We start from the raw sequence: 55,551 nt of genomic DNA, 5'->3' as shown, positions 1-55,551 counted from the left end.
CCCGGATCAGGACGCGTCGACCCGCGAGCGCCTGACGGCAGGTTATCGGGCCGCCTTTCGCGATTACGCGACGGCGGACCTGCAACGCAAGAGCCCATTGTTTCCGGGTGCAAGGGAAGCGGTCCTTCGTCTGCACGCGCAGGACCATACGGTTCTGGCTGTGGCAACGGGCAAATCGAAGCGCGGGCTTGACCGGCTGATAGACCAACACGCGTTGCAGGAGCTATTCGTCAGCCGGCAGACATCCGACCTCCACCCTTCCAAACCGCATCCGGCGATGATTCACGCAGCATTGGCAGAGGCAGGCGTTCCTGCATCCCGTGCGGTCATGGTCGGCGACACGACCTATGACATGGACATGGCGCGTGCGGCCGGGGTGGCGACGATCGGTGTCGGCTGGGGCTATCATCCGGCCGACAGCCTGCGCGCCGACCGGATGATCCCCACCTTCGCGGCACTGGACGCCGCCATCGACGACCTGATCGGAGAACCCGCATGAACGACTGGGCCCCGAAGCGTTTCTGGACCGAGGCCAACGTAGTTGAACGGGGCGGCGGCTTTTCCGTCGATCTTGACGGGCGCGCGGTCAAGACGCCCTACAAGCAGCCGCTGCTTTTGCCGACCCGTGCCATGGCGCAGGCGGTCGCGGCAGAGTGGCAGGCACAAACCGACAAGATCGACCCGACGACCATGCCTGCGACCCGCGCGGCCAATTCCGCTATCGACAAGGTTGCGCCGCAGCACGCAGACGTCGTGGCCCTGCTCGCGGCCTATGGCGAAAACGACCTGCTGTGCTATCGCGCGGCTGCGCCGGATAGCCTCGTCGCCCTGCAGAAGGACGCTTGGGATCCTTGGTTGGCGTGGTCGGCGCAAGCGCTCGATGCACCGCTTCACGTGACGACCGGGATCATGCCGATCACCCAGCCACCCGAATCCATCGCAAGGCTGCACGCTCGTGTGGCGCAGTTCGACAATTTCGCGCTGACTGGTTTTCACGATCTGGTTCAATTGTCGGGCTCACTCGTGCTCGCCTTTGCGGTTTCTATGGGCAAGCTGACCCCACAGGAGGCTTGGCCCCTTAGCCGGATCGACGAGGATTTCCAGATCAGTCAGTGGGGCGACGACGAAGAAGCCGCCGAGGTCGCAGCCATCAAGCGGCAGGCATTCATCGACGGCGCCACCTTCATCGAGATGAGCCGCTTGGCCTGAGTCGATCACAAATCAGGCGTCACCGGTCGAACTGCCGTTCAGACAGGCAGATACAGGCGTTTGACCCGGCGGCGGGCCTTGACCTCTGGGCAATAATTCGCCCACTCTACTGTCATTGGGGGGGAGACCCGTCAAAACTCAACCGTCCCATGCCGGGCGGAAAAAATTGGCTGCCCGAGATGGGCGGATACTCAGGAAGAGGTAAACATGAAGAAGACCGTACTATTTGGAACGCTGACCATCGCCGGTTTGACGGCGGCTGCGGCGTCCGCGGCGACGCTGGACGACGTAAAGGCGCGTGGCCATCTGAACTGCGGCGTCACCACCGGTCTGACCGGCTTTGCGGCACCCGACGCGAACGGCGTCTGGGAAGGCTTCGACGTCGACGTCTGCCGTGCGGTTGCTGCCGCCATCTTCGGTGACAAGAATGCCGTCGAATTCGTCCCCACCACGGGCGAGACGCGCTTTACTGCGCTGTCCTCCGGGGAAATCGACCTGTTGGCCCGGAACACGACCTGGACTTTCTCGCGCGATACCGAACTGAAGTTCGACTTCGTTGGCGTGAATTACTACGACGGTCAGGGCTTCATCGTGCCCAAGGCTCTCGGCGTGACCTCTGCCAAGGATCTGGACGGCGCGACCGTCTGCATTCAGACCGGCACGACGACCGAACTGAACCTGGCCGATTATTTCCGCGCCAACAACATCACCTACCAACCGGTGCCGATCCAGACCAACGCCGAAGGCCAGCAGCAGTATCTGGCTGGCGCCTGCGACACCTACACCACGGACGCTTCGGGCCTCGCCGCGACGCGCGCGACCTTCGAAAACCCCGAAGATCACGTGCTTCTGCCCGAGATCATTTCCAAAGAGCCGCTGGGCCCGCTGGTCCGTCACGGTGACAACGAGTGGGGCGACATCGCCATGTGGACGCTGAACGCGTTGATCGCGGCAGAAGAGCTCGGCATCACCTCTGCCAACATTGGCGAAATGTCCGCTGCGCCGACCAACAACCCGGAAGTGAACCGCCTGCTGGGCACCGAAGGCGAGCTGGGTGCGATGATTGGCCTGTCGAACGACTGGGCCAAGAACGCGATCATGGCTGGCGGCAACTACGGCGAGATCTTCGAGCGTAACATCGGTGAAAACACCCCGATCGGTCTGGCGCGTGGCCTGAACGCTCAGTGGACCGACGGCGGCCTGCTGTATTCACCGCCCTTCCGCTAAAATTCTAGGCGAAAGGCCCGGTATATGCCGGGCCTTTCGTCATTTGCTATCGTTCACGACCAAGACGCCTGCCAGCGCGTGGTGCATCCGGGCCAACCGGAGCAACCTGAAGAAAGTCTGGTGAAGCCCGGGGAGATTTTTTGATGTCATCGATGACGGATAGTCCGCCACGCGAAAGCTTTCGGCTGAGCCAGCTGATCTACGACACCCGCTACCGATCCTTGACCATCCAGGTGGTCACGTTGCTGCTGGTCTGTGCCGGCGTGTATTGGCTGATCAACAATCTTCTGGTCAACCTGACCGCCAAGGATCTGGAGCCGAGCTTCAGCTTCCTGCAAAGCCGGGCCGGATACGACATCGGCACTACGCTTATTCCCTACACCAATGCCGATACCCATCTGCGTGCCGCCTATGTCGGCATTCTGAATACGCTGCTGGTCGCAGCGCTCGGCATCGTTCTGGCGACCATCATCGGTGTGTTGGCTGGCGTCGCCCGCCTGTCGAAGAACTGGATCGTCAGTCGATTGATGGCTGTCTACGTCGAAGGCTTCCGCAACGTGCCGTTGTTGCTGTGGATCCTTCTGATCTATGCGGTCTTCAGCGAATCGACCCCGCAGCCCCGCGATTTCCGGCCCGGCCCCGATGGAACCGCGGCCTCCTCTATGATCTGGGACTCCTTCGCCGTGACGAACCGCGGCTTCTACATGCCCGCACCGGTCTGGGGGCCGTCTTCAGAGATCCTGGGCATCGTGTTTCTCGCCTCGATCCTCGCAGCCTTCCTCTACCGGCGTTACGCCAAGAAACTGCTTTACGACACCGGTCGCCTGCTGCCGATGGTTTGGCCTATCTTCGCGATACTGATCGTTCCGGTCGTGCTGGCCTTCTTCGTCATGGGCCGTCCTGTGACGCTCGACTACCCCGTTCTGAAGGGCTTTAACTTCGGCGGCGGCATCCAGATCAGCAACCCGCTGATGGCCCTGTGGCTGGCGCTGTCCCTTTATACCGGTGCCTTCATAACGGAAATCGTCCGTGCCGGGATCCTGTCCGTGTCCAAGGGGCAGTCAGAAGCCGCCGCGGCCCTCGGTGTCCGTCCGAATCGCGCGATGAGCCTCGTCATCTTGCCGCAGGCGATGCGGGTCATCATCCCGCCGCTGACCTCACAGTATCTCAACCTGACCAAGAACTCCTCCCTCGCGATCGCCGTCGGCTATCCCGACGTCAAGGCGACCCTCGGTGGAATTACCCTGAACCAGACCGGCCGCGCGCTGGAGTGCATGTTGCTGATGGGGTTGTTTTATCTGGCGCTGTCGCTGGTCATTTCTTTCGTGATGAACATCATCAACAATTCCATGAAATTGCAGGAGCGGTGAGATGAGCGATACACACGCACAAACCGTCGCTTTCGTCCGCGAGGGCATGCTGGACCAGCAACCGCCGCCGACCCGCGAAGCGGGTACCGTCAAGTGGGTTCGCGAAAACCTGTTTCCGACATGGCTGAACGCTATCCTGACGATCGTATCGCTTTATGTCATCTGGGTCGTCGTCAGCACCTTCGTGATGTGGGCGTTCAGCCCGACTTGGAATGCTACGTCGTTAAGCGAATGCCGCCAGATGCTGGAGGAATTGGGCCGATCGACGGAAACCGCGTGCTGGGGCGTCATCCGCGACCGTTGGGAACAGCTGCTGTTCGGCTTCTATCCTTCGGACCTTTACTGGCGACCGACCGTGGCATTGATTGTGCTGCTTGCCGGTCTGGGGCCTGTCCTGTTCGGAACATTCCCGCGCTGGTTCATGGGCTTCTCGCTCGCCTCGCCATTCCTGATCTTTCTTCTGCTCTGGGGCGGGCCGATCTGGCTGCCGCTGACTGTCGCTCTGGGCTTCGGATTAGGCGTCGTGGCGTTTCGGGTCTTCTCTCGGGTCAACCAGATCGTTGCCGTTCTGGTGGCCATCGTGATCCCGCTGCTCTACTGGTTGCTGCTGGCCTGGCCGCTGGCCAGCGAGCTTGCTCGCGTCATGCCCATCGGACTGGAACCGGTGCAGTCCAAGCAGTTCGGCGGCTTCATGCTGTCGATCGTCATCGGCGTCACCGCGATCGTGCTGTCGCTGCCCCTTGGCATCCTGTTGGCCCTTGGCCGCGCATCGAACCTGTTCATCGTCACAAAGCTCAGCGTCGTGTTCATCGAGATTATTCGCGGCGTACCGCTGATCGTCTGGCTGTTCACAGCGTCTTTGTTGCTGAACTACTTCCTGCCGCCGGGGACAAATTTCGATCTGACACTGCGGGTCATCATCATGGTCACCCTGTTCTCTGCAGCCTATATCGCAGAGGTCGTTCGTGGCGGTCTCTCTGCTGTGCCGAAAGGCCAGTACGAGGGTGCCAATTCGCTGGGCCTGTCCTACTGGCAGTCGATGCAGCTGATCGTACTGCCGCAGGCCCTCAAGATCTCGATCCCCGGCATCGTGAACACCTTCATCGGTCTGTTCAAAGACACGACCCTCGTGCTGTTCATCGGCCTTCTTGATCCGCTGGGACTGATCAACTCGATCCGGGCCAGCACCGACTGGAACGGCATCTACTGGGAGCTCTACGTCTTCGTCGCGCTTCTGTTCTTCGTCGCCTGCTTCAGCATGGGCCGCTATTCACTGCATCTGGAGAAGAAGCTCCAGCGCGAACACCGTTAAGGGAGGCATGACAATGTCAGAGGCCGCACAGGACCGCACCGTCAATCGCAGCGCCATGCAGGTGAGCGACGAGGTGGCGATCGAAATCAACAACATGAACAAGTGGTACGGCACGTTCCACGTGCTGCGCGACATTAACCTGACCGTGAACCGGGGTGAACGCATCGTCATCTGCGGGCCGTCCGGGTCGGGCAAGTCGACGCTGATCCGCTGCATCAACAGACTGGAAGAGCACCAGTCCGGTCAGATCATCGTGGACGGGACAGAGCTGTCATCGGACCTCAAGAACATCGACAAGATCAGGTCCGAGGTCGGGATGTGCTTTCAGCACTTTAACCTGTTCCCGCATCTGACGATCCTCGAAAACTGTACGCTGGCGCCGATCTGGGTTCGCAAGACACCCAAGAAGGAAGCCGAAGCGACGGCGATGCATTTTCTTGAGAAGGTCAAGATCCCGGAGCAGGCCAATAAGTATCCGGGCCAGCTGTCCGGTGGTCAGCAGCAGCGCGTCGCCATCGCGCGCAGCCTCTGCATGAAGCCGCGCATCATGCTGTTCGACGAACCGACATCGGCGCTCGACCCGGAGATGATCAAGGAAGTCCTCGACACCATGATCGAACTCGCCGAAGAAGGCATGACCATGATTTGCGTCACGCACGAGATGGGCTTTGCGCAGGCCGTGGCAAACCGCGTGATCTTCATGGACCAAGGCCAGATCGTCGAGCAGAACGAGCCGAAGGAGTTCTTCAACAACCCCCGGTCAGAGCGTACCAAGCTTTTCCTGAGCCAGATCCTCGGTCACTAGCGGAATTCCGATTTTTCTCGAAAAATCGGAATGCAGCAGCCCGCGGCGATCCATCCGCACCCGCGTCATGGCCGCCGCGCACCTTCAAGTGCGCGGTGTTCATGTCTTGAGGTCGGCGGGAATCAAGAATGACAGACAGGCGCCCGTCTTGATGTCCGACCAATTGTCGACGTCGAACGACAGGACAGTCGTCGCGGCCGTGGGATAGTCATCGAACCGGGGATGCTCCGGCGGTTCGGTTGCAAGCGCTGCGGCCACATTGCCGATCCCGGGGTTATGTGCGCACAGCAGCAAGAGCTTGACCGACTGCTTGCGGATGGTCCGCTCGATGGTGTCGGATGAGGCATTGTAGAGCGACGGCAGAAACTCGGTCGGAACGTCCCGCCCCAGCCCGCCCGACAGGTCGGCGACGGTTTGACGCGTGCGCGTCGCATCGGAGCTGAGGATCAGGTCGGGAACCAGATTCCGCGCGCCGAGCCAGACACCGACGGCCCGTGCGTCGCGGCGGCCCCGGTCTGTCAAGGTGCGCGCGTGATCGGGCAGGGACGGATTGCCCCAGCCGGACTTGGCATGCCGCAGGACAATGAGTATCAGGGCCATCGGCTAGTCCTGACGCGACTTGACCCGCGATTCCGTGGACCGGATGATCGACCCCGCGCCGTGCTCCGTGAAGAGCTCCAAGAGGGATGCGTTCGGCAGCCTGCCATCAAGGATCACGACGGCGCGCACGCCGTCCTCGATGGCCTTCAACGCTGTCTCGACCTTGGGAATCATGCCGCCCGCGATGGTGCCGTCCTCAATCATGGCGCGCACCTGATCGGGGTTCAATTGGGTCACGACTTCTCCGCTGGCGTCCTTGACCCCCGCGACGTCGGTCAGCAACAGCAGGCGGTCGGCCTTGAGCGCGCCGGCGATGGCGCCGGCGGCGGTGTCGCCATTCACATTGAAGGTTTCCAGCATGTCCATGCCGGTTGCCACCGGTGCCACGACCGGGATGATGCCCGCGCCGTAAAGGTCGCGCAGCACCTGCACATTCATTTCCACCGGGCGACCGACGAAACCGAGCTCCGGATCGTCCGCCTCGGCCACCATCAGATCGTCATCCTTGCCGGACAGGCCGACCGCACGGCCGCCTTCGTCCATGATCGCCTGCACGATCCGCTTGTTCACGAGGCCGGTCAGCACCATCTCGACCACCTCGACCGTGGCTTGATCGGTAACGCGCTTGCCGCGGATGAATTCGGACTTGATGCCCAGCTTCGTCAGCATCTCGTTGATCATCGGACCGCCGCCGTGCACCACGACGGGGTTCATGCCGACCTGTTTCATCAAGACGATGTCGCGGGCGAATTCTGCCATCGCGTCGGCGTCACCCATGGCGTTGCCGCCGAACTTCACCACGACGACCGCGCCGGAGTAGCGTTGCAAGTAGGGCAGGGCCTCTGACAGCGTGCGCGCCGTGGCGATCCAGTCTCGGTTCATGTTCTGCGTCCTCATGGCTATCCCCCGGGGCCTTGTCGCCCCAAGGGATAGCGGAGGGAGGTCACCCCCTCAAGCGGCGATCACTTTGGCAGCGGCGCCTGCGCGGCGAACCACGCTGCCACGTCGTGACGTTCGTCCACGGTCATGTCGCGCGCAATGGCGTGCATCGGGCTGATCGTGTCCAGATCGGCGCTCTTCTCGCTTCCAAGGGCCTGCAAACGGTCCTGAATGTAGCGTGGCGCCTGACCTTGAAGCCGGGCGATGATCGGAAGGGCAGATGTCGGTTCCGGTCCATGACAGGACAGGCAGGCCGGGATATTCTTGTCCGGAATGCCGTTGGATGCGATCTCTCCCCCGACCGCAATCTCTTCTGCCGTCGCGAACACGTCCTGCGGCGTAGGCGAAGGCAAAGCTGCCGGCGTGCCGAAGTATTGGGCAAGATCCGACATGTCCTTGTCCGACAGCTTCTCCGCCACCTGACGCATCCGCTCCGCCTCGCGGTTGCCGCTGCGGAATGCGTGGAGTTGCAGATCGAGGTAGGTCGCCGTCTGTACCGTCAGGTTGGGATATTCGCCGGACGGGCCGCCCACACCCTCGACAGTATGACATTCCTTGCACACGCCTTCGACCAGTTGCCGAGCGTTGGCTGCATCCATCGGCTGCAGGGTCGCGACCGGGGCGCGGCCGCCGGGAGCCTGCTGTGCGAAATAAGCGGCGAGGTCGGCTCGCTGCTGCGGATTCAGTGATTTCGCGATCCAGTGCATCGGCTGCCATGCGCTGGTACCCGCCCCGGTCCAGTAGGGTTCGGCAAAGGCGTCCAGCCGATGCCGCACATAGGCGGCCGACTGTCCCGCGATTGGAGGGATCAGCATGCCGGCTGCCTCTGACACGTTCTGGTGGCACGTATAGCAGGCCGGAAGCGCCTGATCGGGTAATCCGGCCGTCGCGATGATCTCTCCCGCCACCGGATCACCCAGGGCGGCTTGGTCGCGGGGCGGGGCGATGTCCGGAAGGCTGGCGTAGTACTCCGACAGGCCCTTGATCTGCGCGTCGGTCAGGCTCGCCGCCACGGTCGTCATGATGCCGGACGGGCGCGTGCCGTTCGCGTATTCACGCAGCGCCTTGGTCATGTAGGCGGCAGAGGGCACGGTCAGGTTCGGCGCCTGACCCGCCGTCGCATCGCCGCTGCCTTTCGCGCCATGGCAAGCGGCGCAGGTGGCAATGACGTCACCGTTGCTTGCATACTCGTGCCAGCCGGTTCCGGGGGTGGCATATAGGTATTCGTCCATCGGCGGCGCCTTGATCCCGACGTCCAGACCGCTCAACTGGTCCGGCGCGTCGAATGCCAGTTCTGGTGCATCCTCTGGCAAGGCGCGCTGGGTTGCCGCGACATATTCTGCGTTTGTCATGTCCGGTAGCGCGCGCAGGAAGGCCACCACGGACCAGATCTCATCGAAATTCTGACTGGCCGGCCAGGCCGGCATGGCCGAAAAGCGCACACCATCCCGTAGGATGACGAAAAGCTGCTCGTCGCTGAATTCGCCTACGACCGATGCAAGGTGCTGTGGCCGTGGGCGCATGGATAGGGCCACTGGACTTTGACCGAGTTCCGGACCGCCGTGACAGCTGGAACAGACGTTGGCATAATGCTGGATGCCCAATGCCACGCGGGCGGGGCTGTCCAGATCGGCCGGCACGTCGACCGATCCACCGGCATTCGCCGTCGATCGCTTGAAGGTGTAATGCAGGATCGTTCGCGTCAGGGCGTTGTGGGGTGGTCTGGCCGAAATCGTGACGAGACCGAGGCTGACGATCAGGGCGCCGATGATACCGCCGATAACGGCCAGACCTGCGAATACCCCGACGATCCACTTGATGACATGCCAGCTTGGAGCCTTTATCTGCATACCCTTAACCTTCATTCAGCGATGCGAGACCGGATCACTGAAACGATAGCTTGACGTGGCGGCAGGAAAAGGGGGGGTGCGACGTTTAGGGTTCGATTGTCGCAATCACGGCGCGCAGGGTCTCTATGCCGTCACCCTTCTCCGAACTTGTCAGGATCATCTCGGGATAGGCCGCTGGATGCTTTGCCAACACGGCGCGCGTTGCGTCCAGGGCATCCTGCAGTGCCGAACCCTTGACCTTGTCTGTCTTGGTCATGACGGCCTGAAAGGTCACGGCGGACCGGTCGAGCAGCGTCATGATCTCTTCGTCGACAGCCTTGGCGCCATGGCGTGCGTCGATCAGGACGAAGACGCGGCGCAATGTCGGCCGACCCTGCAGGTAGTTCTTCAACAGAGCCTGCCATTTGGCCACGACCGCCACCGGAGCATTGGCGAAACCGTAACCGGGCAGGTCTACGACATACAGATCGCCTGCGGTAAAGTAGTTGATCTCTTGCGTCCGGCCCGGAGTGTTAGATGCGCGCGCCAGCCCCTTGCGTCCGGTCAGCGCGTTGATAAGAGACGATTTCCCGACGTTCGAGCGCCCGGCAAAGCAGACTTCCAATCGGTCGGCTGGGGGCAGGCCGTCCATGGCGACCACACCCTTCACGAACTCCGTCTGGCCCGCGAACAGCAGGCGACCCTTCTCGAGAGCTTCGACGTCGGGCGTATCGACGGGGGGAAAGCGCAGTTCCATGGTGGAGCCTTTCAATGCGAAGGGGGCGGTCGTCCCGCCCCCATGTCTGTCGGTATAGCTGGCGGCCTATTTGCCCTTCGGCTTCTTGCCGCTGTTGGCCGGGACCGGTTCGCCCTTCTTGCGGCTGAAAGTACCCTTGATATTGCCGAACACGTCCGGCTTTGCCCCGTGGCTCCGCATAATCAGGTACTGCTGGGCGAAAGTGATCGTGTTGTTCGTGATCCAGTACAGCACCAGACCCGACGCGAACCGCCCCAGCATGAACATGAACACCCAAGGCATCCAGGCAAAGATCATCTTTTGCGTGGCGTCGGCGGGCGCCGGGTTCAGTTTTTGCTGAAGCCACATGGAAATGCCCAGCAGAATCGGCAGTACGCCGAGGCTGATGATATGGATGGGCGAGGTCACGTCCGGGGTGTTCCACGGGAAAAGACCGAAGAGATTCAGAATTGACGACGGATCGGGGGCCGACAGATCCCGGATCCAGCCGATCCACGGCGCATGCCGCAGTTCCAGCGTGACGAAGATCACCTTGTAGAGCGAGAAGAAGATCGGGATCTGGATCAGGATCGGCAAACAGCCCGCGGCGGGGTTCACCTTGTTTTCCTTGTAGAACTTCATCATCCCGGTCTGCAGCGCGGCCTTGTCGTCGCCGCTGCGTTCCTTCAGCTTCTCCATCTCGGGCTGAAGTTCCTTCATCTTCGCCATGCTGACATAGGACTTGTATGCCAGCGGAAGCACTAGAAGCTTGAGGAAGAAGGTCAGTGCGATGATCGCGAAACCCATGTTGCCGATCAGCAGGTTCAGGTGGTGCAGCACCCAGAAGATCGGTTTCGTCAGAAAGAAGAACCAGCCCCAGTCGATGCTGTCGATAAATCCGGTGACCCCTGCCTTTTCGTAGTCGCGGATGGTCTCCCACTCCTTCGCACCGGCAAAGAGTTGCGTCGTGACGGATGCCGTGGCGCCCGGGGCGACGGACTGGGGTTCCTGCACCGCTTCCGCCTGAAAGATGTCGCGGCTGGGGAAGTATTTCGCGGTGGATCGAAAGGGGACGGTCTGGTTCGGAATCAGCGTCGTCATCCAGTAATGGTCGGTATAGCCGATCCATCCGGCGGAGGTGACCTCCTGACGCTCGGCGTTGGTGCCTTCGTTCGGATCGACGGCGAAGTCGATCATGTTCTTGTACTTCACCTCTTCCAGTGTGCCGTCCGTCATGCGGACCAGACCCTCGTGCAGGATGAAGAAATTCTGCAGGTCGGAGGGCATGCCTTCCTGCCGGAGCAGGCCGTAAGGGCGCAGGTTGATTGCACCGGTTCCGGTATTCTCGACGCTCTGGTCGATGCTGAACATGTACTTGTTGTCAACCGAGATCCGGGTGCGGAAGATCTGGCCGGCGCCGTTGTCATAGGCCAGCGTAACCGGCGTGTCCGGGGTCAGGGTCTCGCCGTCCTCGACCGTCCACAGGGTGTCTGGGCCGGGCACCGCATCGGCGGCGACACCATCGACGGCGGCCCAGCCGAAGGACGCGAAATAGGCGTCGGGGGTGCCGGACGGCGACAGCAGCGTGACGGTGGGCGAGGAGTCGTCGATCGTCTCGTGATACTGGGTCAGCTTCAGATCGTCGATCCGGCCACCCAGCAAGGAAATCGTGCCGTTCAGTTCCGGGGTCTGGATCGTGACGCGGGGCGCCTCGGTCGCAGGCTCGTTGGCGACGGCATCCGCCGGGGCCGCAATGCCGCCGGTGGCGACATCGGCCGCTGGGACCGTGGCATCCTGCTGCTCCTGAGCGGCTTCCAGCGTCGCAGGGGCCTGCGCCTCCGGCGGAAACAGGAAGGTCCAGACGATGATGACCAACGTGCTGAGCACGAGGGCCAGGATCAGGTTCTTGTTTTGATCTTCCATACGTCGGGACCGTCCGTCTGTGAAAACTGGTGGGGTTGCTTCAAACCGCGCAGGCCCCGAAGGTCAAGGGGATTCCGGCGCTTTGTGATCCAGTGTCAACCCCATGAAATCGAACAGGGCCGGGTCCAGAAGGTGGCTGGGCCGGGCGTTCATCAAAGCGCTGAAGATCTTCTGGCGGCGTCCAGGACTGTTCGCCTCCCACCCGTCGAGCAACCGCTTGATCTGCTGCCGCTGCAACCCATCCTGACTGCCGCACAGGTCACAGGGGATGATGGGATAGTTCAAGGCCCGCGCAAAGGCGTCGCAGTCGGCCTCTGCCACATGGGCGAGCGGGCGGTAGAGAAAGAGATCGCCCTCGTCGTTCTTCAGTTTCGGCGGCATGGTGGCCAGCTTGCCGCCGTGGAAGAGGTTAAGAAAGAAGGTCTCGAGGATATCGTCGCGGTGGTGCCCCAGCACGACGGCGCTGCAGCCTTCCTCGCGCGCGATGCGGTAGAGGTTCGCCCGGCGCAGGCGCGAACACATGGTGCAGAGCGTACGTCCCTGCGGCGTCTTGTCCATCACGACGGAATAGGTGTCGCGGTACTCGATCCGGTGAGGCACGCCCATACGCGCCAGAAACTCCGGCAGCACCGTCGCGGGAAAGTTCGGCTGCCCCTGATCGAGGTTGCAGGCCAGAAGCTCGACAGGAAGAAGCCCCCGCCATTGCAATTCGTACAGCACCGCGAGAAGGGTATAACTGTCCTTGCCACCCGACAGACACACAAGCCACTTCCCGCCGGGCGCAATCATCCCGTAGCGGTCGATCGCCTCGCGCGTGTCGCGCACCAGCCGCTTGCGCAACTTCTTGAACGCCACCGTATCGGGTGCGCCGTGGAACAGCGGGTGAATGTCGGTATCATCAAGCATGCGCCGTTCCATACTCTGCCGCGGCCGCAAGCCCAAGAGGAATTGCAACATGCAGCGATTTGACCACCCCTCGGTCCCAATCGATCCCTATCCGTCTGCGGGCACGCAGGTGGCGGAATTGCGCTACGACAGTGCGCTTGTCCTGATCCGCCTGAAGGATGCGCCGCGCCTGCGGACCGGGGAGGATGCGGATTACCTGACGGGACGACCGTATCTTGTGTCTTGGCGGTCAAGGGACGGCGAGTGGGTGCAGATCGTCGTGCCGGCGGGGCTGATCATCGACCTGACGTCCGTTCCCCCCGCGCTGCGTTTCGTGATCGGGCGGGTCGGCCCATGGCTGGAGGCGGCGATCGTGCACGATTACCTCTACATCGCATGGCAGGATGTGCCAGGCCGGGGGCCACGACCGGCGGACCGCGCCTTTGCCGACGCGATCATGCTGGCGGCAATGCGCGCAGCCGATGTCAGGCCATGGATGGCGACGGTGATCTACTGGGCGGTGCGGATCTTCGGTGGCGGCACCTTCGGGCGGGTCAAGCCGGATCGCTACGTCGATCTTTCCGATCCAGAGATCGCGGCCCAGATGGCCTTCATGCAGCCGCGCGTCTGAGATCTCGGCGAACGACAGGCGATACCATGCTTCGGATTTTCACGAGGCCTTGGAGTCCTTCAAATTTTCATAAAAATTTGGCTGGCGCGTCAATCCGGGACGTTGTCGATGCCTGACCCGCCCCAAGGATGGCAGCGCCCGATTCGACGTGCGGTCAGCCATGTCCCGCGCAGCGCGCCATGTCTGGCCAAAGCCTCCAGCGCGTAGGCCGAACAGGTCGGGTTAAAGCGGCAGCCATGGCCGACCCAAGGCGACAGCAGCAAACGATAGGCGCGCACCGGCAGCGCGACGACATGGGCCAGCGGTGTCACTGATGCACGCGGTCCAGCGCGCGGATCAGGTCGGCCTGCAACTGGGTGAAGGGCAGGGTTGCCGTCGTCTGCGGGCGACCGACGAGGACGTAGTCCCATCCAGGGCGCCCATGCTTTGGCAGGATCAGCCGCGCGATCGCGCGCAGGCGACGCTTGGCGCGGTTGCGCGCCACGGCATTTCCGACCTTCTTGGAACAGGTATAGCCAACGCGCATCAGATCGCTGCCGTCATCGCGGCGGCGGCCTTGCAGGTGGATGCCTGCCGTGCCCTGCCGACGGCCGTGGCTGGTGGCGATGAAATCGCGGCGTCGTGTCAAAATTTGCGGACGCAACAAAGCCGCCGGATCACCCTTGTCGGGTCCATCCGGCGGCGTCATGTCTGTCATCGTCAAGTTGGCGCTTACGCGCTCAGCTTGGCGCGGCCCTTGGCGCGGCGCGCGTTGATGATCTTGCGGCCAGACGGCGTCGCCATCCGGGCACGGAAACCATGACGGTTCTTGCGGACGCGGTTGCTGGGTTGGAACGTGCGCTTCATCGCGTGTCCTCCGGTTCGGGGGCCAAACCCGGCTTGGATTCGAGGCCCGTCATTCATTCAGACCTGCCCTTTAAGTGGGGCGTTGCCCTGTGTCAACGCCGACCTGTGTCAGGATTGCTAACGAAAGCTGCTTTTCGACCGCTCGAATGTTACAGTTTGCGCTCTGCGACGGGCTCGAACGCGGTATCCGTTCAATGCCCCGTGATACGGCTACCCGCCCTTGGCGGACTGCGCCATGTAGGGCAGCAGACAAGAGGCCCGCGCGGCAGAAAGATCAATGATGTCAGACGACACCACCACCAATCCCGTGCTGCGCCGTCTGCCCCTCATCGCAATCGTCATCGTGGCGATCCTCGGCGCCTATGTCCTCCGCGACTATCTGACTTTCGATGCGTTGCGCCAGAACCGCGAAGCCTTGCTGGCGTTTCGCGATGCGAACTATTTGCTGTGCGTTTTGGGGTTCATCGCGGCCTATGCGGCCATCGTCGCCTTCAGCCTGCCCGGCGCCACTATCGCGACGTTGACGGGGGGATTTCTGTTCGGCAGCGTGCCGACCGGTTTTCCCGTCCTGCCCGGCGCGATCTACAACGTCGCTGGCGCCACTATTGGGGCAATCTTGCTGTTCCTCGCCGCCCGCTGGGGTCTGGGGCAGACGCTGGCGAGGCGGATGGACGCCAGCGACGGCGTCGTCAAGCGGATCAAGGACGGGATCGACGACGAGGGGAATCAATGGTCGATGCTGTTCCTGATCCGCCTCGTCCCCGCCGTGCCGTTCTTCGTCGCGAATCTGGTGCCGGCATTGGTGGGTGTGCCGCTCTACCGCTTTGCGGTGACAACATTCATTGGCATCATGCCGGGGGCGGTGGTCTATACCTCGGTGGGCGCCGGTCTGGGCGAGGTCTTTGCAAAAGGCGAGACGCCCGACCTCGGCATCATCTTCCAGCCCGCCATCCTGCTGCCGATACTCGGGCTTTGCCTGCTCGCGGCCCTGCCGCTTATCCTCAAAGTCGTCCGTGGCAAGAAAGGTCTGTGACATGAACCGAATCAAAGCTGACGTCTGCATTGTCGGGGCCGGGTCCGCGGGCCTGTCCGTGGCCGCCGGGGCCGCCCAGATGGGCGCCTCGGTCGTCCTGATCGAGGGCCACAAGATGGGCGGCGATTGCCTGAACTACGGCTGCATTCCGTCGAAGGCCCTGATCGCCTCGGCGAAGCATGCGCACGCAGGGGTCGAAAACCCGCAGTTCGGGGTTGAACAGGTTCGGCCCGCTGTCGATTTTGCCGCCGCCAAGGATCACGTCCGGCACGTCGTCGACACCATCGCTCCCGTTGACAGTCAGGACCGGTTCGAGGGGCTGGGGTGTACCGTCATCCGAGACAACGCCCGCTTCATCAGCGAGACCGAGGTTCAGGCGGGTCAGACCATCGTGACGGCCCGGCGGTTCGTAGTCGCCACCGGCTCCGGCCCCTTCGTTCCGCCAATAGAGGGCCTCGATTCCGTAACCGTCCACACGAACGAGACGATCTTTGATCTGCGTGAGCGGCCGGACCATTTGCTGGTCATCGGCGGTGGCCCCATCGGGATGGAGTTGGCGCAGGCGCACAGGCGGCTGGGGTGCGACGTCACGGTCATCGAGGGCGCCAAGGCCATGGGCAAGGACGACCCGGAACTTTCTGCCGTCGTGCTGGACAGGGTGCGTGCCGAAGGGGTCACCGTCGTAGAGGGCACGCAGGCCGATCGGGTCAGCGGCGCCGATGGCAGCGTGACGGTCCATACGGCAAATGGCGATTTCATCGGATCTCACCTGCTGGTGGCGGTTGGTCGGTCGGTGAACGTGGATGGACTTGACCTCGAAAAGGCGAATGTATCCTACGATCGCAAGGGACTGAAGGTGGATGATAACCTCCGCTCTGTCTCGAACAAGCGGGTTTATGCCGCGGGCGACGTCGCTGGCGGTCTGCAGTTCACTCACGTTGCGGGTTATCATGGCGGCCAGCTTGTCCGTGCTCTGATGTTCGGCCTGCCAGCCAAGGCCCGGACCGACCATATCCCGTGGGCGACCTATACCGATCCCGAACTCGCGCAGGTCGGCCTGACAGAAGCGCAGGCGCGCAAGAAGCATGGATCGAAACTGTCGGTGGTCCGGTCGGAATATGCAGACAACGACCGCGCCAATACCGAAGGCCGCACCACCGGACTGATCAAGGTCATGGTGGTCGGCGGCAGACCTGTCGGCGCTTCGATCGTCGGCCATCTGGCGGGCGAACTGATCGGCATCTGGGCCATGGCCATCGCCAACAACCTCAAGATGACCGCCATCAGCAATACCGTTTTGCCCTATCCGACCTATATGGAATTGAACAAACGGGCGGCCGGGGCGTATTTCAGTCCCAAGCTGTTCGACAGTGCCCTTGTGAAGAAGGTCGTGGGTCTGGTGCAACGCTGGATCCCGTAAGACGGAGACGCAATGCTGAATACCCTTTCGGGTCGGTTCCTGATCCTGACAGTCATCTTCGTGATGCTGGCAGAGGTGTTCATCTTCGTGCCCTCCGTCGCCCGATTTCGCGAGGATTATCTGCTGACCGCGCTGGAACGGGCACAGATCGCGTCCCTCGCGGTCGAGGCGACGGACATGATCTCTCCCGATCTCGAGCGCGAATTGCTGAAGAATGCTGGCGTATTCAACGTCGTGCTGCAGCGTGACGATATGCGGCAGCTGGCCCTGTCCTCGCCCATCCCGACGCCCATTGCCGCGACCTACGACATGCGCGATCCCGGTGACATCCGGCTGATCCGCGATGCACTGGCGACTCTTTGGGACAGCGAGCCGAGGATCATCCGCGTCCTCGGCAGCCCGGTCCAGGGCGCCGGCATGCTGATCGAGATCACAATGATGCAGATGCCCCTGCGCACCGCGATGCTGGAATACGGCCTGAACGTCCTCTACCTCTCCGCGATCATCTCGGCGATCACCGCACTCCTTCTGTTTCTGGCCGTTCAGGCGTTCCTCGTTCGGCCGATCAAAGGCGTGATCAGACACATGCAGAACTACGCCGACGCGCCGGAGGATGCCCGCCGCATCATCGAACCCAGTGCCGGCGTGCGCGAGTTGCGCGACGCCGAAGACGCCCTGCAGATGCTGCAGACCCAGTTGACCTCGGCACTGCGGCAAAAGGACCGTCTGGCGCAACTGGGCGGAGCCGTGGCCAAGGTCAGCCATGACCTGCGCAACATCCTGACCTCGGCACAACTATTCACCGACCGGATCGAAGGCTCCGACGATCCGCTGGTAAAGCGGATGGCGCCGAAGCTGGTCAATTCCATCACCCGGGCCGTGCACCTGTGTGAAAGCACGCTGGCCTTCGGGCGGGCCGACGAACCCGCGCCACGACTGACCCGCGTGAATTTGGCGCGCATCGTGGCAGAGGTCGTCGAGAGCGAGCGGCTCGCGGCCGGCGACTACCCATTGTCCTTCGCCGAGGACATTCCTGCCACTATGGTCCTGCGCGCAGACGACGAACAGATATTTCGCGTCCTTTCGAACCTCGTACGCAACGCCCGACAGGCAATCATGGCGACCGGTGATCCCGGCGAGATCTGTCTGCGCGGCGAGGAGGACGACACCACTTGGCGAATCGTCATCTCCGATACCGGCCCGGGTTTGCCATCCAAGGCCCGCGACCATCTGTTCCAGCCGTTCCAGGGTGGCGTGCGGAAAGGCGGCGCGGGTCTCGGTCTCGTGATTTCCGGCGACCTGATCCGGGGCCACGGCGGCCGTCTGACCCTGCAGGACACGGACGCCACAGGGACCATCTTCGTCATTACCCTTCCAAAGGCCGACTTCGCGCTCGCCCCCGCCGCAGCCTGAAACTTTCTGCGCTTTCGGTCTTGCATCGCCCGAACGCGCCCGCTAAATCCCCCCTACGCGGATTGGTAGCTCAGTTGGATAGAGTACTTGACTACGAATCAAGGGGTCGGGGGTTCGAATCCTCCCCAGTCCGCCATTAAATTTCTCCCAGAATTTTTTTCGATTTAGATTCAGAGCGTCGCGTCCCATTTGAGGACCGGCCCTGATCTGTGAGAGTTGGTCTGCCACCCATTCTGCACCACATTCTGCTACCCAATACGGTGGTGGACCGAATGTTGAACAATCTCATGCTGCGCGGCAAGACTTACTATTTGAAGCGCCGCGTGCCGGCGCGGTATACGGACGTCGAGCCACGTCCAGTGATCTGAGAAAGCCTGAAGACCGATTCCAAGTCCATCGCGCAGCAGAAGCTGGAGCGGGTCTAGAGCGGTTATCTTGACGGCTGAGAAGCGAAAGCTTGCTGGCCGTGACGGCGACGCCGAGGCCCGCTTTCGCGCGGCGCGCAATCTGGCGGCGACGCGGGGGTATGCGTTCCTTTCGGCGGAGGCCGTGTCGGCCCTGCCGTTAGCGGAGCTGCTGGCACGGGTCGAAGCCACCCAGACAAAGTTCGGCGCGCCGGACATGGAGACCGCAGAGGCGGTCTTTGGCGGCGTGGAGTAACCGGGCCTGATGCTCTCCGGCTTGGTCGAACATGTCGAAGAGATCTCCAAACTCGAAAATCGCTTCAAGAGCACGCAACAGATGCGGCTATGGCGCAATGATCGGAAGCACGGGGAGTTGCCGGATCTCTTCAATCAGAATGGCGTGCCCATCCAGATGATGTTCCGCGCCCACGACGGGAAGAACTACGTCCGCGTGGTCTCCAACAAGGTGGTCGACATCCGGAACTTCACCCTTTTGATCGCGTGCTGCGGAAGTACTTTCGGAAGCTCCTGGATAACGGTCTGTTTGCGCGGTTCCTGATCGTCGTCATCCAGCGGGCTGACCGTGTCCCGTTCCATGGCGAGATCGATGGATCTGAAGCGCAAATTGTGCTCTTCACGGCCGAGGCGCGCGAGGCCTATTTTTTCGGCGTGGCTCGGATCGAGGCGCTGGCAAGACGCGAGACCGGTCTGATGGAGAGCTTCCTCTCCAAGGGCGTCGTCGTCATCGGGCGCCTGGCCCTCGTCCTCGCCTACATTGACGCGGCGGTGGGCCCGCGTGAAGAACCTGCCGCCATCGAGGCGGACGCCGTTCGCCGCGCCTTGGACCTCTATCTGAATGTCTTCGTGCCGATGGCGCGGGGGCTTTCTTCGAGGACTGGGCACCGCGCGACGAGCGCGATGCCCGCACCGTCGTGGAGATCATCCGGCACTTCGACATGACCCGGGTGACCATCCGCTACATCCTGCGCCTCGGCGGAGACATGTTCAGGACTGTGGCGGACGTCGAGGACGGCTTTGGCGTGCTCGTTGAGCAGGGTGTGCTGCGCCACGACAAGGGGACCTCCGGCCCCCGGGGTGGTCGGTACAGCCACGGCTACCTGGTCAATCCGCATGTCCTGCCCAGCGCGCCGGAGGTGGGGGGCGACTGAGGCCCCCTTCCGACACTACCACACCACGCTGTCGATTGAGCAGGCAACGGCTCGCCCCGGGCCGGGTGCGTGCGGAGTGTCCCTATGAGCCCCGGGAAACTCCGCGACCGTCCAGAACTGCCGGAAACAATCGCAGCGGCTGTCGATCACAGACAATCGTTCACCAAGGAACAAGACAATGCCCACCACTTCAACCGACCAACCCTTCCTCGTGTTCAACTGTGAGGCTTGCGGCCAGGAAGGCGTCAGCGCCATGGACAAGCACGAGAGGCTGCGGATCTCCTCTGCCTCGAACATCGACCCGGCGCGGAGGCATCTCAACCCGACGCTCCATGGCAACCCGGGTGGTCCCGCTGCCGCTTTGGCTGACCTCTATGCTAGCGGTGTCCTGCAGCCCGCATGGCAGGCGCACCGGCCTTACCTGCGCATCGTGATGGGGGCCTCGCCAGCCTTCTTCCGGCCCGATGAACTCGACAAGATCGGCACCTGGGTGCCGGAGCGATTGCAGACCTGGTTGACCGTCGCGCTGGCGGCATTGCGGACGCGGTTCGGCGATGGCCTCGTGCATGTCTCGCTTCACCTCGACGAGGACACCCCCCATCTGCATATCCTCGTGGCACTGACCTACTGGAACAAGCCGCGCAAGATCGACCGTCGCCGCAAGGGTGAAACCGATGCCGCCTTCAACGCGCGCAAGGCGGCGGCGGAGGCCGATCCCGGCAAGCGGACGGTTGGCCGGGCGTCGCATCCGACGCTGAAGCTGCAGGGCAGCATCGCCGCCCTGCGCGCTGCATTCGGCTCGGACTTCGCGCCTCTCGGCATCCATCCCGGCCATCCGAAGGGGCTGGACGACCCGAAGCCCAAAACGACCCGCCAGTGGATCAATGAAGAGCGTGTGCGGCTGGCGAAGGAGTGGGCGGCGCTTGCGGCCGAACGGGCTCAGGTTCCCCGGCTCAAGGAAGCCGCGGTCCGCGCGGCATTTGCGCAGGTCCACGCGCACTACCAAGCCAAGATTGCGGGACTGAAGAAGAAGGTCTCGGACATGATGTCGGCGGTGACGGCCTGGATGAGGCCTCTGGTCGCCCTGCGGAACGAGGCTGCCGCCGAGGCCGGCTTGGTTGCCCGGATCAGGCAGGCGTTCAAGGGCAAGCCGGACGCCGAGATGTGTCGCTTCACATTCACCGGCATTTAGTACTGGAACGATAACCCCAACTCGCCCTTGCATGCGTAGGGTCATCGCTTATCCAGTTATTACGTAAGCGGTGGCATTCGTCGAAATGACTTGGCCCGTCAGTATACCGTTGTGGAAACCCGGGCAGCGGCAATATGGCAGGCCGTCCTGACTGCCTCGCGCAACGCCGGTGCAAGTCGAGCAACATCGGTTTTCACGCTGCTTCGTCGGCAATCTTCTGAAAATAGCTACGACACACCAGCCCTTCCAATCGCTTCGCTCGTGCCGCGGGTCTGGTAGCGGCCGGTGCCCGGGTCTGCCATGACCTCACCGTCCTGCACGATGGTCTGGCCGCGCAGGATCGTGCGAACGGGCCAGCCGGTGATCTGCATGCCTTCATAGGGCGTGTAGTCCGAACCATGGTGTAGATCGGCCTGCTTGATCGTGGCCACCTTCGTTGGATCCCATAGCGTGATGTCCGCGTCCGCTCCGACCAGCAGCGCGCCCTTCTGCGGGTAGAGGCCATAGAGCTTGGCGGGATTGGTCGAGGTCAGCGCGACGAAGCGTTCCAAGGTGATGCGACCCTTGCTCACGCCTTCTGAAAAGAGGATCGGCAGGCGGGTCTCGACCCCCGGGATGCCGTTGGGCACCCATCTGAAGGACGTCCGCGCGCGGGAATTGTCTTTGCCGGTGTCGCCGGATCCTTCGTAGTAGAACGGGCAGTGGTCGGAGGAGAAAACCTCGAAAGTGCCGTCGCGCAATCCTTCCCAGATCGCAGCCTGACTGTCGGTGTCACGGGGCGGCGGAGAACAGACGTATTTTGCTCCCTCGAAGTCCATGTTCAGACCCTTCAGATCATCGCGGGTCAGGACGATGTATTGCGGGCAGGTTTCGGCGTGGACCTTCATGCCGCGCTTTTGCGCCCACTGGATCTGTTCCATCGGATCGCGGCCGGAGACGTGGACAATCATCACCGGCACATCGGTCAGCTGCGCGTGACTGATCGCGCGGTGTGTCGCCTCGCGCTCTGCCACCTGATGGTGCGCCTCGGCGTGGTAGTAGGGCGCCGTCTTGCCTTCGGATTCCAGACGGGCGGTCATGTACTTGATTGCGTCGTGCCCTTCCGCATGGACCATGACCAGCGCCTTTTCCCGCCGCGCCACGTCGAAGACGGCGAGAAGTTCGGCATCGTTCAGCACGAGGTCGTCGTAGGTCATGAAGACCTTGAAAGAGGTATATCCGTCGCGCACCAGCGCCGGCAGTTCCTGCCCCAGAACCTGTGGCGTGGGGTCCGAAATGATCAGATGAAAGGACACATCCGTGTAGCACTTTCCTTCGGCCTTGGCGTGGTAGGCGGTGACGCAGTCGCGCAGCGATGTACCTTTCACCTGCATCGCGAAGGGTAGGACCGTCGTGTTGCCGCCCGCCGCCGCCGATCTCGTGCCGGATTCGAAGTCATCCGCCATGACGGTTCCGTCGGAGGTCGGCTGCGCCAAGTGCACGTGGGCGTCGATGCCCCCGGGCAGGACGAGAAGGCCTGTCGCGTCGATCTCCTCTTGGGCGCCTTCGATACTGACGGCGATGTCGGTGATGCGCCCCCCACGGACGCCGATGTCGGCGCGGAACCGGTCTGACGCGGTGACGATGGTCCCGCCCCGGATTGCCAGATCGTGCGGCGCGCTCATGACGCCAGCGCCTGTTGCGAGACGACCTCGGCCAGGGCGGCAGTCAGCCGGTCGACCTGCGCCAGCGTGTTGTAATGCACCATCGAGACGCGCAGCACGCCGCCGTCGTGAGATTCATCCAGATCCTCGACCAGCCGTCGCGAGTGGAAGTCACCGAAGCGGATCGCAATGCCGTGGGCATCCATTGCGCGCGCGATCTCGCCCGAATCGTGGCCGTCGAAGCGGAAGGCGATGGTCGGCACGCGCTGTCCCGGTTCAAAACCGCGTCCGACGATATGACAGTCGTTGCGTGCATCCAGCCAGGACAGCAGCCGGTCTGCCAACAGGTTCTCCTGCGTGGTGATCGCGTCGAATGCGGCTTCCAGCCTTTGCCGCGTGCTCCCGGTGGCGCCCTGCCGCACTCCGAGGTCGGCAAGGTAGTCCACGACCGCCGTCGTGCTGTAGGCCAGTTCGTAATTCGGGTTGCCCGGCTCCAGCTTGCCGGGGATTTTGTCCTTGCCGTAAAACCAGTGGTATTGCCCGTCCAGCTCGCCCAGCAGGTCGTATTTGCCGTACATGATCGCGGTATGGGGACCGTAGCACTTGTAGAGACTGAAGACATAGTAGTCCGCGTCAAGCGCCTGCACGTCGATGGCCCGGTGGGGCGCGTAGGCGACCGCATCGACGCAAAGCCGCGCGCCGCGGGCGTGGACGAAATCGGCGAAATCGCGAATCGGGTTGATCCAGCCGAGAATGTTGGAGGCATGGTGGACGCAGACCAGCTTCGTCCGGTCGCTCATCAACGGCGCCAGATCCTCCAGCCGCATCGTCAGGCTGTTCTGGTCCAGTGGCCAGTTCTTCACGACGACGCCGAACTCCTCCAGTTCCTTCCACGGGCCGATGTTGGATTCGTGGTCGGCGTGGCTGACGATGATCTCGTCGCCCGGGCTGAACTGCCGCCGCATGGAGGCGGCGAGGGTGCGCATCAGCTGCGTGGTGGAGGGGCCGAAGACGATCTCCTCGGGGCGGGCGGCATTCACCAGCGTCTGCGCGGCCTTGCGGCCCAGCATCAACCCTTCGGCCGCGGCCTGCGATACGGCATAGCTACCACCGATCTGGACGTTCCGATGAATGAGGAATTCGCTGATCCTGTCCACCACACCGCCAACGATCTGGCTGCCGCCGGCGTTGTCGAAAAAGACCCAAGGGGCGGCAAGACCGGGGAATTGGCCTTGCACGAAATCCATATCAAGCGCGTCTTTGGTCATCGTCTATCCTGTCATCAATGATTCAGCACCGCGCCCAGAAAGTTGCGCGTGCGGGGTTCTGTCGGGGTTTCCAGAAGGGCAGCAGGGGTGCCGGTTTCGATCACCTCTCCACCGTCCATGAAAATCACGCGGTCGGCGACCTGTCGGGCAAAGCCCATTTCGTGCGTCACGACGATCATCGTGACGCCTGTGTGCGCGAGCGCCTTCATCACGTCCAGCACCTCGCCCACCATCTCGGGGTCGAGGGCGGAAGTCGGTTCGTCGAAAAGCAGCACCTGCGGTTCCATCGCCAGCGCGCGTGCGATTGCGACCCGCTGTTGCTGGCCGCCGGACAGGTGCTGCGGATACTTGTCCGCCTGTTCGGCGATGCCGACCCGCGCCAGCAGCCGGTCGGCGAGCTTTCCGGCTTCGGCACGTGAGGTGCCACGCACCCGGCGTGGTGCCAGCATGACGTTGTCGCGTACGGAAAGGTGCGGAAAGAGGTTGAAGCCCTGAAAGACCATGCCGACTTCTGCCCGCACCTTGGCCAGCGACCGGCCCGGCACCACGGGAATGCCGTCAACGCGGATCTCGCTGGCCGGATCGAAGTCTTCCAGCCGGTTGATGCAGCGGATCAGGGTCGACTTGCCTGAACCGGAGGGGCCGATGATGCACACGACCTCCCCCTTCGCAATGTCGAGATCGATGCCGCGCAGGGCCTCGAAGGTGCCGTAGAACTTGCGCAGGTTGCGGATGGAGACATAGCTCATGCCCGGCGCCCCCCGTGGTAGCGGCGTTCGAGGTAGGACACGAACAGGACCAGCGGCCAGAGGAACGCGATGTAGATCAGCGCGGCGCCGATCAGAGGCGAGGGATTGGCGGTCAGCGCCTGTGCCTGCGTCGCCTGTTTCAGCAGGTCGGGCATCGCGACGACGGACGCCAGTGCCGTATCCTTGATGACGTTGATCGCGTTGTTCGTCAGCGGTGGGATCACGATCCGCACCGCCTGCGGCAGGATCACGTCGACCATCGTCTGCCGCTGGTTCAGGCCCAGCGCGGCAGAGGCCTCGAATTGGCCGTGGGGGATCGCCTGGATACCGGCGCGAAAGATTTCGGCGGTGTAGGCGCCCGACACCAGCGTCAGGGCAGCCATGGCAGAGGCGAAGGAGGTCAGGCGCAGCCCGACGAAGGGCAGGGCGTAATAGACGACGATCAGCAGCACCAGCAGCGGGATCGACCGGAAGATATCGATGTAAAGCCGCATCAGCAGGCGTACCGGCTTTACGGCGTAGAGCCCGAGCAGCGCCACAAACAACCCGAGGATCAGGCCCGCGACGATGCTGGCCGCCCCCAGTTGCAAGGTCAACCAAAGGCCGTCGAGCAACATCGGCAGGCTGCGGCGCAGGACCGCCACGTTGAGGAAGGTATCGAAGAGGTCCATGACGGTCCTTCTGGGCGGCAGCACGGCCCCCGCGCGGGGGCCGTGCCGGTCGCGGTCAATTCAGGGTCGGCATGTCCATGACGGTCACGGTCGAGGTCGTGTCCTCGGGCACCGCGCCGAACCACTTCTCGTGCAGGGCGGCGAGGGTGCCGTCCTCCTTCAGGGTGGTCAGCACGTTGTTGACCTCGCTCGCCAGCGGCGCGTCCTTGGCGAACATCATGGAATACTTCTCGCCGGTCTCGATCCGCTGGACGACCTTCAGCTCGGGCTTGTCCTTGACGTAATATTGCAGTGCCGGAATATCAGAAATGTAGCCATCGATCCGGCCTGCCGTCAGATCCAGCATGGCCGGGGCAAGGCCCTCGTAACGGTTGATCGTGGCAAAGCCGTACTCCGCCTGATGCTCCGTCGCCCACATGTCGCCGGTTGATCCGGTGTCGACGCCGACGACCTTGTCCTTCATCTCGTCCAGCGATGCGGGGCCATCGGCCGCTACGGTCAGCGATTGATCGCTGTCATAGTAAGGCTGGGCGAAAGTAACGGACTGCAGGCGCTCTTGCGTGATGGTGATCGACGACATGGCGATGTCGATGCGCCCCGACTGCACGGCAGAGAATAGGCCTTGGAAGGGGATGTTCACGATCTCGACGCCGCGACCCAGCTTTTCGGCGACGGCATTGACCAGATCGACCTCGAACCCGACGTTGGCGCCGGTGTCGTCCTGAAATTCCCACGGCACGTTGCCGATATTCGCGCCGACCTGAAGGTCCTGCGCGGTTGCCGCGTGTGTCGCGATCACTGCCGCCGTGGCGACGGCTGCAATTCTGCTGATCTTTCCAAGCATAATATTGTTTTCCCTGTCATGGACGTGATTATTGCTTCACTATTGGTCCGACCGGTCTGACCGGTCTGACCAGATACAAGCATGCAGGGGTGCGTCTGGCAAGGTTGGTGGCCGATAATCCCGCCATTCGGCGCTCCTCGATGAAAAATGCGCCGTTACGAAAGATACGCGATGAACCAGATGAACAGTAAAAGCGTCACGCAGGCTGTCGCCGCAACCCTGCAAGAGATGATCCGGTCAGGCGTGCTGAAACCTGACGAGAAAATTCCGTCACAACGGGTCCTTTCAGAACAACTGCAGGTGTCACGGGCGTCCCTGCGCGAAGCTTTGCTGACGCTGGAAACGCTGGGCCTCGTGCGGACCTATCCGGCGCGGGGCACATTCGTCACCGGTTCTCAGGATGCAGCGGGTCCACAGCCATGGCGGTTCGACGGTCAGGTGCGCATCGGTGACGTGTTCCAGACCCGCGCACTGGTCGAGACCGAATTGTGCCGTCTGGCCGCCCCTTACGTGACGTCCGACATCGTCGCGGCACTGGAGCAGGCCACCACCGCCTTCGAGACGGCCTGGTCAGCCGGCGATCTTGTCGGCCATGTAGAGGCCGACCTGCGATTTCATGCCCTGATCGTCGAGACATGTCCCAACCCGATGCTGCGGGACTTCTACCGCTCTGTCCGTGACCTGATGACAGAAAGCCAGCGCGTTCCGATCCCGAACACCGCCGTCGCACGGATGCAGGCGTCGATCCGCGAGCACCGTGCCATTCTCGAAGCGCTTGGCCGTCAGGACGGCCCGGCGGCGGCGGCAGCGATGCAGGACCATATCCGCAACACTGCGGCCTGCGCGGGCGTGTCACTCGCGTGATATTTCCACCTGCACGGGGGAGTGGTCACGCCTCTGGGGTGAAGGTTTGGCGCAGCTGGTTCTTCTGCACCTTGCCCATGGTGTTGCGGGGCAGGGCATCGACGATGTGGACGGCGCGGGGGTGCTTGTAGCGCGCAAGCTGCGGCGCGATGGCGTCCTTGATCGTGTCGGCCGTTACCTCCGCCCCTCGGTCCAGCACGACCGCCACGGCAACGCTTTCGCCGAAGTCCGCATCAGGCAGGCCGAAGGCAGCACTCTCGGTCACGCCGTCGATGTCGTCGATCAGCGCCTCGATCTCTTTGGGATAGATATTGTAGCCGCCAGAGATGATCAGGTCCTTGGACCGCCCGACGATGGTGACGTACCCGTCCGCGTCGATCTGGCCGATGTCGCCGGTGATGAACCAGCCGTCGGGCCGCATGTCCTGCGCCGTCTTCTCGGGCATTTGCCAGTAGCCCTTGAAAAGGTTCGGACCCTTCACCTCGATCCCCCCGGGCTCTCCCGGTGGGGTCGGGGCGCCGTCCGCCCCCGCCAGCCGCAGCGACACGCCGGGCAGGGGCAGGCCGACCGTGCCGGGCTTGCGTTCTCCGTCGTAGGGGTTCGACGTATTCATGCAGGTCTCGGTCATGCCGTAGCGTTCCAGCACCGTATGCCCGGTGCGGTCGCGCCATTTCAGATGGGTATCCAGCAGCATCGGGGCAGAACCCGAAACGAAGAGCCGCATGCCGGCGCAGGCCTCCGTCGTCAATCCGGGCTGGTCCAGCAGGCGGGTATAGAATGTCGGCACGCCCATCAGCGCCGTGGCGCGACTGAAATCCTTCAGAATCGCGGCTGCGTCGAAATTGCGGTGCAGGATGATCGCGCCGCCCGCCAACAGCGTCACGTTGATCGCAACGAATAACCCGTGAGTGTGGAATACGGGCAGCGCGTGGATCAGAACGTCGTCCGCCGTGAATTGCCAGTGATCGCGCAGGGTATCCGCATTGGACGCGAGGTTGCCGTGGGTCAGCATGGCGCCCTTGCTGCGCCCTGTGGTGCCAGAGGTGTAAAGGAAAGCCGCGAGATCGTCGGCCCCCCGCGCCACGGCCTGCGCCAGCGGCGTCGCATCGTCTGCGGCATCGGTCAGGGTGCCGGCGCCGTCTGCGTCCAGCGTCAGGACGTGGGTTACACCGGCCTCTGTTGCGACGGACGTCAGTGTGTCCAACTTGGCCGGATCGCAGATAAAGACGCGCGGCGCGGCGTCGTTCAGGAAATAGGACACCTCCGCCGCCGGATAGCCGGTATTCAGCGGCAGGTGGATCGCTCCCGCCAGCAAGGTCCCGAGGTAACAGGCGAGACCATTGATCGATTTTTCGATCTGTACCGCGACCCGGTCGCCGGTCTGGACGCCCAGACCCACCAGCGCACCCGCCATCGCCTCTGCCTGCGACCACAACTCGCCGTAGGTCGTCACTGCCCCGTTCAGCGCATTGGTCGAAAAGGTCGCCCCCTCCTGCCCGACGGAGGCCGCGCGCAGGGCGTGGGCAAGGTGATTGTCGTCATACATCGGATCGGTCCTTATCGTGTCTTCAGCAGGCGGCGTACGGGCGGGGCCGCGATGATCTCGCCCATCGTGGAATAGGCTTCGTGGTTTCGCTCGATGGTGTCCAGATCGTAGAGGTAGTTCACCATGACCCCCCACGATGCCGTCTGACCGTTGGCAGAGGCATCGGCGTCTCGGTTAATCCGTTCCAGCCGGGCCCCGTTGCCAAGATGGAAGCGAGCGACCGGGTCGGTCGCACCACCGCGCGGGTGACGGGATGTCAGCATGTAATGCGCGGTGAGGTCAGAGAGGGCCACCGGGCGGCTGCCGTCCTCTGCGGCGGCGACCGTGTCCGACAGGTACTTTGGCAGCTCGTCCCGGTGCGCCAGCGCCCAGCGGCGCAGGCCCGGCACAGGCGAAAGGGTGACGAAGGTGGTCAGGTTCGGCCATTCGCGGCCCAGTTCCTCCACCACCTGCTTGATCAGAAAATTGCCGAAGGAAATGCCTCGCAGCCCCGCCTGACAATTCGAAATGGAATAGAAGACCGCCGTTTGCGCCTTGGCGGTGTCCGTCATTGCACGATCGGCTGCGAGGATTCCACCGATGTCGCCGGGGATGTCCGCGGTCAGCGCCACCTCGACGAAGATCAGGGGATCGTCGCCCAGCGCGGGGTGGAAGAAGGCATAGAGCCTGCGGTCGGGCGCGGCGACCCGGCGCCGCAGATCGTCCCAGCCGCTGATCTCATGCACCGCCTCGTAGCGGATGATCTTCTCCAGCACGTTGGCGGGCGTGTGCCAGTCGATCCGCTGCAGTTCGAGGAAACCGCGGTTGAACCACGACCCGAAGAGATGCCGGAAATCGGCGTCGAGCGGCGTCAGGGTGCGATCATCGTCCATCAGTTGCAGCAGGTCATGGCGCATCGCGACCAGTCGCCGGGTGCCGCCGGGTGCGCGGTTCAGGCGGCGGATCAGCTCTTGCGATCGCGGTTCCGACGCCGTGTGCAGATCGCGCAGCTTTGTCTCGTCACCGTCCTGCCATTGCTTCAACACGGTCTCCGTCCGGGCCCGGTCCACCCCGAAGCGGTCGCGCAGCATGGTGAAGAACGCGTGCCTGTCTGCAAGGCCCATGCCGTCGTAGCGGTCGAAGATCGCCCGGGCGAGGGCTAGGCCCGTCGCTTCGCCCTTTCCCGTAAGCAGGGTATCGCACATCTGGGCCATGTTGCGCGGGGCGGTCGTGCCCATCAGGTTGCGACCCCTGTCCGCGACCCGTCCGACAAGGTCGTTAAAGACATTGGTCGCGCGCATCATTGCTCTGGCCCCATCAGCACGTCTGGCAACCATGTGACGATGGACGGAAAGGCCGACAGAATTACAATGGCCAGCACCATGCACAGCACGAAGGGCATGGACCCGATCAGGATCTTCTTGAGGTTGATGTCGGGCGCAATGCCGTTGATGACGTAGAGGTTCAGGCCCACCGGTGGCGTGATCAGGCCGATTTCCATGTTGATCGTCACGATCACGGCGAACCAGTAGGGATCGAACCCTGCCGTCACGATGATCGGGAGCAGGATCGGTGCCGACATCAGGATCACCGCGACGGGCGGTAAAAAGAAGCCCGCGACCAGCAGGAACAGGTTGATCACCGCCATCAGGACCCAGCGATTGACCTCCAGATCGGCGATCCATGCAGCGATGGATTGCGTCACGAACAGCGACGACAGCATGAAGCTGAACACCCCCGCTGCGCCGATGATGAAAAGGATCATCACGGATTCCCGCGTGCTGTCGCGCAACACGGCCCACAGGGCGGCGGGCTGCGTCATGCGATAGACGACGATGGCGACGACGATGCAAAGCAGTGCGCCGACCGCCGCCGTCTCGCTCGGCGTCGCGATGCCGCCGTAAAGAGCATAGAGCACGCCTGCGATGATGAGGATGAACGGGATGACGCGGGGCAGGATCTCGAACTTCTCGCGCCAGCTGTAGGTGATGCCGGACAGGGCCACGCCCGCCGCCCCGCGTCGCCAGGTGTCGAAGATCGCCCAGGCGATGAAGAGGCCGACCAGCAGCAGGCCGGGCAGTACACCGGCCAGGAACAGGCGGCCGATACTTGTCTCGGTCGCGATGCCGTAGACGATCATCGTGACGGAGGGCGGGATCAGGATGCCCAGCGTGCCGCCCGCGGCGATGGACCCTGCGGCGACCTCGTCCGGATAGCCGCGCTTGCGCATCTCTGGAATGCCCATCTTGCCGATGGCCGCACAGGTGGCAGGGCTGGACCCCGACATCGCGGCGAAGAGCGCGCAGGCCCCAAGGTTCGAGACCAACAGGCCGCCCGGCACGCGGGTGAGCCAACGCTCTAGCGCCTCGTAAAGGTCGGGTCCCGCGCGGGTCGAGGAAATAGCCGCCCCCATGATGATGAACATCGGGATCGACAGCAGGGCGAAGGAATTGAGGTCGCCGTAGAAGAGCTCCGGCAGGGCCTGCAGGCTGCGGGGGCCGTCGAAGACATAGAGGAACCCGGTCGCAACCATCAGAAGGCCGACGGCCACGGGGATACCCGAGAACAGGATGACGACGGTAAACAGCGCGACAAGGCCGCCGAGGCTGAGCGGGTCCATCAGTAGTCCTCGCTCATTTCAGGTCCGATCGCGGGCAGGCCCTTGGCATCCATCGGAAAGGCCGTAACCGACAGCCAGAGGTCCGCCAGCAGTTGCAGCAGGAACAAGAAGAACCCGACCGGGATCGCGAGGTAGGGAATCCAAAGCGGCGCGGACAGCACGGTTTCGGACTTCCAGCCGCGTTCGTATGCGAAGTGCCACATGTCGAAGCCGTACCACAGCATGATCGCGATCATCAGCGCGGTGATGACGAGGGTCGCGATGGCAAGCCCGCGCCGCATCGTCTGCGGCAGCAACGTCGGCAGCAGGTCGACGCCGACGTGCCCCCGCAGCTTCTGCACGTAAGGCAAACCGATCAGGGTCGCGGCAATCATCAGATAGATCACGACCTCCGTCTGCCAGACGGTCGACTGGTTCAGTACGCTGCGGACAAAGATCATCTGGCAGGTAATGAGCACGGCCACCAGCATCATCACCGACGCGACGATTCCGCACAGGGTCGAGATGCCCATGATCGCACGGACGGGAAACGGAAGTTGGCGCGGGGCGCCATCGGGGAAAGTCACGCGGTCAGACCTCTATTGCCAAAGGGGGGACGGCGGGCCACCCGCCGTCCCAAGGTCTCATTCGACGGCCAATGCCATGTCCAGAAGGTTCTGACCACCGTCGGGCATCTCTTCGACGAAGGCGGGGTAGGAGGTGGTCTTCGCCAGTTCCAGCCAGGCGTTGAAATCCTCCTCGTTCATCTGGGCGATCTCGACCCCGGCTTTCTCGAAGGCCTCCGTCGCGATCTGGTCGCCCTGCTTTGCCTGTTCGAGGTAGAATGCCTCGGCCTTCTTGCCGGCGTCCGTCAGGGCGGTCTGCTGCTCCGGCGTGAGGTTGTCGAAGGTCGTCTTGTTCATCATCAACGGCTGATACATGAACCACAGCGCGTAGTCGCCGGCGGGCGTGTAGCACGACAGCTGCTCGTAAAGGCGATAGCTGACGAAGCTTTCGGAAGAGGTGTTCGTCGCGTCCAATACACCGGTCTGCAGAGCGGGATAAATCTCGGACGACGCCATCGAGGAGATCGACGCACCGGCGCCCGCCAGCATCTGCTCGAAGCTCTTGCCCGCGGCGCGGATCGTGACACCGTTCACGTCCTCGGGCGCGGTGATGCAGCCCTTGTTGGACCCGAAACCGCCGGCGAGGTAGCCGTGAACCAGAGTCACGACGTCATCCTCGGCCATGATCTTCTCGATCTCTGCCATGAAGGGCGACGCGGACAGGCGCGCGGCGTGGTCGTGGTTCTTCACCAGACCCGGCATCAGGGTCAGGTTGTAGGCTGGCTGCTGGCCGCCCGCATAGGACAGCGGCAGGATCGTCATGTCGAGCTGACCGCGCGACAGGGGTGTGTACTGCTCACGCGCCTTGAAAAGCGTCTGGTTCGGAAAGATCTGGATATCCAGATCGACACCGGCGGCCTTGACGTCGTCGGCCACCATCTGCGCGACCTGATGGCGCACGTCGCCTTCGGCCCACTGGTGGCTCAGTTTCAGCGTCTCTGCAAAGGCGGCAGAGCCAAGAGCCGTCGTCGCCAGCGCCGTGACGGTACCCAGAATTGCAAGTTTCATTGGTTTTCCTCCCCAAGATATGACGGTCTGCCGGGATCTCCTCCAAGACGATCCGGCGCCTTGCCCTGACGTTAACAACAAATCGCAGGCACGCAAGAAATATTGTATACAAGCGGCGGATTCTGGTATTCATGCGGAAGGATACGAAAGGCGACATGGTGACGACTGACACCCCCAACCTGCGCGACGCGATCGAGGATCGCATCCTGACCGGCGCCCTGCGCCCCGGTGCGCGGCTGGACGAGGTCTCCTTGGCGCAGGAATTCGGCGTCTCGCGGACGCCGATCCGTCAAGCGCTGTTCCAACTGGCCGCCACAGGGCTGGTCGAGCAGTTTCCGCGGCGCGGCGCCTTCGTCGTCGATACCGGCCCCGCCCGCCTGCGCGAGATGTTCGAAGTCATGGCAGAGCTGGAAGCGCTTTGTGCCCGCAATGCCGCGCGGCGCGCATCGCAGGCCGATCTGCAAACGCTCGAGGAATGTCACGAAGCCTGTCGCATCGCCGCCGACTCCGGCGACAGCGATACCTATTACTACGCCAACGAGGCGTTTCACGACGCCATCCGCGTCATCGGCGGCAATGGATTTCTGCATCAGGAGATCGGTCGCCTTCAGAAACGCCTGCAGGCCTTCCGGCGGCTGCAGCTGCGTGCGCGTGCGCGGATCGGTGCATCGCTGCGCGAACACGCCGCGATCCTTGCGGCGATCGGCGCCGGGCAGTCGGCAGAAGCGGCCGACGCCATGCGAAGCCATGTGGCGATCCAGAACGAACAGTTCACAGACCTTATCGCGACGCTGCAGCGGAACAAGTCCAGCAGCGCCGCCTGACGCCATTGGGCGCTCTCAACTGACCGTATTCGGGACCGCCCGGCCGGCAAAGAACGCGTCAAGGTTGTCGGCAACCATATGACCCATGTCCTCCCGCGTTTCCGTTGTGGCGCTGCCAAGGTGCGGCAGCAGGACGACATTCTCCATCGCGATCAGCTCTGCCGGCACCTGCGGTTCGCCTTCGAATACGTCGAGACCCGCACCCTTGATCCGACCCTCCCGCAGGGCCGTAATCAATGCGGTCTGGTCGATCACGTCGCCACGGGCGGTGTTGATCACAAACCCCTCTGGTCCGATCAGCGCGATACGTTCGGCATCCATCAGGTGCGTGTTTTCACCACCGCCCGGCAGGTGAAGCGAGACGACATCCGCCTCCTCCAGCACCGCCTCGATACAGTCGCGACGTTGCGCATTCAGATCGGTCAAGCGATCCGATGAGACCTCGGAACGATTGTAATAGATCACCTTCATCCCCAGCGCCGTCCGGGCGCGGTGCGCGGTGGCAATGCCGATGCGGCCCATGCCGATGATGCCTAGTGTCTTGCCCCGCAGCCGGGTGCCCATCATGTGGGTCGGGCGCCAACCGCTCCAGTGTCCGGCCCGCAGCTCGCGCTCGCCCTCGCCGGCCCGGCGGGCCAGCATCAGCATGAGGGTCAGAGCCGTGTCCGCCGTGCAGTCGGTCAGGACGCCCGGCGTATTCGTCACGGTCAGGCCCGCACCGTTCGCGGCGGCAATGTCGATATGGTTGAAGCCCACGCCGAAGTTCCCGATGATCCGCGCCCGGTGGTCCCCGGTAAAGATCCGCGCGGGCAGGCGATCCGACACGGTAGGGCAGACCGCATCGTAATCATTCAGGGCTGCGCCGATCGCCTCGGTCGTCATCGGCACGTCGTCCGTGTTCAACGTCGTGTCGTAGTCCCGCGACAGGCGGTGCTCGACGGCTGCCGGCCAACGCCGCGTCAGCAGGATCCTTGCCTTCGTCACGCAGCCACCTTGTTGCCCGACAGGATCGCCTCGGCAGTTTCGCCGAAGGCCGCCGGATGCGGCACGATGGCGTGCCCGAGCTCGCGGATGATATCCACCTTCTCCTGCGCGGATTCGCCGAAGGCAGAGACGATTGCACCCGCGTGGCCCATCACCTTGCCTTTGGGCGCAGACAACCCGGCAACATAGGCCATCAATGGTTTGGTCATGTGCTCCGCCGCCCAATGCGCCGCTTCCGCCTCCTGCGGGCCGCCGATCTCTCCGATCATCACGACGGCATCGGTGTCGGGGTCCGCTTCGAAGAGTTCGAGGATATCTCGGAAGGACGAGCCGTTGATCGGGTCGCCGCCGATGCCCACGGAAGTCGAGACGCCGATGCCCCGCGCCTTCATCTGACTTGCGGCCTCGTAGCCCAGCGTGCCGGAGCGTCCGACGATGCCGACCCGACCGGGCATGTAGATGCTGCCCGGCATGATTCCCATCATTGCTTGGCCGGGTGTGATCGTACCGGCGCAGTTCGGACCGGTCAGGCGCATCCGCATTTCGGATTTGTAGCGCCGCATGTAGCGTTTCACCCGCATCATGTCCTGCGCCGGGATGCCGTCGGTAACGCAGGTGCAGTACCTGATCCCCGCGTCGGCCGCTTCCATGATCGCGTCGGCCGCAAAGGGTGGCGGGACGAAGACGATCGACGCCTCGGCCCCGGTTTCTGCCACGGCGCCCTTCACGGTGTTGAACACCGGCACGCCAAGGTGGTTGCTGCCGCCCTTGCCGGGGGTCACGCCGCCTACGACGCGTGTGCCGTAGTCCATCATCTCCTGCGCGTGGAACGATCCGATCCGCCCGGTGAAACCCTGCACCAGCACGCGCGTGTCTTTCGTCAGCAAGATTGCCATGTGATCCGCCCTCCTCAGGCTGCGTTGCGTTCGACCGACTGAAGCGCCGCGACGGCAGCCTCCGCGGCTTCCTTCAAGGTATCGGCGACCGTCACGGTCGGGGCCTTCTCGGCGAGGATGCGCTTGCCCTCTTCGACCTTGGTGCCGGACAGGCGCACGATCAGCGGGCATTCGACGCCCACCTCTGACAGTGCCTTGACCACGCCTTCGGCGACCCAGTCGCAGCGATTGATGCCTGCGAAGATGTTCACGAGGATCACCTTCACCTTCTTGTCGGCCAGCACCGCGCGAAAGGATTTCGCCACCCGGTCCGGTGACGCGCCGCCGCCGATATCAAGGAAGTTCGCAGGCTCGCCGCCGGCAATCTTGATCATGTCCATCGTCGCCATCGCAAGGCCGGCGCCGTTGATGATGCAGCCGATGTCGCCGTCGAGGCTGACGTAGGACAGGCCGCGGTCCGACGCGAAAGTCTCTCTCGGGTCCTCCTGACTCTTGTCGCGCAATTCCGAGATCTCGGGCCGGCGGAACAGGGCATTCTCGTCAAAGCTCATCTTGGCATCGAGGGCGATCACCTCGTTGCCGCTGACGACAAGGGGATTGATTTCCAGCATCGAGGCATCGAAGTCGCGGAAGGCGCGGTAGCAGGCGAGGATCGTGTCGACGGTCTTGCCGATCACCGCCCCGTCAAGGCCAAGGCCGAAGGCGATTTCCCGCGCCTGGAACTCGCGCATGCCGACCCCCGGATCGACGGAGGCGCGTACCATGCTGTCCGGGGCATCCGCGGCGATTTGCTCGATCTCCATCCCGCCGGCGGAAGAGGCGATGACGATGATCCGCTCTTCCTTGCGGTCCAGCACGAAGCCCAGATAAAGCTCCTTGTCGATCCTGACCGTCTCCTCGATGTAGAGGCGATTGATGAGCTTGCCCTGCGGCCCCGTCTGCGCCGTGACCAGACGCTGGCCCAGCAGCTTTTCCGCGGCCTCCGCCACTTCCGTATCGCTGTCGCACAGGATGATGCCGCCGGCCTTGCCGCGGGCGCCGGAATGGACCTGCGCCTTGACCACCCAGCGGTCGCCGCCGATTTCCGTGGCGCGATAGGCAGCCTGTTCGGGGCTGTAGGCCAGTCCACCGCGCGGCATGCGCAGCCCCCGCGTCGCCAGCAGTTCCTTGGCCTGATATTCGTGGATGTCCATGATCGTCCTCCCTGCTGATCCCTCCGGCCTACGCCGCGCGCGCCTTCAGGACCTCCTGCACCGCCAGAATGTTCCTGGCCATTTTCTCTGATGCGGCGTCGACCATCTTGCCGTTCAGGCTGGCCGCACCACGGCCCTGCGCCGCCGCTTCCTCCAGCGCCACGAGGATCTGGCGGGCGCGGTCGACCTCGGCCTCGGTGGGCGAATATTCCTCGTTCGCGAGCGCGATCTGGCTGGGGTGAATCGCCCATTTCCCTTCGATCCCCAGCGCCGCGCCGCGCTTGCAGGCATCGCGGAACCCGTCCGGATCAGAGAAGTCGCCGAAGGGCCCGTCGATGGGCCTTATGCCATAGGCCCGGCAGGCGGTGGTCATGCGGCTGAGCGCCGCGTGCCACTGATCGCCCGGGTAGTTCGGGTTCAGGCCGCCGATGTTGACGGTCCGCGCCTTGTGGAAGGCGGCGTAGTCGGCCACGCCAAAGTGCATCGCCTCCAGCCGGGACGGGGCGGCGGCGATGGCCTCCACATTGGCCATGCCCAGCGGCGTCTCGATCAGCGCCTCGATGCCGATCTTGCGCTTCAGACCCTTGGCCATCTCGATCTGGTTCAGCATCGCCTCGACCATATAGACGTCGGCGGGCAGGCCTACCTTGGGGATCAGGATGACGTCCAGCCTGTCGCCGGCCTGTTCCACCACATCCACCACGTCGCGGTACATGTAATGGGTATCAAGGCCGTTGATCCGCAGGGACGTGACCTTGTTCCTGCCCTTCCAGTCGATGTCGTTGAGCAGCTGGATCGCGTTCTTGCGGGCCTGTTCCTTGTCGTTGGGGGCGACGGCGTCCTCCAGGTCAAGGAAGACGACGTCGGCCTCGGACTCGGCGGCCTTTTCCACCATGGAGGGATTCGACGCGGGCACCGCGAGGGTGGAGCGTTGCAGGCGCGTGGCGCGCATGCCGTGGACGGTGTGGGACATGGGGGCGTTCCTGTCAGTAAGGGGGATCAGGCGGCGGCGCGCTTGGGGGTGGCATCCGCAGCGGTCTGGCTGAAGTGGGTGATCGCTGCACCGACGCCGGACCCGGCCTCGATCTTGATACCGGTGTCGATCAGCGCCATTTCCGCAACCGACAGGGCGGTGCAGACCATGCCTTCGTTCAGCCAGCCCAGATGCCCGATACGGAACACCTTGCCTGCCACCTTGGACAGACCCGACCCCAGCGAGGTGTTGTACTTGCTGTAGGCGGTCGAGATGACGTCGCGGGCGTCGAAACCCTCCGGCACGAGGATCGCGGAGACGGTGTCCGAATACCACTTCTCCTCCTGCGCACAGAGGTCGAGGCCCCATGCGGCGACGGCCTTGCGCACGCCCGTGGCCAGCCGGTGGTGGCGGGCCCAGATATTCTCCAGCCCCTCGTCCAGCATCATGTCGACGCTGGTATTCAGACCGTGCAACAACTGGGTCGCGGGGGTGTAAGGGAAATAACCGTTGTTGTTGTTGGCAATCATGTCCTCGAAGCTGAAGAACGTGCGCGCGTAGCCGGCGCGCTTGTTTGCATCCAGCGCCCACTTGCTGACCGACAGCATGCCGAGGCCCGCCGGCAGCATGAAGCCCTTCTGCGATCCCGACACGGCGCAGTCCACCCGCCAGGCGTCCTGATCGAAGGGGATCGAGCCTACGGCGCTGACCCCGTCCACCATCAGAAGGGCCGGGTGCTTGGCCGCATCCAGCGCCTCGCGCACCGCCTTGACGTTCGAGGTGACGCCGGTGGCGGTCTCGTTGTGGGTGACGAAGACGGCCTGAATCTCGTGCGCGACGTCGGCGTTCAGGCGCTCGGCGTATTGCTCCACCGGCACGCCGGTGCCCCAGTCGCAGTCGATCAATTCCACATCAAGGCCGAGACGCATCGCCATGTCGGCCCAGAGGTGCGAGAATTGGCCGAAGCGGCTCATCAGCACCTTGTCGCCGGGGGACAAGGTGTTCTGGATCGCCGCCTCCCAGGCGCCGGTGCCGGAGGAGGGGTAGAGGAAGACGCGGCCCGTCGTGTTGCGGAACACCTTCGCGACCTTCTCGAACAGCGGTTTGGTGAAGGCGGGGAAATCGGGGGCTCGCATGTCCTGCATGGACACGTTCATCGCCATCCGCACCTGATCGGGCACGTTCGTCGGGCCGGGGATGTAGAGGTGGTTGAAGCCGGGCATGCGGTGGTCCTCCCTTGGAATGCTGCGCGTCGATCTGACCTCAGGATGCGGGCAGCGGGCCGCGGTCAGAACACCTTGCAGGATAGGAAACGCCGTCGCGGCGGGGGGGCGGTGCCTACCCGATCGGGGTCCGGGGCACCGGCTGCGCCTGACCGCCGACGTCGCGACTGTCATCGGCAGGGCCAGGGTTCAGTCCGAGGATTCGCGGGAAAAGACGGCAACCGCCATCGCACGGTTGTGCACTCCCAGCTTGTCGTAAAGGTTCTTGAGGTGATACTTCACTGTATTCTCTGAAATGCCCGTGCGGTTCGCGATCTGCTGGTTGGTCCAGCCCCGTGCCAGCACCGACAACAACTCCCTCTCTCGCACGGTCAGCTGCGCCAGCGGGGTGTCGTTGATCTTGGTCACGTCGATGAAGGGCACGCAGATGCGCCCGTTCGCCACCGCGTGCAGCGTGTCGAACAGCACCGACGGTTCGTCGAACTGATAGCAGAACCCCAGCGCACCCAACCGCACGGACTGTCGCACGTGTCCCAGATCGCGGGTGTTGGAAAAGATCGTGACCGGTAGCCCCGACCCCCGGGCCTTCAAGGCGCGCAGCACGTCGGGGGCAATCATGTCCACGAGCTGCCACGCCAGCACGACCACGTCCACCGTGTCGGGCCTGACCGCCAGCACATCTGCTCCGCGATCAACACTGCCGATCAGGCGAAACCGCGCCTCGCCGTCGAAGCAGGTGGTCAGCGCGGACACGACGAAGGGATTTGCCTCTGCCAGAAGGATCCGTACGGGGCCCGTCGTCACCGCGCGTGGCACAGTCGAAACCGTCATCTGACACCTCCCGCTGTCGCGTGCTGGGTCTGACGCAGGCTTCACCCCTCCCGCCGGTGTCTTCCCCCTCTCTTGCAGGTTGATCGGTGAAAGGCCGTGTGTCTACTGAGACTTTTGGTTGTCGGACAAGGCTTTACCGCATACCGACGTATACAGCATTCCCTGCCCGACCGGGTGGGGCTAGGGTTTCCGTCAGGACGGAAACTTGCCGGGAAACGGCAGTCGCGGCGCGGGGACGATTGCCCAACGGGCGTGGTTCGTGTCAGCACCTTGGCAGAGATGGTTTTGGGAGGAGCCGGCATGGCGGTAAAGACGGATATCCAGATCGCCCGCGAGGCGGTGAAGCAGCCGATTCAGGACGTTGGCGCCCGCCTTGGCATCGGGGCCGGCGACATGCTGCCCTACGGTCACGACAAGGCGAAGATCAGCCAATCCTTCATCTCGTCCCTGCGGGACCGACCGGATGGCAAGCTGATCCTCGTGACCGCGATCAATCCGACCCCGGCGGGCGAAGGCAAGACCACGACGACCGTGGGCCTTGGCGACGGGCTGAACCGGATCGGCAAACGCGCGGCAATTTGCATCCGCGAGGCATCGCTGGGTCCGAACTTCGGAATGAAGGGCGGCGCCGCTGGCGGCGGTCATGCGCAGGTCGTGCCGATGGAAGACATGAACCTGCATTTCACTGGCGACTTCCACGCCATCACCTCGGCCCACAACCTGCTCGCGGCAATGATCGACAACCACATCTACTGGGGCAATGCGCTGGACATCGACCTGCGCCGGATCGTCTGGCGACGGGTGCTGGACATGAACGACCGGGCGCTGCGCGATGTCGCGACCTCGCTGGGCGGCGTGGCGAACGGTTTCCCCCGCCAGACCGGCTTCGACATCACCGTCGCGTCGGAAGTCATGGCGATTCTGTGCCTTGCCCGCGACCTGAAGGATCTGGAACGGCGACTTGGCGACATGATCGTCGCCTATACCCGCGACAAGCGGCCGGTCTGCTGTCGCGACCTGAAGGCCGATGGTGCGATGACCGTTCTGCTGAAGGACGCGATGCAGCCCAATCTTGTGCAGACGCTTGAAAACAATCCGGCCTTCGTCCACGGCGGCCCCTTCGCCAATATCGCCCACGGTTGCAATTCCGTCATCGCCACCACCACCGCGCTGAAGATCGCGGATTACGTGGTGACCGAGGCCGGTTTCGGCGCCGATCTGGGGGCAGAGAAATTCCTGAACATCAAGTGCCGCAAGGCCGGTCTGGCACCCAGCGCGGTCGTCCTCGTCGCCACGGTACGCGCGATGAAGATGAACGGCGGCGTCGCCAAAGGCGACCTCGGGGCCGAGAACGTCGCCGCCGTGCAGGACGGCTGTCCGAATCTTGGCCGTCACATCGGCAATCTGCAGGGGTTCGGCGTGCCGGTGATCGTGGCGATCAACCACTTCTCCGGCGATACGGAGGCCGAGGTAAAAGCGGTGAAGGACTACGTCGCCCGGCAGGGGACGGAGGCGGTGCTGTGCCGTCACTGGGCCGACGGCGGCGCCGGGATAGAGGAACTGGCGCACAAGGTCGTGGCCCTCGCTGACAGTGGTCAGGCGGATTTCAAGGTGCTCTATCCCGACGACATGCCGCTTCTGGACAAGATCGAGACCATCGCCAGACGGATCTACCATGCCGACGGTGTCGATGCGGACGACAGGATCAGAAGTCAGCTGGCCGAATGGCAAGAGCACGGCTATGGCCACCTGCCGATCTGCGTCGCCAAGACGCAATACTCCTTCACCACCGATCCGACCCGGCGCGGCGCGCCGACCGGCCACCGGCTGCCGGTGCGCGAGGTGCGGCTGTCCGCCGGTGCGGGCTTCGTCGTCGCGATCTGCGGCGAGATCATGACCATGCCCGGCTTGCCGCGTAATCCGGCGTCGGAAACCATTCGTCTTGACTCCGAAGGCCAGATCGAGGGTTTGTTCTGATGAGTTCCGCAGCCAGGGAAAATCCGATGACCGCAACCCTCCTCGACGGCAAGGCCTTTGCCGCCACCGTCCGCGACAAGGTCGCAACCCACGTCGCCAACCTCAAGCGCGACCACGATATTACCCCGGGGCTTGCAGTCGTGCTGGTGGGCGAGGATCCGGCCAGCCAAGTCTATGTCCGCGCCAAGGGCAAGCAGACGGTGGAGGTCGGCATGAACTCCTTCGAGCACAAGCTGGATGACGACGTGTCGGAGGCCGACCTGCTTGCGGTCGTGAACCGTTTGAACGACGACCCGGCGGTGCACGGCATCCTCGTGCAACTGCCGTTGCCGGGTCACCTCGATTCCGACCTGATCATCAACGCGATCAACCCGGCGAAGGACGTCGACGGATTTCACGTCTCCAACGTCGGCCTGCTCGGCACGGGACAGAAAAGCATGGTGCCCTGCACGCCGCTCGGCTGTCTGATGATGCTGCGGGATCATCACGGGTCGCTGTCGGGGATGGAGGCGGTGATCATCGGCCGGTCCAACATCGTCGGCAAGCCGATGGCGCAACTGTTGCTGAACGACAGCTGCACCGTCACCATTGCCCATTCCCGCACAAAGAGTTTGGCCGACGTTGTACGCCGCGCCGATATCGTGGTCGCCGCCGTGGGCCGGCCTGAAATGGTGCCAGGCGACTGGATCAAGCCGGGCGCCACCGTGATCGACGTGGGCATCAACCGCATCCCGGCCCCGGACAAGGGCGAGGGCAAATCAAGGCTCGTCGGCGACGTGGATTTCGACAGCTGCGCTGCTGTGGCGGGTGCGATCACGCCGGTGCCGGGTGGTGTTGGCCCGATGACCATCGCCTGCCTGCTCGCAAATACCCTGACCGCTTGCTGCCGGGCCAGCGGCCTCGACGAGCCCGGCGGTCTGACGGCCTGAAGACGGCGGTCGCCCGCCGTCCCGGGCGCTTCGCTGTGGCGCCGCGTGGTCCGCGTCCTAACTGAAAGGGCGGGGGCAGCCGTGCGGCCCGCCAGCAACAGGGAGAAGAGCGATGTCCGTTTCACTGCAGGTGCTGTATCCGACGACCGGCGGCGCCACCTTCGATCACGCCTATTACACCGCAACCCACATTCCGATCGTGGCAGAGCACATGGCGCCCCATGCAGAGCGGATCATCTATGTCCGGGTCGCCGACGGCGAGGACGGCCAGCCCGGTCCGGCCCACGCCGTCGCGACCTTCATCTTTCGCGATGCCGCCGCACGAGAGGCGGCGCTCGCCGCAGCGGGCCCCGCGCTGGATGATATCCCGAATTTCTATTCCGGGACGCCGCAGATGATGATGGGCGACGTCATCGCCTGACGCGGGGACCCGGCACCGGAGCAGCGTCAGTAGATCGGAAAGCGCCGCATCAGCGCGGTTGCCTCTTCGCGCACCTCCGCCTCCATCCCGGCACTGTCGTCGCCACCGGCGGCAAGGCCGTCGATCACTTTCAGGATCATCCGCCCGATGGCGCGGACCTCCCCCTCGGCCAAGCCGCGGGTGGTGACGGCGGGTGTGCCAAGGCGAATGCCGGACGGCTTCATCGGTGGCGCCGGGTCGAAGGGAATGCCGTTCTTGTTGCAGGTGATGTGTGCGCGGCCCAACGCCTCCTCCACCATTTTGCCCGACAGTCCCTTCGGACGCAGGTCGGCCAGCATCAGGTGGGTGTCGGTGCCCCCAGACACGATGTCGACGCCGCCCTGTTGCAGCGTGTCCGCCAAGGCACGGGCGTTGGTCACGACTTGCCGGATATAGTCCTTGTAGGCAGGCTGCAGGGCCTCGCCGAAGGCCACGGCCTTGGCGGCAATCACGTGCATGAGCGGACCGCCTTGCAGCCCGGGAAAGACGGCGGAGTTCAGCTTTTTACCCAACTCCTCGTCGTTCGACAGGATGATCCCGCCACGCGGGCCGCGCAGGGTCTTGTGCGTGGTCGAGGTCACGACATCTGCATAGGGCAGGGGCGAAGGATGCATGCCTCCAGCCACCAGTCCCGCAAAATGCGCCATGTCCACGAACAGCTTTGCGCCGACCCGGTCGGCGATTTCCCGGAAGGCGGCAAAGTCGATATGACGCGAATAGGCGGACCCGCCTGCCACGATGACTTTCGGCCTATGCGCCTCGGCCAAATGCGCAACTTGATCCATGTCGAGGAGATTATCCTCTTGCCGCACGGAATAATGCACGGCGTTGAACCATTTGCCTGATTGATTCACGCTCGCGCCATGCGTCAGGTGCCCGCCGGCGGCAAGATTGAGGCCAAGAAAGGTATCCCCCGGCTGCATCAGTGTCATGAAGACCGCCTGATTGGCCTGCGAGCCGGAATTGGGCTGCACGTTGGCATAAGTGCAACCGAACAACGCCTTCACCCGGTCCCGGGCCAGGTCTTCGGCCTGATCGACAAACCGGCAGCCGCCGTAGTAGCGGCGGCCCGGATAGCCTTCGGCATACTTGTTCGTCATGACCGAGCCCTGCGCTTCCATGACGGCGCGGCTGACGATGTTTTCCGACGCGATCAGCTCGATCTCGTCGCGCTGACGGTCCAGCTCGCGTGTGATCGTGCCCTGCACTTCTGGGTCAATCTCCGTCAGCGGGCTGTGAAAGAAGGCGTGGCGCGTATCTACGGTCTGTGTGGCGATATTCATTGATCTCTCTCCCTGTGATATGATTCAGCCGGTCCAGCCGAGCCCGCTGGAAATGACGTGGATGGACATGAGCAGGCTGTCGACGTCCACCGGATCGGCGGCGTCTGCCCCTCCCGCCCGGCGCACACGGTCCAGCAAGTCGATCTGTAATCGGTGGACGCCGATCATCTGGGGGCGAACCGCGTCGGCCTGCGCGCGGTAGTTGGGAAATCGTCGTGACAGATCGTGGCCCCCGGTCACGCTCAGGATCATGTTGCGTGTCAGATCGTATTCCTGCTCGACCTTGGAAAAGACCGCATCGCGAACGGCGGCGTCCTGCACCAGTCCGGCATAGGCCCGGGCGATGGCCATATCGGCTTGAAACAGCACCTTCTCCGCTTCGTCGATGACCAGCCGGAACAGGCGTGACCGTTCGAACATCCGGCGCAACAGGTCCAGCCCGTTCTCGCCGCGCACCCGCGTAAAGGACGACAGCGCCGATCCGATACCATACCAGCCCGTCAGCATGTGGCGATTCTGGCTCCAGGCAAAGACCCAGGGAATTGCCCGCAGATCGGCAAGGTAGCGGATGCCGGTGCCGAATCGCTTTGCGGGACGCGATCCGATCTTGAGAAGCGCCAGTTCCTCCACCGGGCTGGCGGCATTGAAATAGTCGATGAACCCAGCCGTGCCCGTCAGGTCGAGGTATTTGACCTGTGCGAGACCCGCCAGAGCGGCCATGGCCTCGTTGAACTCCGGCGTTTCCGAAGATTGGCGGTCGTCGGACCTTTCCAGTGTGTGCCGCAGCACCGCTGCGGTCAGGAATTCGAGGTTGCCCAGCGCCGTCCCGCGGTTCGCGAACTTGGCCGATACGATTTCGCCCTGCTCGGTGACGCGCAGGCGGCCGTTCACCGTGCGCTCGGGCTGGGCCGCAATGGCGCGGCCTGCGGGGGCGCCACCCCGGCTGACCGACCCGCCGCGACCGTGAAAGAATGACACGGCGATGCGGTGGCGGGCGGCAACGCGTTGCACGGCCGTCTGCGCCTTCGACAGCTCCCAGTTCGAGGTCAGGAAGCCACCGTCCTTGTTGCTGTCCGAATAGCCCAGCATGATCTCTTGCGTGTCGCCGTGGTCGCGGATCGCCCGGCGCACGGTGCGGTTGGCAAACAGGGTGTCAAGGATATTCGTCGCCGCCCGCAGGTCCTCGATGGTCTCCAGCAGCGGCACGACCCTTATCTGCAACGGGGCATCCTGTGCCGCATCTTCTGCTGTCGCGGTCCAGCGTGCCAGCAGGTACACGCCGAGGATATCGTCGGCAGAGGTGGTCATCGACAGGATGAAGGCCCCGATCGCATCCCGCTCGCGGGCACGGGTCTCTGCCATCAGCCGGAACAGGTCGAGCGTCTCCGCCGCTTCCTCTGGCAGTTCGGTCAGTGTCGCCCGATCCAGCGCCGTATCATGATGCAGCGCATGGGTGATGGCGCGTGACCAGTCAGGCGATCCGATGGCCGGCACATCCTGACCGCGGGCACGCAGCACCGCCGCGACGGTCCGATTGGTCACCGTGGCGTTCTGTCGGATATCAAGCGACGCGGTGTGGAACCCGAAGGTCTCGATTCGGCGCATCAGCGGGCGGGTGCGTCGGGCAGAGGTATTCTGCGCGCCGACCGCCATCAGGCCGGCATCGAGCGCGGCGACGACACTCAGGAATTCGCGGGCGCTGCGAAAGGGCACAGCCTCCGTCGGTCGGCCCGCATCCGCATCCAGCGAGGCGTTCAGCCGGATCAGCAGCGCCGTGGCCCCTTGCCGGAACGGCTCCGCCGCGTTGTGCCAGCGCGTGGTTTCTGCCGCCCGCCCGCAAAGATCCAACTGTTGCGCAATCACTCCCAGAACCCCCTGGCCCACCTCAGCCACGGACAGGCTCAGCGACAGGTCATGGCACATCTGCTCCAGCACCGGTTGGTAGGACCGAAGGGCGGCGAGCCGGTATTCACCCAGCGCGGCGCGGGTGACTTCGGCGGTCACATGCGGATTGCCGTCCCGATCACCACCGATCCAACTGGAAAAACGCAGGAACGGTCCCGGCGCCGGATCGCAGGACACCCGGCGCAAGGCATGGTTCAGCGTGTCGTGCAGGGTCGGGACGGCGTCGTACAGCACTTCGCCAAAGAAATAGAGTCCCCATGCTACCTCCTGCGCGACGGTCGGTTTTTCCAGCCGAAGTTCCCCGGTCAGCCAGAGCAGTTCGATCTCCGATGTCAGCGCCTGCACATGGGCCTCCTCCTCGCGCGGGGCCCATTGCCGGGCGAGGAGGTCCGTCAGGCGGCGGTAGATCCGCCGGTGGTTCGCCAGCACCGTCACGCGCTTCGTCTCTGTCGGATGCGCGGTCATCGTGGGACCGACCCGCAGCCGCCGGATGGCCGCTTCGATCTCCGACGCAGATGCGCCGGACCGGGTCATGCTGCCCAGAACCTCTGCAAAGGATCCGCCGATGTCCGCCGCATCCCCCGCCCTCTCTGTTGCCCGGCGCTTCTGAACCGCCTCGAACTCTCGCGCGATCGCAAGAAGCTGGTGCCATGTGCCAAGTAGTTGCAGCGCAAGGAATCGTTCGCCGCGCGCCACCCGGTTGATCGGCCGGTGGCCGTCCAGCAGCGTCGCGGCATCCGGCAACTGGTCCCGCGTCACCTCGATCAGACTGCGCCTCAGGATCGCGCGGACCTGCGACGTCGCGTCGGTCAGCGCGCGGTCGGCGGCGGCTGGCAGTGATGGCGATGGGTGCGGTCCGGTCTGGAGCATGATCTGCGACCTTGCATCGGGGGTATCCGTCCATCTCACCCGCAACACCCGCCGCGCGACAGAACCGTTGGTATAAAAAGCATCCGCCGACGGGTAGGGCGCCGACTTACCCGTTTGGGCAACGGGCATGCCCACCGACACGGGCTAAGCTTTCCTCGTCAATCTTACGATGGAACGACCCTTGACCTGCCACCCCGTTGCTCACACGCAGATCGCGTCTGCGTACAAAATGGCGGTTTCAATGTATCGGCGCGGGCAGTAGAGAGGCGCCGCGGCTGATGGCCGACGGGCTGCCGGAACAGCACCCACAGACAACCTTCCTAACCGACTTCATTTGACCATGACCCCCGCCGCCCGCCTTCAAGCTGCCCTCGACCTCATGACGGACGTCGACCGCGATCCGCGCCCAGCCGATGCCGTCGTGTCGACCTTTCTGCGCGCACGGCGCGGCATGACCGAGGGTTATCGCGGCGCTGTACTGGACCTGCTGGACGCTGTCCTGCGGCATCGCGCGCGGCTGGGATGGTGGCTCGGCGCGCTGGGCCATGATGATACGCCGCGCGCCCGGCTGCTCGTATGGCTGGCGATCGGCGACAACCGCGGCCCCGACCATGCCGCGCGGCACTTCACCGGAGCAAAGGATGCGCCCGCTGGTCTGACGGCGGGGGAACGTGCCCTGCTGAAACGGCTGCAGGGCAAGAGCATCGCTGACCCGGCCATGCCGGAAGAGGTGCGGCTCGAGGTGCCGGACTGGGCCGCTGGACCGTTGCGACGCCGTTTCGGCACAGAATTCGCAGCCGAAATGGAAGCCGTTTTGACACCTCCCCCGCTTGATCTGCGGGTCAACACCCTTCGCACGTCGCGCAAGGAGATGCTGCGCACCCTCGCGTCTCTGGGTGTGCCGGCGGAGGCGACGCGTCTGGCGCCCGACGGCATCCGGATCAGGGAACGTCTGTCATTGACTCGCCTGAGCCCGCTGAAGACCGGCGAGATGGAAATTCAGGACGAAGGGTCGCAGCTGGTCGCCCTGCTGGTTGATGCGCAGCCGGGGGATCGCGTGGCCGATTTCTGTGCCGGGGCAGGTGGCAAGACGCTGGCGCTGGCGACGCGGATGGCCAACAAGGGTCACGTGGCGGCTTGCGACGTCAGCGCGGGCCGGTTGAAGCGTTGTGCCGAACGGGTCCGCAAGGCCGGTCTTCACAACGTCCAGACCCAGATGCTGACCAGCGAGACGGATCGCTGGGTCAAGCGCCGGAAGGGCACTTTTGACCGCGTGCTGGTCGATGCGCCCTGCAGCGGCACCGGCACGTGGCGCCGCAATCCCGATGCCCGCTGGCGCGCCGCGCGCGAAGAAGGGCTCGAACATCTGGTGGCGCTGCAGGCGCGGATCCTTGCCAGCGCGGCGCGGCTGGTGAAGCCGGGCGGGCGTCTGGTCTATGCCACCTGCTCTTTGCTGATTGAGGAAAACGAGGCACAGATGGCGGCCTTTCTCGCCGCGTACCCGGCATTTCACGTCGTACCGATCGCCAAGGTGGCCCCCGGTCTGGAAGGGCTATCCGCTGCGGAATACCTGTCACTGACGCCGGCCCGCGACGGAACCGACGGCTTCTTCGCTGCCGTCCTGCAGCGTGCGGCGACGCCTCTCTGATACCTCAGGGACCGGTGCGGTAGGTCAGGACAGCTGCGTCGTCGCCCGCGAAATCATCTGCCATCGCCACCATGCGGCCGTGCAGCGGCGACTTGATGCAGACCGGATCGGTTGCCGCCGGATCGCCGGCGATCGCCATGGCCTGACACCGGCAGCCGCCAAAGTCGATCTTGCGGCGCTCGCAGGATCGGCAGGGTTCCTGCATCCAGTCCTCGCCGCGGTAGGCCTGAAAGGCGGCACCCTGATACCAGATCTCGGACAGGGGCCTGTCGCGGACGTTGTCGAAGGTCAGATGCGGGATCGTCTCGGCCGCGTGGCAGGGCAGGACCTTGCCCTCCGGTGTCACGTTCAGGCCGGTCGTGCCCCAGCCACCCATGCAGCGCTTGGGATAGTCGTTGTGGTAGTCGGCGGGAACGTAGTCGAGCACGAGCTGTCCCTTCAGCCGCACGCGCGCCTCCGCCACGATCCGACCGGCCTCGGCCGCCTGTTCGCGGGTCGGCATCATGGCGGCGCGGTTTTCCATCGCCCAGCCGTGGAACTGCACGATGGCGACCTCGATCCGCCGGGCCTTCATCTCGACCGCCATCTCGATGGCGCGGGGCAGCTGGTGCAGGTTCTGACGATGGACAACGGCATTCAGCGTCAGTGGAAAGCCCGCGTCGACGATCCACTGCGCCGCCTGCATCTTTCGCGCAAATCCGCCGCGGTAGCCGCCGATACGGTCGGCCATCTCGGCGTCGGTGCCCTGCAGGGACAATTGCACGTGGTCCAGGCCGGCCTCGTCCAGTTCCTTCAGTCGTCGCTCGGTCAGGCCGATCGCAGAGGTGATGAGATTGGTGTATAGCCCCACATCCCGCGCGGCGCGCACGAGGTCGACCAGATCGCGACGGGACGCAGGCTCGCCGCCCGAAAGATGCAGTTGCAGCACGCCAAGGTCAGCCGCCTGCCGGAAAACGTCGACCCAGACCTCGGTCGGCAGTTCGGCGTCGCGCTTCGTCAGCTCCAGCGGATTCGAACAGTAGGGGCAGGACAGGGGGCAGCGATGAGTCAGCTCGGCCAGCATCGCGATGGGTGGTTTCGGGCGCACAGTCGTCGCGGCGGTGGGTTTGGCGTGTGTATTCATGGCCGGGTCTCCATGATGCGGCGGTCCATCAGACCTGCCAGAAATTCGCGCATGTCGGTCGTGATCTGGTCGACCGGGGCGTCGTACCGTGCAGCAAGGTCGCCCGCGATCTGCGAGACTGACCGTTCGCCGTCGACTTCGTTCAGGATGGCAAGGCCGACGGGGTCGAGGTTGATCGTCCGTTCCGGCGCGAGCAGTACCCACAGGTCGCGCACCCTGTCGAAATGCAGGCGCACGCCGCGCGGAATGACAGGGATGAAATCCTCCATCAGGAGGCCTTGGCGCGGGCCGGGACAAGATGCGTGCCGGGCTGCCACGCGCCGGGTGGGATCGCGCCAGGCGTGACGTAGGCGGCGTGCAGCGCGTCGAGCTGTGCCCAGAGCACGTCGGTCTTGAAGGTCAGCGCAGCCGCTGCGGCGTCCTGCTTTTCCTGCGTGTCCGCATGGGTCAAAACCCAATCGAGACCAAAGGCCACGTCCTTCGGCGCCTCCGACAGACGGTTGCGGAAATAGGAAAGACTGCTGTCGTCGGCGAAGTCATAGTGCTGCAACAGCCCCTCGATCCGGGCGGCGTGAATTTTTGGCGCGAAGAGTTCGGTGAGCGAGGCGGCCACCGCCTCCAGCAGGGTCTTGTCGCGCACGAAGCGGACGTAGGCGTCGACGGCGAACTTCGTCGCCGCCATCACGCCGTCGGTGCTGGCGACATAGTCGCGGTCGAGGCCGACGGCATCCGCCAGCCGCAGCCAGCGCATGATGCCGCCCTCGTTCTGGTCAGTGCCGTCGTGATCTTCGATCCGGGACCGCCAGGCGCGGCGCAGGGCGGGGTCGGTGACGCGCGACATAAAGGCCGCGTCCTTCATCGGGATGCTGGCCTGATAGTAGAAACGGTTGATGACCCAGGCGCGCACCTGATCGGGAGTGCAGCCACCCGAATGCAGCAGGTGATGAAACGGATGCTTGTCGTGGTAACGCTCCACCCCGATCTGGCGCAAGCGCGCCTCGAAAGCCTCTCTCGACTGGGTCATATCTCGATCTCCATCCCGTCCTGCGCGATCGTCCACCCGGCCTCTTGCGCGATGCGGCGCTGGTCGGAAGTGGGGCGCAGGACCGGGTTCGTGTTGTTCATGTGGACATAGATGCGGCGCCCCGCATCCAGCCCGTCGAAGGCGGCCATCGACCCGTCAGGCCCCGACATGGACATGTGCCCCATGCGCCTGCCAGTCTTCTGGCTCAGGCCCGCAGTTACCATCTCGTCATCCTCCCACAGGGTGCCATCGAAAAACACCACAGCGGCCCCATTCAGCCGGTCACGCAGGTCGGCGGGAAAGGCGGCGCAGCCGGGGATGTAGAACGCATCCTTGCCATCCGCCCGCAGATGCACGCCGACAGTCTGTTCGCCCATCAGGTCGGTCTGCACCGTTGCGCCCTCCAGATAGAGAGGCACCTTGCCCGGCACCGCGAAAAGCGTCGCGGTCAGTCCCTCCGCGATCTCGACCGTATTACCCAATGCGATGGTCCGCCGCGTCACCACGGCGGGATTGAGCGCGGCAAAGATCGGGTTTTCGGCCAGCGTGCGATGAATGTCCGCCGTCGCAAACAGGGTGAACGGCTGCTGTTCGCGCAGCGTCAGCAGACCGGCAACGTGGTCGATGTCGCCGTTTGTCACAAGCACTGACCGCAGCGACAGCGTCCGCAGGTCAGTGGGGTGCAAAGCGGGCGTGCGTGCCAGCTGGTCGCGGATGTCGGGGGAAGCGTTCAGAATCGCCCAATCGCGGCCCGTCGCCGTGAAGGCGACCGAGGACTGGGACTGGGGCGGGATTTCGCCCCGCCGGGCGAGGTTGCAGTTGTCACACCCGCAGTTCCACTGGGGCAGCCCGCCACCGGCAGCGGCCCCGAGGATATGTGCGCGAAAGGTCATTCAGCGGCCCCCCGCGCACAGGCAATTCCTAGAACAGCACGCCGCCGGCGTCTTCTTCGCTGTCCGGGCCGTACATGTTGATTTCCATGCCGCACTCGATTTCGCGGATGATCGGTTTCGTCCAGGCCATGATGGTCCTCCCAATGGGTTGCGTGTCCACAGACTATCAGGACCCGTCGGGCCAGCGTCTATCATACTTATGTCGCAGATCACGTCGAGGAGAGGTCGGCGCCGACCGCCTTCAGGGCAAAGGCATAGGATCGTGCGGCATCCTCCAGCGCAGCGAAACGGCCTGACCGTCCGAAATGGCCCGACGTCATGTTCGTACGCAACATCAGGATGTTCTCGTCGGTCTTCAACGCGCGCAACCGGGCCACCCATTTGGCGGGTTCCCAGTAGGTGACGCGCGGATCCGACACGCCGGCGGTCACGAGGATGGGCGGATAGGCCTGCATCGTCACGTTGTCGTAGGGTGAATAACCCCTGATGTCGTCGAAGGCTTGCCGGCTTTCGATCGGATTGCCCCACTGCGACCACTCGCCCGGGGTCAGCGGCAGCGTGTCGTCGAGGATCGTGGTCAGGACGTCGACAAATGGCACGTCCGCGATCGCCCCGGCCCACAACTCCGGCGCCATGTTCAGCGCGGCCCCCACCAGCAGGCCCCCCGCCGACCCGCCCTGAATGACGATGCGGCCCCGGTCGGTGTAGCGGTCGGCGATCAACTGCCGCGCCACGGCGATGAAATCGTGAAACGTGTTGGGCTTGCCGCCGAACTTGGCGGCCTCGTACCAATTGCGGCCCAGTTCCTCGCCGCCCCGGACATGGGCGATGGCGTAGATGAAGCCGCGGTTTACCAACGACAGGCGGTTGGCGGAAAAGGACGCCGGCATGCTGGCGCCATAGGACCCGTAACCGTAAAGCAGGCAGGGGGCCTTGCCGTCCAGACGGGTGTTCTTGTGATAAAGGATCGTCACCGGCACGAGCGCTCCGTCGTGGGACGGCGCCGCAGTGCGGACCGTGACGTAGTCCGCCGGATCGTGGCCCGAGGGGATCTCTGTCGTCTTGCGCAACCTCCGCATGCCGGTCGACAGGTCGTAATCATAGACCTGACCCGGCGTCGTGGGTGAGGAATAGGTGAATCGGAAGCTGTCTGTATCGTATTCCGGACTGGGATCGCTGCCGAGGCTGTAGGCCTCCTCGTCGAACGCGATGCTGCGCGCCGCGCTGATCGGTTCATCGGCACGCACATAGCAGATCCGGGGGAGGGCGTTGCGCCGTTCGGTCCAGATTGTCCAGTCCCTGTAGGCGGCAATGCCCACGATCATGCGACCCTCCTCGTGCGGGATTAGGTCGGTCCAGTGATCGCGCGCGGGCGTGGCAACCGGTGCCGTCATCACCTTGAAATCCTGCGCGCCATCGGCATTCGTCAGGATCAGGAACGCGTCGCCCTGGTGTTCGATGTCGTATTCCAGACCGGTAGTGCGCGGCTCGATCACCTGCGGTGCCGCGGTCGGGTCGGCCGTCGGGATGACGCTGATCTCGTTTTCGTCGTTCATGCCTGTCGAGATCGCGACGAAGGCCCCGGACCGCAGGCGATGGACACCGACGTGATAGCGCGTATCGGCTTCCGTATAGACAAGCACATCCGTCGCGGGATCGGTGCCGAGGGTATGGCGATAGACTTGGTTCGGGTGATGCCGCGCGTCGACGCGGACGTAAAGCAGCGTCCTCCCGTCGGCCCAGGCGACGGACCCGACGTCCGAAATATGGTAGTCCAGATCGGCGCCCGTGGTCAGGTCGCGGAAGGTCAGGCGATGGAACTCCGATCCGTTCACGTCGGCGGCCCAGGCCAGCGTGCGGTGATCCGGGCTGACCTCTGTCGTTCCAAGCTGAAAGTAATTCTCTGCGGCGGCGACCGCGTTGACGTCCAGCATCACCTCCGCTGTGCCGCCCTCACGCGGCGTGCGGACGAACACCGGATATTCCGCGCCGTCATCGTAACGCACGCCGTAGGCGTAGGGCCCGTTCGGACGCGGCACGCTGCTGTCGTCTTCCTTGATCCGTCCGCGCATCTCGGCCACCAGCCGCGCCTGCAGGTCGGTCGTATCCGCCATGGCCCTGTCGTAATAGGCATTTTCAGCCGTCAGATAGGCGGCAATGTCGGCAGGCAGGCGGTCCGGCGCACGCATTGCCTCTTGCCAGTTATCGGCGCGCAGCCACCCGTAATCGTCGTGCAGGTCGGTGCCGTGCACGGTGATCGTCGCGGGGCGGCGCGCGGCCTTCGGGGCGTCGGGCAGGGCGGAAAAGGTAAAGGGCATGACGGTCCTTGAACTGGGGGCTTGGTCCAGTGTGGGGTCCGGCAGGGCCGATGACAATGGCCGGGGCAGCGGCGTCCAGGACGGCCTCACCTTTTAGGTTGAATTGTCACATGGCGGTGAAGCGCCGATAGTCGCGGGACATGATGAGGGGGGAAACCAGACATGGCCCATGAAGACGTGAAGATCCATCCGGCGGTGGATAACGGTGTAAAGCATGACGAGAAACCAAACTTTTCCGGCGGCACCCTGACCTGCAACTGTGCGACCGACAAGGTCGAGGTGAAGATCAGCGCGCAGACCGCGCACAACCACATCTGCGGCTGTACCCAGTGCTGGAAGCCCGAGGGGGCGGACTTCAGCCAGGTGGCCGTGGTCGACCGCAACGCGGTCGAAGTGACGGCCCATCCCGAAAAGCTGAAGGTCGTGAACGAGGATGCCACGATCCTGCGTCATGCCTGCAAGGAATGCGGCACACACATGTATGGCCGGATCGAGAAGGACCATCCGTTCCACGGCCTCGACTTCGTGCACACCGAACTGTCGGACGAGACTGGCTGGTCCGCACCGCAGTTCGCGGCCTTCGTCTCCTCGGCGATCGAGGGAGGCGTGAGCCCCGACAGGATGGGTGACGTGCGCGCGCGGCTGAATGAACTGGGTCTGCCGCCCTACGATGCCCTGTCACCGGCCCTGATGGACGCGATCGCGACCTTCACGGCCAAGAAGAAGGGCGTACTCCCCGCCTGACTTCGACCGCCCGCGCCGGTGCGGCGCGGGCGTGATCCCCAGTAGAACGACATGCGCGGTCCGGCCCCGACGGGACTGGTGCCGCCAAAGAAGGATGAACCCATGCGAACCCGTGCAGCCGTGGCCCTGAAGGCCGGACAACCCCTCGAGATCATGGAGGTGAACCTCGACGGCCCGAAGGCGGGCGAGGTGCTGGTGGAGATCAAGGCGACCGGCCTGTGCCACACGGACGCCTTCACCCTGTCCGGCGACGATCCCGAGGGCGCCTTTCCGGCGATCCTGGGTCATGAGGGCGCGGGTGTCGTGCTGGAGGTGGGCGAGGGCGTGACCTCGCTGAAGCCCGGCGATCACGTGATCCCGCTCTACACGCCCGAGTGCCGCGAGTGCGAGTACTGCCTCAATCCCAAGACCAACCTCTGCCAGAAGATCCGCACGACGCAAGGCGCGGGCGTGATGCCCGACGGGACCTCGCGGTTCAGCATGCTCGATGGCACGCCGATCCTGCACTACATGGGCTGCTCGACCTTCGCCAACCATACGGTTTTGCCGGAGATCGCGCTGGCCAAGATCCGCGACGACGCACCCTTCGACAAGGTCTGCTACATCGGCTGCGGCGTGACCACCGGCATCGGGGCCGTGATCAACACCGCCAAGGTGGAATACGGCAGCCGCGCCATCGTCTTCGGTCTTGGCGGCATCGGCCTCAATGTGAT

Annotated in this window: 56 protein-coding genes and 1 tRNA gene (1 of these 57 only partly in view); 24 read left to right on the top strand and 33 right to left on the bottom strand. The window is 63.9% G+C overall.

All coding sequences use genetic code 11. The features are described 5' to 3' along the window. From BUA54_RS17310 to BUA54_RS17285, 6 genes are all read left to right on the top strand, one after another. Positions 1–499, top strand: the 3' portion of a protein-coding gene (locus BUA54_RS17310) for an HAD-IA family hydrolase (protein WP_342742732.1). It extends 158 nt beyond the left edge of the window; the window shows 499 of its 657 coding nt (coding positions 159–657); its start codon lies beyond the left edge, outside the window; it ends in the stop codon at positions 497–499. Beyond that, positions 496–1,209: an ATP12 family chaperone protein gene (locus tag BUA54_RS17305; protein ID WP_072858523.1), complete on the top strand. Its 714-nt coding sequence runs from the start codon at positions 496–498 to the stop codon at positions 1,207–1,209. The genes BUA54_RS17310 and BUA54_RS17305 overlap by 4 nt, the downstream gene beginning before the upstream one ends. Before the next feature lie 207 nt (positions 1,210–1,416). After that, the gene (locus BUA54_RS17300; RefSeq protein WP_072858522.1) at positions 1,417–2,436 is read left to right on the top strand and encodes an amino acid ABC transporter substrate-binding protein; all 1,020 of its coding nucleotides are present in this window, start codon (positions 1,417–1,419) and stop codon (positions 2,434–2,436) included. A gap of 143 nt (positions 2,437–2,579) precedes the next feature. Then, complete coding sequence (locus BUA54_RS17295) at positions 2,580–3,806, top strand: amino acid ABC transporter permease (RefSeq protein WP_072858521.1); 1,227 nt, start codon at positions 2,580–2,582, stop codon at positions 3,804–3,806. A gap of 1 nt (position 3,807) precedes the next feature. Beyond that, a complete protein-coding gene (locus BUA54_RS17290; protein WP_072858520.1) occupies positions 3,808–5,118 on the top strand; it encodes an amino acid ABC transporter permease in 1,311 nt (436 codons plus the stop codon). A 13-nt stretch (positions 5,119–5,131) separates the two neighbouring features. Further along, on the top strand, positions 5,132–5,923 hold the full coding sequence (locus BUA54_RS17285; RefSeq protein WP_072858519.1) for an amino acid ABC transporter ATP-binding protein: 792 nt from the start codon (positions 5,132–5,134) through the stop codon (positions 5,921–5,923). Positions 5,924–6,022: 99 nt separating this feature from the next. On the opposite strand, the gene BUA54_RS17280 is transcribed toward BUA54_RS17285, so the two are convergent. The 6 genes from BUA54_RS17280 to ttcA form a co-directional block, all read right to left on the bottom strand. Continuing rightward, positions 6,023–6,523, bottom strand: coding sequence for a SixA phosphatase family protein (locus tag BUA54_RS17280; protein ID WP_072858518.1), 501 nt, complete (start codon positions 6,521–6,523; stop codon positions 6,023–6,025). A gap of 3 nt (positions 6,524–6,526) precedes the next feature. Then, entirely contained in the window at positions 6,527–7,420 is an 894-nt protein-coding gene (gene argB, locus BUA54_RS17275; RefSeq protein WP_072858517.1) for an acetylglutamate kinase, read from the bottom strand. A gap of 65 nt (positions 7,421–7,485) precedes the next feature. Then, positions 7,486–9,312, bottom strand: coding sequence for a c-type cytochrome (locus BUA54_RS17270; RefSeq protein ID WP_072858516.1), 1,827 nt, complete (start codon positions 9,310–9,312; stop codon positions 7,486–7,488). An 85-nt stretch (positions 9,313–9,397) separates the two neighbouring features. After that, complete coding sequence (yihA, locus tag BUA54_RS17265; protein WP_072858515.1) at positions 9,398–10,048, bottom strand: ribosome biogenesis GTP-binding protein YihA/YsxC; 651 nt, start codon at positions 10,046–10,048, stop codon at positions 9,398–9,400. Positions 10,049–10,114: 66 nt separating this feature from the next. Continuing rightward, a complete protein-coding gene (yidC, locus tag BUA54_RS17260) occupies positions 10,115–11,950 on the bottom strand; it encodes a membrane protein insertase YidC (protein ID WP_072858514.1) in 1,836 nt (611 codons plus the stop codon). A gap of 63 nt (positions 11,951–12,013) precedes the next feature. Next, positions 12,014–12,856 carry a tRNA 2-thiocytidine(32) synthetase TtcA gene (gene ttcA, locus BUA54_RS17255; protein WP_072858555.1) on the bottom strand — a complete coding sequence of 281 codons (843 nt, stop codon included), beginning with the start codon at positions 12,854–12,856 and terminating at the stop codon, positions 12,014–12,016. A gap of 49 nt (positions 12,857–12,905) precedes the next feature. On the opposite strand from ttcA, the gene BUA54_RS17250 reads away from it, so the two are divergent. Next, positions 12,906–13,466, top strand: a complete 561-nt coding sequence (locus BUA54_RS17250; protein WP_072858513.1) for a DUF1353 domain-containing protein — start codon at positions 12,906–12,908, stop codon at positions 13,464–13,466. Between the two features lie 89 nt (positions 13,467–13,555). On the opposite strand, the gene yidD is transcribed toward BUA54_RS17250, so the two are convergent. Genes yidD through rpmH form a run of 3 tightly spaced genes read right to left on the bottom strand, consistent with a single transcriptional unit; the run spans position 13,556 to position 14,312 of the window. Then, positions 13,556–13,777, bottom strand: a complete 222-nt coding sequence (gene yidD / locus BUA54_RS17245) for a membrane protein insertion efficiency factor YidD (protein ID WP_072858512.1) — start codon at positions 13,775–13,777, stop codon at positions 13,556–13,558. After that, positions 13,774–14,163 carry a ribonuclease P protein component gene (gene rnpA / locus BUA54_RS17240; RefSeq protein ID WP_245810758.1) on the bottom strand — a complete coding sequence of 130 codons (390 nt, stop codon included), beginning with the start codon at positions 14,161–14,163 and terminating at the stop codon, positions 13,774–13,776. Before rnpA ends, yidD begins: the two co-directional genes overlap by 4 nt. 14 nt (positions 14,164–14,177) lie before the next feature. After that, a complete protein-coding gene (gene rpmH, locus BUA54_RS17235; RefSeq protein ID WP_072858510.1) occupies positions 14,178–14,312 on the bottom strand; it encodes a 50S ribosomal protein L34 in 135 nt (44 codons plus the stop codon). A 277-nt stretch (positions 14,313–14,589) separates the two neighbouring features. Here rpmH and BUA54_RS17230 point away from each other — a divergent pair, with 277 nt between their 5' ends. The 9 genes from BUA54_RS17230 to BUA54_RS17195 all read left to right on the top strand — a co-directional run bounded on the left by BUA54_RS17230 (position 14,590) and on the right by BUA54_RS17195 (position 20,943). After that, positions 14,590–15,345 (top strand): TVP38/TMEM64 family protein, encoded by a 756-nt coding sequence (locus BUA54_RS17230; RefSeq protein WP_425434984.1) that lies wholly within the window; start codon positions 14,590–14,592, stop codon positions 15,343–15,345. Position 15,346: 1 nt separating this feature from the next. Further along, entirely contained in the window at positions 15,347–16,765 is a 1,419-nt protein-coding gene (locus BUA54_RS17225) for a dihydrolipoyl dehydrogenase family protein (RefSeq protein WP_072858508.1), read from the top strand. Positions 16,766–16,777: 12 nt separating this feature from the next. Continuing rightward, a complete protein-coding gene (locus BUA54_RS17220; RefSeq protein WP_072858507.1) occupies positions 16,778–18,178 on the top strand; it encodes a sensor histidine kinase in 1,401 nt (466 codons plus the stop codon). A 59-nt stretch (positions 18,179–18,237) separates the two neighbouring features. Next, positions 18,238–18,314 (top strand) — tRNA-Arg (locus BUA54_RS17215). Between the two features lie 299 nt (positions 18,315–18,613). Next, a complete protein-coding gene (locus tag BUA54_RS17210) occupies positions 18,614–18,838 on the top strand; it encodes a hypothetical protein (protein WP_072858506.1) in 225 nt (74 codons plus the stop codon). A gap of 9 nt (positions 18,839–18,847) precedes the next feature. Continuing rightward, positions 18,848–19,141, top strand: coding sequence for a hypothetical protein (locus BUA54_RS21280; protein ID WP_084114509.1), 294 nt, complete (start codon positions 18,848–18,850; stop codon positions 19,139–19,141). Then, positions 19,084–19,542: a DUF3987 domain-containing protein gene (locus BUA54_RS17205; RefSeq protein WP_072858505.1), complete on the top strand. Its 459-nt coding sequence runs from the start codon at positions 19,084–19,086 to the stop codon at positions 19,540–19,542. Before BUA54_RS21280 ends, BUA54_RS17205 begins: the two co-directional genes overlap by 58 nt. After that, on the top strand, positions 19,539–19,751 hold the full coding sequence (locus tag BUA54_RS17200; RefSeq protein WP_143155478.1) for a hypothetical protein: 213 nt from the start codon (positions 19,539–19,541) through the stop codon (positions 19,749–19,751). The genes BUA54_RS17205 and BUA54_RS17200 overlap by 4 nt, the downstream gene beginning before the upstream one ends. A 178-nt stretch (positions 19,752–19,929) precedes the next feature. Next, on the top strand, positions 19,930–20,943 hold the full coding sequence (locus tag BUA54_RS17195; protein ID WP_072858503.1) for a plasmid recombination protein: 1,014 nt from the start codon (positions 19,930–19,932) through the stop codon (positions 20,941–20,943). A 227-nt stretch (positions 20,944–21,170) separates the two neighbouring features. On the opposite strand, the gene hydA is transcribed toward BUA54_RS17195, so the two are convergent. Genes hydA through BUA54_RS17170 form a run of 5 tightly spaced genes read right to left on the bottom strand, consistent with a single transcriptional unit; the run spans position 21,171 to position 26,118 of the window. Further along, positions 21,171–22,607: a dihydropyrimidinase gene (hydA, locus tag BUA54_RS17190; protein WP_072858502.1), complete on the bottom strand. Its 1,437-nt coding sequence runs from the start codon at positions 22,605–22,607 to the stop codon at positions 21,171–21,173. After that, a complete protein-coding gene (locus BUA54_RS17185; RefSeq protein WP_072858501.1) occupies positions 22,604–23,854 on the bottom strand; it encodes a cysteine desulfurase-like protein in 1,251 nt (416 codons plus the stop codon). The genes hydA and BUA54_RS17185 overlap by 4 nt, the downstream gene beginning before the upstream one ends. Positions 23,855–23,868: 14 nt before the next feature. Further along, positions 23,869–24,603, bottom strand: a complete 735-nt coding sequence (locus BUA54_RS17180; RefSeq protein WP_072858500.1) for an amino acid ABC transporter ATP-binding protein — start codon at positions 24,601–24,603, stop codon at positions 23,869–23,871. Then, positions 24,600–25,274, bottom strand: a complete 675-nt coding sequence (locus tag BUA54_RS17175; RefSeq protein WP_072858499.1) for an amino acid ABC transporter permease — start codon at positions 25,272–25,274, stop codon at positions 24,600–24,602. The genes BUA54_RS17180 and BUA54_RS17175 overlap by 4 nt, the downstream gene beginning before the upstream one ends. Positions 25,275–25,329: 55 nt before the next feature. After that, positions 25,330–26,118, bottom strand: coding sequence for an ABC transporter substrate-binding protein (locus BUA54_RS17170; RefSeq protein WP_072858498.1), 789 nt, complete (start codon positions 26,116–26,118; stop codon positions 25,330–25,332). Positions 26,119–26,289: 171 nt separating this feature from the next. On the opposite strand from BUA54_RS17170, the gene BUA54_RS17165 reads away from it, so the two are divergent. Next, positions 26,290–26,982, top strand: a complete 693-nt coding sequence (locus BUA54_RS17165; protein ID WP_218588301.1) for a FadR/GntR family transcriptional regulator — start codon at positions 26,290–26,292, stop codon at positions 26,980–26,982. A gap of 25 nt (positions 26,983–27,007) precedes the next feature. Here the strand turns inward: BUA54_RS17165 and BUA54_RS17160 are convergent, their stop codons facing one another. From BUA54_RS17160 to dctP, 5 genes are all read right to left on the bottom strand, one after another. Beyond that, a complete protein-coding gene (locus BUA54_RS17160) occupies positions 27,008–28,528 on the bottom strand; it encodes a malonate--CoA ligase (protein WP_072858497.1) in 1,521 nt (506 codons plus the stop codon). An 11-nt stretch (positions 28,529–28,539) separates the two neighbouring features. Beyond that, entirely contained in the window at positions 28,540–29,811 is a 1,272-nt protein-coding gene (locus BUA54_RS17155) for a malonyl-CoA decarboxylase (protein WP_072858496.1), read from the bottom strand. Beyond that, a complete protein-coding gene (locus BUA54_RS17150) occupies positions 29,808–31,127 on the bottom strand; it encodes a TRAP transporter large permease (protein WP_072858495.1) in 1,320 nt (439 codons plus the stop codon). Before BUA54_RS17150 ends, BUA54_RS17155 begins: the two co-directional genes overlap by 4 nt. Next, positions 31,127–31,639: a TRAP transporter small permease gene (locus BUA54_RS17145; RefSeq protein ID WP_084114517.1), complete on the bottom strand. Its 513-nt coding sequence runs from the start codon at positions 31,637–31,639 to the stop codon at positions 31,127–31,129. Before BUA54_RS17145 ends, BUA54_RS17150 begins: the two co-directional genes overlap by 1 nt. Before the next feature lie 111 nt (positions 31,640–31,750). After that, positions 31,751–32,740: a TRAP transporter substrate-binding protein DctP gene (gene dctP / locus BUA54_RS17140; protein ID WP_072858493.1), complete on the bottom strand. Its 990-nt coding sequence runs from the start codon at positions 32,738–32,740 to the stop codon at positions 31,751–31,753. A 131-nt stretch (positions 32,741–32,871) separates the two neighbouring features. On the opposite strand from dctP, the gene BUA54_RS17135 reads away from it, so the two are divergent. Then, the gene (locus BUA54_RS17135; protein ID WP_245810753.1) at positions 32,872–33,564 is read left to right on the top strand and encodes a GntR family transcriptional regulator; all 693 of its coding nucleotides are present in this window, start codon (positions 32,872–32,874) and stop codon (positions 33,562–33,564) included. Positions 33,565–33,579: 15 nt separating this feature from the next. Here BUA54_RS17135 and BUA54_RS17130 read toward each other — a convergent pair whose 3' ends face one another. The 6 genes from BUA54_RS17130 to BUA54_RS17105 all read right to left on the bottom strand — a co-directional run bounded on the left by BUA54_RS17130 (position 33,580) and on the right by BUA54_RS17105 (position 39,664). Continuing rightward, positions 33,580–34,548 carry a 2-hydroxyacid dehydrogenase gene (locus tag BUA54_RS17130; protein WP_072858492.1) on the bottom strand — a complete coding sequence of 323 codons (969 nt, stop codon included), beginning with the start codon at positions 34,546–34,548 and terminating at the stop codon, positions 33,580–33,582. Beyond that, complete coding sequence (gene sucD / locus BUA54_RS17125; RefSeq protein WP_072858491.1) at positions 34,545–35,444, bottom strand: succinate--CoA ligase subunit alpha; 900 nt, start codon at positions 35,442–35,444, stop codon at positions 34,545–34,547. Before sucD ends, BUA54_RS17130 begins: the two co-directional genes overlap by 4 nt. 14 nt (positions 35,445–35,458) lie before the next feature. Beyond that, positions 35,459–36,637, bottom strand: a complete 1,179-nt coding sequence (locus tag BUA54_RS17120; protein WP_072858490.1) for a malate--CoA ligase subunit beta — start codon at positions 36,635–36,637, stop codon at positions 35,459–35,461. 28 nt (positions 36,638–36,665) lie between these two features. Continuing rightward, positions 36,666–37,610, bottom strand: a complete 945-nt coding sequence (locus BUA54_RS17115; RefSeq protein WP_072858489.1) for an HpcH/HpaI aldolase/citrate lyase family protein — start codon at positions 37,608–37,610, stop codon at positions 36,666–36,668. Positions 37,611–37,636: 26 nt separating this feature from the next. Beyond that, positions 37,637–38,833 (bottom strand): aminotransferase class V-fold PLP-dependent enzyme, encoded by a 1,197-nt coding sequence (locus BUA54_RS17110; protein ID WP_072858488.1) that lies wholly within the window; start codon positions 38,831–38,833, stop codon positions 37,637–37,639. A gap of 189 nt (positions 38,834–39,022) precedes the next feature. After that, positions 39,023–39,664 (bottom strand): response regulator transcription factor, encoded by a 642-nt coding sequence (locus tag BUA54_RS17105; RefSeq protein WP_072858487.1) that lies wholly within the window; start codon positions 39,662–39,664, stop codon positions 39,023–39,025. A 300-nt stretch (positions 39,665–39,964) separates the two neighbouring features. On the opposite strand from BUA54_RS17105, the gene BUA54_RS17100 reads away from it, so the two are divergent. From BUA54_RS17100 to BUA54_RS17090, 3 genes are all read left to right on the top strand, one after another. After that, positions 39,965–41,641, top strand: coding sequence for a formate--tetrahydrofolate ligase (locus BUA54_RS17100; protein WP_072858486.1), 1,677 nt, complete (start codon positions 39,965–39,967; stop codon positions 41,639–41,641). Between the two features lie 26 nt (positions 41,642–41,667). Then, a complete protein-coding gene (gene folD / locus BUA54_RS17095) occupies positions 41,668–42,570 on the top strand; it encodes a bifunctional methylenetetrahydrofolate dehydrogenase/methenyltetrahydrofolate cyclohydrolase FolD (protein ID WP_072858485.1) in 903 nt (300 codons plus the stop codon). A gap of 112 nt (positions 42,571–42,682) precedes the next feature. Further along, positions 42,683–42,991, top strand: coding sequence for an EthD family reductase (locus BUA54_RS17090; RefSeq protein ID WP_072858484.1), 309 nt, complete (start codon positions 42,683–42,685; stop codon positions 42,989–42,991). 26 nt (positions 42,992–43,017) lie between these two features. Here the strand turns inward: BUA54_RS17090 and glyA are convergent, their stop codons facing one another. Beyond that, the gene (gene glyA / locus BUA54_RS17085; protein WP_072858483.1) at positions 43,018–44,313 is read right to left on the bottom strand and encodes a serine hydroxymethyltransferase; all 1,296 of its coding nucleotides are present in this window, start codon (positions 44,311–44,313) and stop codon (positions 43,018–43,020) included. A gap of 24 nt (positions 44,314–44,337) precedes the next feature. Then, entirely contained in the window at positions 44,338–47,088 is a 2,751-nt protein-coding gene (locus BUA54_RS17080; RefSeq protein ID WP_072858482.1) for a phosphoenolpyruvate carboxylase, read from the bottom strand. 340 nt (positions 47,089–47,428) lie between these two features. On the opposite strand from BUA54_RS17080, the gene BUA54_RS17075 reads away from it, so the two are divergent. After that, on the top strand, positions 47,429–48,736 hold the full coding sequence (locus BUA54_RS17075; RefSeq protein ID WP_072858481.1) for an RsmB/NOP family class I SAM-dependent RNA methyltransferase: 1,308 nt from the start codon (positions 47,429–47,431) through the stop codon (positions 48,734–48,736). Between the two features lie 4 nt (positions 48,737–48,740). Here the strand turns inward: BUA54_RS17075 and pqqE are convergent, their stop codons facing one another. The 6 genes from pqqE to BUA54_RS17045 form a co-directional block, all read right to left on the bottom strand. Beyond that, positions 48,741–49,859, bottom strand: coding sequence for a pyrroloquinoline quinone biosynthesis protein PqqE (pqqE, locus tag BUA54_RS17070; protein WP_178352776.1), 1,119 nt, complete (start codon positions 49,857–49,859; stop codon positions 48,741–48,743). Continuing rightward, entirely contained in the window at positions 49,856–50,128 is a 273-nt protein-coding gene (gene pqqD, locus BUA54_RS17065; protein ID WP_072858480.1) for a pyrroloquinoline quinone biosynthesis peptide chaperone PqqD, read from the bottom strand. Before pqqD ends, pqqE begins: the two co-directional genes overlap by 4 nt. Then, positions 50,128–50,883, bottom strand: a complete 756-nt coding sequence (gene pqqC / locus BUA54_RS17060; RefSeq protein WP_072858479.1) for a pyrroloquinoline-quinone synthase PqqC — start codon at positions 50,881–50,883, stop codon at positions 50,128–50,130. Before pqqC ends, pqqD begins: the two co-directional genes overlap by 1 nt. Beyond that, positions 50,880–51,776, bottom strand: a complete 897-nt coding sequence (gene pqqB, locus BUA54_RS17055) for a pyrroloquinoline quinone biosynthesis protein PqqB (protein ID WP_072858478.1) — start codon at positions 51,774–51,776, stop codon at positions 50,880–50,882. The genes pqqC and pqqB overlap by 4 nt, the downstream gene beginning before the upstream one ends. Positions 51,777–51,804: 28 nt before the next feature. Beyond that, positions 51,805–51,906, bottom strand: a complete 102-nt coding sequence (gene pqqA, locus BUA54_RS17050; protein ID WP_072858477.1) for a pyrroloquinoline quinone precursor peptide PqqA — start codon at positions 51,904–51,906, stop codon at positions 51,805–51,807. 79 nt (positions 51,907–51,985) lie between these two features. After that, complete coding sequence (locus BUA54_RS17045) at positions 51,986–54,094, bottom strand: S9 family peptidase (protein WP_072858476.1); 2,109 nt, start codon at positions 54,092–54,094, stop codon at positions 51,986–51,988. 162 nt (positions 54,095–54,256) lie between these two features. Between BUA54_RS17045 and gfa the strand changes: the two genes are divergently transcribed. Both gfa and BUA54_RS17035 read left to right on the top strand, forming a co-directional pair. Further along, positions 54,257–54,838: an S-(hydroxymethyl)glutathione synthase gene (gfa, locus tag BUA54_RS17040; RefSeq protein ID WP_072858475.1), complete on the top strand. Its 582-nt coding sequence runs from the start codon at positions 54,257–54,259 to the stop codon at positions 54,836–54,838. Between the two features lie 102 nt (positions 54,839–54,940). Continuing rightward, on the top strand, positions 54,941–55,551 hold a 611-nt coding region (locus tag BUA54_RS17035; RefSeq protein WP_178352748.1), incomplete at its 3' end, for an alcohol dehydrogenase catalytic domain-containing protein.

It is taken from the genome of Loktanella atrilutea, from assembly GCF_900128995.1.
In the GTDB taxonomy this organism is placed as follows: Bacteria; Pseudomonadota; Alphaproteobacteria; order Rhodobacterales; family Rhodobacteraceae; genus Loktanella; species Loktanella atrilutea.
Note: the sequence above shows the minus strand (reverse complement) of the source record. Positions and strands in the feature narration are given on the sequence as shown.

Bases quoted from the DNA above. Each gene is read 5' to 3' on its own strand.
- BUA54_RS17305 (WP_072858523.1), top strand. From the start codon at position 496: ATGAACGACTGGGCCCCGAAGCGTTTCTGGACCGAGGCCAACGTAGTT.
- BUA54_RS17300 (WP_072858522.1), top strand. From the start codon at position 1,417: ATGAAGAAGACCGTACTATTTGGAACGCTGACCATCGCCGGTTTGACG.
- BUA54_RS17295 (WP_072858521.1), top strand. From the start codon at position 2,580: ATGTCATCGATGACGGATAGTCCGCCACGCGAAAGCTTTCGGCTGAGC.
- BUA54_RS17290 (WP_072858520.1), top strand. From the start codon at position 3,808: ATGAGCGATACACACGCACAAACCGTCGCTTTCGTCCGCGAGGGCATG.
- BUA54_RS17285 (WP_072858519.1), top strand. From the start codon at position 5,132: ATGTCAGAGGCCGCACAGGACCGCACCGTCAATCGCAGCGCCATGCAG.
- BUA54_RS17280 (WP_072858518.1), bottom strand. From the start codon at position 6,523: ATGGCCCTGATACTCATTGTCCTGCGGCATGCCAAGTCCGGCTGGGGC.
- argB (WP_072858517.1), bottom strand. From the start codon at position 7,420: ATGAGGACGCAGAACATGAACCGAGACTGGATCGCCACGGCGCGCACG.
- BUA54_RS17270 (WP_072858516.1), bottom strand. From the start codon at position 9,312: ATGCAGATAAAGGCTCCAAGCTGGCATGTCATCAAGTGGATCGTCGGG.
- yihA (WP_072858515.1), bottom strand. From the start codon at position 10,048: ATGGAACTGCGCTTTCCCCCCGTCGATACGCCCGACGTCGAAGCTCTC.
- yidC (WP_072858514.1), bottom strand. From the start codon at position 11,950: ATGGAAGATCAAAACAAGAACCTGATCCTGGCCCTCGTGCTCAGCACG.
- ttcA (WP_072858555.1), bottom strand. From the start codon at position 12,856: ATGCTTGATGATACCGACATTCACCCGCTGTTCCACGGCGCACCCGAT.
- BUA54_RS17250 (WP_072858513.1), top strand. From the start codon at position 12,906: ATGCAGCGATTTGACCACCCCTCGGTCCCAATCGATCCCTATCCGTCT.
- rnpA (WP_245810758.1), bottom strand. From the start codon at position 14,163: ATGACAGACATGACGCCGCCGGATGGACCCGACAAGGGTGATCCGGCG.
- rpmH (WP_072858510.1), bottom strand. From the start codon at position 14,312: ATGAAGCGCACGTTCCAACCCAGCAACCGCGTCCGCAAGAACCGTCAT.
- BUA54_RS17230 (WP_425434984.1), top strand. From the start codon at position 14,590: ATGATGTCAGACGACACCACCACCAATCCCGTGCTGCGCCGTCTGCCC.
- BUA54_RS17225 (WP_072858508.1), top strand. From the start codon at position 15,347: ATGAACCGAATCAAAGCTGACGTCTGCATTGTCGGGGCCGGGTCCGCG.
- BUA54_RS17220 (WP_072858507.1), top strand. From the start codon at position 16,778: ATGCTGAATACCCTTTCGGGTCGGTTCCTGATCCTGACAGTCATCTTC.
- BUA54_RS21280 (WP_084114509.1), top strand. From the start codon at position 18,848: ATGCTCTCCGGCTTGGTCGAACATGTCGAAGAGATCTCCAAACTCGAA.
- BUA54_RS17200 (WP_143155478.1), top strand. From the start codon at position 19,539: ATGACCCGGGTGACCATCCGCTACATCCTGCGCCTCGGCGGAGACATG.
- BUA54_RS17195 (WP_072858503.1), top strand. From the start codon at position 19,930: ATGCCCACCACTTCAACCGACCAACCCTTCCTCGTGTTCAACTGTGAG.
- hydA (WP_072858502.1), bottom strand. From the start codon at position 22,607: ATGAGCGCGCCGCACGATCTGGCAATCCGGGGCGGGACCATCGTCACC.
- BUA54_RS17185 (WP_072858501.1), bottom strand. From the start codon at position 23,854: ATGACCAAAGACGCGCTTGATATGGATTTCGTGCAAGGCCAATTCCCC.
- BUA54_RS17180 (WP_072858500.1), bottom strand. From the start codon at position 24,603: ATGAGCTATGTCTCCATCCGCAACCTGCGCAAGTTCTACGGCACCTTC.
- BUA54_RS17175 (WP_072858499.1), bottom strand. From the start codon at position 25,274: ATGGACCTCTTCGATACCTTCCTCAACGTGGCGGTCCTGCGCCGCAGC.
- BUA54_RS17170 (WP_072858498.1), bottom strand. From the start codon at position 26,118: ATGCTTGGAAAGATCAGCAGAATTGCAGCCGTCGCCACGGCGGCAGTG.
- BUA54_RS17165 (WP_218588301.1), top strand. From the start codon at position 26,290: ATGAACCAGATGAACAGTAAAAGCGTCACGCAGGCTGTCGCCGCAACC.
- BUA54_RS17160 (WP_072858497.1), bottom strand. From the start codon at position 28,528: ATGTATGACGACAATCACCTTGCCCACGCCCTGCGCGCGGCCTCCGTC.
- BUA54_RS17155 (WP_072858496.1), bottom strand. From the start codon at position 29,811: ATGATGCGCGCGACCAATGTCTTTAACGACCTTGTCGGACGGGTCGCG.
- BUA54_RS17150 (WP_072858495.1), bottom strand. From the start codon at position 31,127: ATGGACCCGCTCAGCCTCGGCGGCCTTGTCGCGCTGTTTACCGTCGTC.
- BUA54_RS17145 (WP_084114517.1), bottom strand. From the start codon at position 31,639: ATGGGCATCTCGACCCTGTGCGGAATCGTCGCGTCGGTGATGATGCTG.
- dctP (WP_072858493.1), bottom strand. From the start codon at position 32,740: ATGAAACTTGCAATTCTGGGTACCGTCACGGCGCTGGCGACGACGGCT.
- BUA54_RS17135 (WP_245810753.1), top strand. From the start codon at position 32,872: ATGCGGAAGGATACGAAAGGCGACATGGTGACGACTGACACCCCCAAC.
- sucD (WP_072858491.1), bottom strand. From the start codon at position 35,444: ATGGCAATCTTGCTGACGAAAGACACGCGCGTGCTGGTGCAGGGTTTC.
- BUA54_RS17120 (WP_072858490.1), bottom strand. From the start codon at position 36,637: ATGGACATCCACGAATATCAGGCCAAGGAACTGCTGGCGACGCGGGGG.
- BUA54_RS17115 (WP_072858489.1), bottom strand. From the start codon at position 37,610: ATGTCCCACACCGTCCACGGCATGCGCGCCACGCGCCTGCAACGCTCC.
- BUA54_RS17110 (WP_072858488.1), bottom strand. From the start codon at position 38,833: ATGCCCGGCTTCAACCACCTCTACATCCCCGGCCCGACGAACGTGCCC.
- BUA54_RS17105 (WP_072858487.1), bottom strand. From the start codon at position 39,664: ATGACGGTTTCGACTGTGCCACGCGCGGTGACGACGGGCCCCGTACGG.
- BUA54_RS17100 (WP_072858486.1), top strand. From the start codon at position 39,965: ATGGCGGTAAAGACGGATATCCAGATCGCCCGCGAGGCGGTGAAGCAG.
- folD (WP_072858485.1), top strand. From the start codon at position 41,668: ATGACCGCAACCCTCCTCGACGGCAAGGCCTTTGCCGCCACCGTCCGC.
- BUA54_RS17090 (WP_072858484.1), top strand. From the start codon at position 42,683: ATGTCCGTTTCACTGCAGGTGCTGTATCCGACGACCGGCGGCGCCACC.
- glyA (WP_072858483.1), bottom strand. From the start codon at position 44,313: ATGAATATCGCCACACAGACCGTAGATACGCGCCACGCCTTCTTTCAC.
- BUA54_RS17080 (WP_072858482.1), bottom strand. From the start codon at position 47,088: ATGCTCCAGACCGGACCGCACCCATCGCCATCACTGCCAGCCGCCGCC.
- BUA54_RS17075 (WP_072858481.1), top strand. From the start codon at position 47,429: ATGACCCCCGCCGCCCGCCTTCAAGCTGCCCTCGACCTCATGACGGAC.
- pqqE (WP_178352776.1), bottom strand. From the start codon at position 49,859: ATGAATACACACGCCAAACCCACCGCCGCGACGACTGTGCGCCCGAAA.
- pqqD (WP_072858480.1), bottom strand. From the start codon at position 50,128: ATGGAGGATTTCATCCCTGTCATTCCGCGCGGCGTGCGCCTGCATTTC.
- pqqC (WP_072858479.1), bottom strand. From the start codon at position 50,883: ATGACCCAGTCGAGAGAGGCTTTCGAGGCGCGCTTGCGCCAGATCGGG.
- pqqB (WP_072858478.1), bottom strand. From the start codon at position 51,776: ATGACCTTTCGCGCACATATCCTCGGGGCCGCTGCCGGTGGCGGGCTG.
- pqqA (WP_072858477.1), bottom strand. From the start codon at position 51,906: ATGGCCTGGACGAAACCGATCATCCGCGAAATCGAGTGCGGCATGGAA.
- BUA54_RS17045 (WP_072858476.1), bottom strand. From the start codon at position 54,094: ATGCCCTTTACCTTTTCCGCCCTGCCCGACGCCCCGAAGGCCGCGCGC.
- gfa (WP_072858475.1), top strand. From the start codon at position 54,257: ATGGCCCATGAAGACGTGAAGATCCATCCGGCGGTGGATAACGGTGTA.